The sequence below is a fragment of the Kosakonia sp. N21 genome, from assembly GCF_050587465.1.
Lineage (GTDB): Bacteria > Pseudomonadota > Gammaproteobacteria > Enterobacterales > Enterobacteriaceae.
In genome coordinates, this window is record NZ_JBOBHR010000004.1 from 170,260 (window position 1) to 227,930 (window position 57,671).

At 54.1% G+C, this 57,671-nt stretch carries 45 protein-coding genes and 1 pseudogene (1 of these 46 running past the window's edge); 39 read left to right on the forward strand and 7 right to left on the reverse strand.

Going from position 1 to position 57,671, the window contains the following annotated elements; all coding sequences use genetic code 11:
- Positions 1-1,133 carry the 5' portion of an alpha,alpha-trehalase gene (locus ACQ3G7_RS11100; RefSeq protein WP_430889840.1) on the reverse strand. 568 nt of this gene lie to the left of the window's left edge, so the window shows 1,133 of its 1,701 coding nt (coding positions 1-1,133); it begins with the start codon at positions 1,131-1,133; the stop codon falls past the left edge of the window.
- A gap of 1,003 nt (positions 1,134-2,136) precedes the next feature.
- Between ACQ3G7_RS11100 and ACQ3G7_RS11105 the strand changes: the two genes are divergently transcribed.
- From ACQ3G7_RS11105 to ACQ3G7_RS11265, 33 genes and pseudogenes are all read left to right on the forward strand, one after another.
- On the forward strand, positions 2,137-2,631 hold the full coding sequence (locus ACQ3G7_RS11105) for an SH3 domain-containing protein (RefSeq protein ID WP_263100533.1): 495 nt from the start codon (positions 2,137-2,139) through the stop codon (positions 2,629-2,631).
- Positions 2,632-2,655: 24 nt separating this feature from the next.
- On the forward strand, positions 2,656-3,162 hold the full coding sequence (tssJ, locus tag ACQ3G7_RS11110) for a type VI secretion system lipoprotein TssJ (protein ID WP_430889841.1): 507 nt from the start codon (positions 2,656-2,658) through the stop codon (positions 3,160-3,162).
- A 24-nt stretch (positions 3,163-3,186) separates the two neighbouring features.
- Positions 3,187-4,530, forward strand: a complete 1,344-nt coding sequence (gene tssK, locus ACQ3G7_RS11115; protein WP_263100535.1) for a type VI secretion system baseplate subunit TssK — start codon at positions 3,187-3,189, stop codon at positions 4,528-4,530.
- 17 nt (positions 4,531-4,547) lie between these two features.
- Positions 4,548-5,786, forward strand: a complete 1,239-nt coding sequence (locus ACQ3G7_RS11120) for a DotU family type VI secretion system protein (RefSeq protein ID WP_430889842.1) — start codon at positions 4,548-4,550, stop codon at positions 5,784-5,786.
- Between the two features lie 2 nt (positions 5,787-5,788).
- Entirely contained in the window at positions 5,789-9,400 is a 3,612-nt protein-coding gene (gene tssM / locus ACQ3G7_RS11125; RefSeq protein WP_430889843.1) for a type VI secretion system membrane subunit TssM, read from the forward strand.
- A gap of 17 nt (positions 9,401-9,417) precedes the next feature.
- The gene (tagF, locus tag ACQ3G7_RS11130) at positions 9,418-10,128 is read left to right on the forward strand and encodes a type VI secretion system-associated protein TagF (RefSeq protein ID WP_263100538.1); all 711 of its coding nucleotides are present in this window, start codon (positions 9,418-9,420) and stop codon (positions 10,126-10,128) included.
- Positions 10,129-10,139: 11 nt separating this feature from the next.
- Complete coding sequence (tssA, locus tag ACQ3G7_RS11135; RefSeq protein WP_430889844.1) at positions 10,140-11,153, forward strand: type VI secretion system protein TssA; 1,014 nt, start codon at positions 10,140-10,142, stop codon at positions 11,151-11,153.
- A gap of 74 nt (positions 11,154-11,227) precedes the next feature.
- Positions 11,228-11,752, forward strand: a complete 525-nt coding sequence (gene tssB, locus ACQ3G7_RS11140) for a type VI secretion system contractile sheath small subunit (RefSeq protein WP_061496513.1) — start codon at positions 11,228-11,230, stop codon at positions 11,750-11,752.
- A gap of 3 nt (positions 11,753-11,755) precedes the next feature.
- Positions 11,756-13,258 (forward strand): type VI secretion system contractile sheath large subunit, encoded by a 1,503-nt coding sequence (gene tssC / locus ACQ3G7_RS11145; RefSeq protein ID WP_263100540.1) that lies wholly within the window; start codon positions 11,756-11,758, stop codon positions 13,256-13,258.
- 67 nt (positions 13,259-13,325) lie between these two features.
- Positions 13,326-13,754 (forward strand): Rap1a/Tai family immunity protein, encoded by a 429-nt coding sequence (locus ACQ3G7_RS11150; RefSeq protein WP_430889845.1) that lies wholly within the window; start codon positions 13,326-13,328, stop codon positions 13,752-13,754.
- Between the two features lie 271 nt (positions 13,755-14,025).
- Positions 14,026-14,508, forward strand: a complete 483-nt coding sequence (locus tag ACQ3G7_RS11155) for an Hcp family type VI secretion system effector (RefSeq protein ID WP_017457017.1) — start codon at positions 14,026-14,028, stop codon at positions 14,506-14,508.
- Positions 14,509-14,837: 329 nt separating this feature from the next.
- The gene (locus tag ACQ3G7_RS11160; RefSeq protein ID WP_430889846.1) at positions 14,838-15,668 is read left to right on the forward strand and encodes a lysozyme inhibitor LprI family protein; all 831 of its coding nucleotides are present in this window, start codon (positions 14,838-14,840) and stop codon (positions 15,666-15,668) included.
- Between the two features lie 146 nt (positions 15,669-15,814).
- Positions 15,815-17,659 (forward strand): type VI secretion system-associated FHA domain protein TagH, encoded by a 1,845-nt coding sequence (gene tagH, locus ACQ3G7_RS11165; protein WP_430889847.1) that lies wholly within the window; start codon positions 15,815-15,817, stop codon positions 17,657-17,659.
- A complete protein-coding gene (locus tag ACQ3G7_RS11170; RefSeq protein ID WP_263100544.1) occupies positions 17,656-18,450 on the forward strand; it encodes a PP2C family protein-serine/threonine phosphatase in 795 nt (264 codons plus the stop codon). The genes tagH and ACQ3G7_RS11170 overlap by 4 nt, the downstream gene beginning before the upstream one ends.
- 20 nt (positions 18,451-18,470) lie before the next feature.
- Positions 18,471-19,454, forward strand: coding sequence for a hypothetical protein (locus ACQ3G7_RS11175; RefSeq protein WP_430889848.1), 984 nt, complete (start codon positions 18,471-18,473; stop codon positions 19,452-19,454).
- Positions 19,455-19,464: 10 nt separating this feature from the next.
- A complete protein-coding gene (locus ACQ3G7_RS11180) occupies positions 19,465-20,277 on the forward strand; it encodes a type VI secretion system accessory protein TagJ (RefSeq protein WP_430889849.1) in 813 nt (270 codons plus the stop codon).
- The gene (gene tssE / locus ACQ3G7_RS11185) at positions 20,270-20,839 is read left to right on the forward strand and encodes a type VI secretion system baseplate subunit TssE (protein ID WP_430889850.1); all 570 of its coding nucleotides are present in this window, start codon (positions 20,270-20,272) and stop codon (positions 20,837-20,839) included. Before ACQ3G7_RS11180 ends, tssE begins: the two co-directional genes overlap by 8 nt.
- Before the next feature lie 2 nt (positions 20,840-20,841).
- Positions 20,842-22,713, forward strand: a complete 1,872-nt coding sequence (gene tssF / locus ACQ3G7_RS11190; protein WP_430889851.1) for a type VI secretion system baseplate subunit TssF — start codon at positions 20,842-20,844, stop codon at positions 22,711-22,713.
- Complete coding sequence (gene tssG, locus ACQ3G7_RS11195) at positions 22,710-23,753, forward strand: type VI secretion system baseplate subunit TssG (RefSeq protein ID WP_430889852.1); 1,044 nt, start codon at positions 22,710-22,712, stop codon at positions 23,751-23,753. The genes tssF and tssG overlap by 4 nt, the downstream gene beginning before the upstream one ends.
- 43 nt (positions 23,754-23,796) lie before the next feature.
- Positions 23,797-26,412, forward strand: a complete 2,616-nt coding sequence (gene tssH / locus ACQ3G7_RS11200; protein WP_430889853.1) for a type VI secretion system ATPase TssH — start codon at positions 23,797-23,799, stop codon at positions 26,410-26,412.
- A 26-nt stretch (positions 26,413-26,438) separates the two neighbouring features.
- Positions 26,439-27,893 (forward strand): serine/threonine protein kinase, encoded by a 1,455-nt coding sequence (locus tag ACQ3G7_RS11205; protein ID WP_430889854.1) that lies wholly within the window; start codon positions 26,439-26,441, stop codon positions 27,891-27,893.
- Between the two features lie 149 nt (positions 27,894-28,042).
- On the forward strand, positions 28,043-28,423 hold the full coding sequence (locus ACQ3G7_RS11210; RefSeq protein ID WP_263100552.1) for a DcrB-related protein: 381 nt from the start codon (positions 28,043-28,045) through the stop codon (positions 28,421-28,423).
- A 58-nt stretch (positions 28,424-28,481) separates the two neighbouring features.
- Positions 28,482-28,754 (forward strand): annotated as a pseudogene (locus ACQ3G7_RS11215) (contractile injection system protein, VgrG/Pvc8 family); the annotation flags it as partial.
- A gap of 783 nt (positions 28,755-29,537) precedes the next feature.
- Positions 29,538-29,930, forward strand: coding sequence for a hypothetical protein (locus ACQ3G7_RS11220; RefSeq protein WP_430889855.1), 393 nt, complete (start codon positions 29,538-29,540; stop codon positions 29,928-29,930).
- Between the two features lie 192 nt (positions 29,931-30,122).
- The gene (locus tag ACQ3G7_RS11225) at positions 30,123-30,515 is read left to right on the forward strand and encodes a DUF3592 domain-containing protein (RefSeq protein WP_430889856.1); all 393 of its coding nucleotides are present in this window, start codon (positions 30,123-30,125) and stop codon (positions 30,513-30,515) included.
- Between the two features lie 288 nt (positions 30,516-30,803).
- On the forward strand, positions 30,804-31,232 hold the full coding sequence (locus tag ACQ3G7_RS11230) for a hypothetical protein (RefSeq protein ID WP_430889857.1): 429 nt from the start codon (positions 30,804-30,806) through the stop codon (positions 31,230-31,232).
- Positions 31,233-31,314: 82 nt separating this feature from the next.
- Positions 31,315-31,701 (forward strand): hypothetical protein, encoded by a 387-nt coding sequence (locus tag ACQ3G7_RS11235; protein ID WP_430889858.1) that lies wholly within the window; start codon positions 31,315-31,317, stop codon positions 31,699-31,701.
- Between the two features lie 206 nt (positions 31,702-31,907).
- Complete coding sequence (locus ACQ3G7_RS11240) at positions 31,908-34,448, forward strand: DUF2169 family type VI secretion system accessory protein (protein WP_430889859.1); 2,541 nt, start codon at positions 31,908-31,910, stop codon at positions 34,446-34,448.
- The gene (locus tag ACQ3G7_RS11245; protein WP_430889860.1) at positions 34,445-35,530 is read left to right on the forward strand and encodes a pentapeptide repeat-containing protein; all 1,086 of its coding nucleotides are present in this window, start codon (positions 34,445-34,447) and stop codon (positions 35,528-35,530) included. Before ACQ3G7_RS11240 ends, ACQ3G7_RS11245 begins: the two co-directional genes overlap by 4 nt.
- Positions 35,527-36,132 (forward strand): DUF3540 domain-containing protein, encoded by a 606-nt coding sequence (locus tag ACQ3G7_RS11250; protein WP_430889861.1) that lies wholly within the window; start codon positions 35,527-35,529, stop codon positions 36,130-36,132. Before ACQ3G7_RS11245 ends, ACQ3G7_RS11250 begins: the two co-directional genes overlap by 4 nt.
- Positions 36,133-36,141: 9 nt before the next feature.
- Positions 36,142-36,534, forward strand: a complete 393-nt coding sequence (locus ACQ3G7_RS11255) for a DUF4150 domain-containing protein (protein WP_007371701.1) — start codon at positions 36,142-36,144, stop codon at positions 36,532-36,534.
- Between the two features lie 18 nt (positions 36,535-36,552).
- Complete coding sequence (locus ACQ3G7_RS11260) at positions 36,553-37,098, forward strand: hypothetical protein (protein WP_430889862.1); 546 nt, start codon at positions 36,553-36,555, stop codon at positions 37,096-37,098.
- A 231-nt stretch (positions 37,099-37,329) separates the two neighbouring features.
- A complete protein-coding gene (locus ACQ3G7_RS11265) occupies positions 37,330-37,854 on the forward strand; it encodes a hypothetical protein (RefSeq protein WP_430889863.1) in 525 nt (174 codons plus the stop codon).
- 252 nt (positions 37,855-38,106) lie between these two features.
- On the opposite strand, the gene fumA is transcribed toward ACQ3G7_RS11265, so the two are convergent.
- Both fumA and ACQ3G7_RS11275 read right to left on the reverse strand, forming a co-directional pair.
- Positions 38,107-39,756: a class I fumarate hydratase FumA gene (gene fumA, locus ACQ3G7_RS11270; RefSeq protein WP_263100563.1), complete on the reverse strand. Its 1,650-nt coding sequence runs from the start codon at positions 39,754-39,756 to the stop codon at positions 38,107-38,109.
- A 51-nt stretch (positions 39,757-39,807) separates the two neighbouring features.
- Positions 39,808-41,319, reverse strand: a complete 1,512-nt coding sequence (locus ACQ3G7_RS11275; protein ID WP_263100564.1) for an anion permease — start codon at positions 41,317-41,319, stop codon at positions 39,808-39,810.
- Between the two features lie 637 nt (positions 41,320-41,956).
- Here ACQ3G7_RS11275 and ACQ3G7_RS11280 point away from each other — a divergent pair.
- Positions 41,957-44,737: a flavocytochrome c gene (locus ACQ3G7_RS11280; RefSeq protein WP_263100565.1), complete on the forward strand. Its 2,781-nt coding sequence runs from the start codon at positions 41,957-41,959 to the stop codon at positions 44,735-44,737.
- A gap of 80 nt (positions 44,738-44,817) precedes the next feature.
- Positions 44,818-45,780: an FAD:protein FMN transferase gene (locus tag ACQ3G7_RS11285; protein ID WP_430889864.1), complete on the forward strand. Its 963-nt coding sequence runs from the start codon at positions 44,818-44,820 to the stop codon at positions 45,778-45,780.
- Here the strand turns inward: ACQ3G7_RS11285 and dcuR are convergent.
- Together dcuR and ACQ3G7_RS11295 are read right to left on the reverse strand one after the other, a co-directional pair.
- On the reverse strand, positions 45,761-46,480 hold the full coding sequence (dcuR, locus tag ACQ3G7_RS11290) for a two-component system response regulator DcuR (RefSeq protein WP_430889865.1): 720 nt from the start codon (positions 46,478-46,480) through the stop codon (positions 45,761-45,763). The two genes, ACQ3G7_RS11285 and dcuR, sit on opposite strands and share 20 nt — an antisense overlap.
- Positions 46,477-48,093, reverse strand: coding sequence for a sensor histidine kinase (locus tag ACQ3G7_RS11295; protein WP_430889866.1), 1,617 nt, complete (start codon positions 48,091-48,093; stop codon positions 46,477-46,479). Before ACQ3G7_RS11295 ends, dcuR begins: the two co-directional genes overlap by 4 nt.
- Positions 48,094-48,267: 174 nt before the next feature.
- On the opposite strand from ACQ3G7_RS11295, the gene ACQ3G7_RS11300 reads away from it, so the two are divergent.
- Both ACQ3G7_RS11300 and mqo read left to right on the forward strand, forming a co-directional pair.
- Positions 48,268-49,185 (forward strand): N-acetylmuramic acid 6-phosphate etherase, encoded by a 918-nt coding sequence (locus tag ACQ3G7_RS11300; RefSeq protein WP_430889867.1) that lies wholly within the window; start codon positions 48,268-48,270, stop codon positions 49,183-49,185.
- Between the two features lie 288 nt (positions 49,186-49,473).
- A complete protein-coding gene (gene mqo, locus ACQ3G7_RS11305) occupies positions 49,474-51,129 on the forward strand; it encodes a malate dehydrogenase (quinone) (protein ID WP_430889868.1) in 1,656 nt (551 codons plus the stop codon).
- Between the two features lie 81 nt (positions 51,130-51,210).
- Here the strand turns inward: mqo and ACQ3G7_RS11310 are convergent, their stop codons facing one another.
- Together ACQ3G7_RS11310 and ACQ3G7_RS11315 are read right to left on the reverse strand one after the other, a co-directional pair.
- Positions 51,211-52,563: an MFS transporter gene (locus ACQ3G7_RS11310; RefSeq protein WP_430889869.1), complete on the reverse strand. Its 1,353-nt coding sequence runs from the start codon at positions 52,561-52,563 to the stop codon at positions 51,211-51,213.
- 457 nt (positions 52,564-53,020) lie between these two features.
- Positions 53,021-54,784, reverse strand: coding sequence for a sigma-54-dependent Fis family transcriptional regulator (locus ACQ3G7_RS11315; protein ID WP_430889870.1), 1,764 nt, complete (start codon positions 54,782-54,784; stop codon positions 53,021-53,023).
- Positions 54,785-55,057: 273 nt separating this feature from the next.
- Here ACQ3G7_RS11315 and exaC point away from each other — a divergent pair, with 273 nt between their 5' ends.
- Positions 55,058-56,578: an acetaldehyde dehydrogenase ExaC gene (gene exaC, locus ACQ3G7_RS11320; protein WP_263100581.1), complete on the forward strand. Its 1,521-nt coding sequence runs from the start codon at positions 55,058-55,060 to the stop codon at positions 56,576-56,578.
- Positions 56,579-56,605: 27 nt separating this feature from the next.
- Positions 56,606-57,637 carry an alcohol dehydrogenase AdhP gene (gene adhP, locus ACQ3G7_RS11325; protein WP_061496441.1) on the forward strand — a complete coding sequence of 344 codons (1,032 nt, stop codon included), beginning with the start codon at positions 56,606-56,608 and terminating at the stop codon, positions 57,635-57,637.
- The last annotated feature ends 34 nt before the right edge of the window (positions 57,638-57,671 follow it).

Genomic DNA, 57,671 nt, shown 5'->3' on the forward strand with positions numbered 1-57,671 from the left:
ATGGCTTTCTGCCGCGCCGTCGCCAGCGCTTCATACTGGCTGGCTTTTGCCGCATCGCCGGAGACTTGCCAGCCGCGGGCCAGCATCTTCTCCATTTTAAACATCAGGGCATTCAGATCGACGGGCACGATGCTGGTGGTGCGGATAGTCCCGAGTTGGTTGGGATTGTCCATCCAGCGCGAGCTGAAATCCCAGCCGGACGCCGCCGCAGAGCGTAAATCGCGGTAGATGTCGGTGGCAGGGCGGTTAGGGTTATTTTTCGCCGTGGTGACATCGTCAAGCCATGACTCAGGGCGGGGCGTGTCGCGATCGTCCCAATAGCGATTCAGTACCGAGCCGTCGCTCAGTTTTACCACGCGTTTATTGGCCTGGCCCGCTTGCAGATTATCAACGCCATCCATCCAGTAGCGATACTCTTTTTCCATCTGCGGCAGGTACGTTTTCAGGGCTTCATCGCCATCGTGCGTGGCCAGCAATTCCACCATCAGAGCGAAGAAAGGCGGTTGCGAGCGACTCAGATAGTAACTGCGGTTGCCGTTAGGAATATGTCCCCACGTATCAATTTCATGGGCGAAGTTAGTTACCATATCTTCGATTTTGTCCCAGTGATCGCTTTCCGCAAGGCCCAGCATGGTGAAGTAGCTATCCCAGTAATAGACTTCGCGGAAACGCCCGCCAGGAACCACATAGGGCTTCGGCAGCGGCAGCAACGAATCCCACTTACCCGCGCTGTTGGTTGTCCGCGTCAGTACGGGCCATAACCCGTCAATATGTTCACGCAGACTCTGCCCGGCGGGCGGAACGTACTCTTCACCCTCTTTGGGCAGCGTGAAGTTCACATCTACAAAATGGCGCAGATCAAAACTGGTTTGATTGCGCTGCATACGGTAATCCGCGAGGATCATTAACGGGTCGCTATTGGGCACGGCATCGGCGAAGGTTTTTTGATCCGGAAACAGTTTTGCGCTTTGCACGTCGCTAAACAGGGGGCCGAGCAGAACATCCGGCGGTTGCGGGGTGTTTTGCGCTTGTTCCGCCATCGCCTGAGGGATTGCAATAAGCAATGCCGCACCAAACGCGACTTGCATCGCCAGCAACAGGGAGCGCGGGTGTCGCAATACAGGTCTTGCCATCGATTATTCTCCTTAATGGTACAGCGGTGCTGCTGTCATCAACCTTGCAGAAAACCTTAGTCGAATATCAGATGTATAGCGTGTCGCGTTTGGCATTTTGCGCTCTTCCAGATAATTTACCCGTCTGGCTATGAACAGAAAAAAGCCAACCGCAAACAGGGCGGTGTCTTTTTACCCGATAAGTGTCGCAATAATGATCATTCATAGGCAATTCGTTTGGATATATTGTCCGCAGTCAATCTTGCTTACAGTCCAAAACAGGTTGAAGTGTGCGTCAGGTCAATATTGCTGAATGGTTTCATTTATCTGTTCTTTATTTGGATGTAGCGTGACTTAATACTTTGGCGGTAATAAATACCATGCCAGGGCATAAAAAATGTTGCATGGTGGAACAGTCACTCAGGGAACTATCCATGGAGGAAATAGCTTTTTTTTAGTTAAATATATTTCAAAAAATATCCAAAAAATAACTGTAATAATCCGATTAGGTGACTAATCCATACTATTAATCTGGGTAATGAACTACCAGATATTGTAGGTTTTCAGTACCTCCCCGCTTTTTAGGATTCATCCTATCTCAAAATTCAATATATCCGCTACCTCTCATTCATTTGAAATATCTATTAATTATCATGATGTTATGCGTTAGTTTCTATGCATTATTAATTCATTTAAGAAGTTTCCTTTGCGGTGCTGAACTTAAGTGAAACTCCCTCTTGGGAATAATCCTATTTTGTTAAAAAATTAAATAATACTATTTCGACAGGTCGGATTTCATATTGAATAGAATCATCTGTTCTGTAAAATCATGTCACGATAGTCAATGAAAAGTAATATTATTGCAGCCTTGTCTCTGGCAAGACTCGTGCGGTAGCTATGCCTTTTTATTCATTATCAGAGCGTTTAGCTGGACAAGGATAAGGGTGATTCGGAGCCATCCGAATGAATCTTTCCAAAACGCTCCTGTTTAACACAGTAATATATTTGCAATGGAAAAAACTCTATGAACATGCGAATGGTATTGGCTCTTCTTTTTGTCTTCAGCGTTTCTGCGTGTAAAGCACCACCTAAACCCGCTCCAACTGATGACACTATTGTCACCAGCGAAGTGAACGGCGTGACCCTGACCCACCGTTATGCGGTCCATCCTCCGAAAGAGTTTGAACCCATCAAACAAAACTATCGCGCGCTTTACCCTGCGTCCGTCATGAGCTCGCCGGATTTTGGCGGCAAAATGATCCGTCAACTGGAAGCCGGCAAAACCTACGTGGTGTTGGGGCAGGTTGAACATTTTTGGATGGCGTTGGCCGATGACGGTCAGGAAGAGTTGATCGGGTATGTTCCGATGCGTGCAGTCGTGAAAAGCGAGCTCTACGATGAAACCTTGCGTAAAGACAGAAGACGTAAGGTGACGCCGAAAAAACAAACTTGCGTCTCTGTCGATGGCAGCAGCAAGGCCTGCAAAAACGCGAACTCTGGAACCTGGATCATCGATTAATCCAGCTGTGACGAGCGCCAAGCTATGAATAATAACTCTGTTGTACGCCAGATTACCCTGGTATTTTTCTTTGTGCTGGCCACCCTGGCCAGCGGTTGTGGATCTTCTTCACACAGCGTACCTACCAGCTATAACCTTCAGTTCAGGGCTCATCCGCAAATTAATGAGTCCGCCCCTCTTAAAGTCAGGGTGTTGCTGTTGAAATCGGACGCGACCTTTATGTCAGCCGATTTCTGGTCGCTGCAAAACAACGCAGATAGCGTACTTGGCGCCAACCTGCTGAACAGTGATGAATTCTTCCTGATGCCCGGTCAGCTTTCAAAAACGTTGAATGGGAAAAGTGCGCCGGAAGCTCGCTACATCGGCGTGATGGCGGAATATCAGTCGCTTGACGGCAAAAAATGGCGGATGTCCTTACCTCTTCCTGTCCAGGGAGAGACTCGCTTCTACGAATTCTGGAAATCGTCGTCGGATGAACTGGAAGCCAACATCTTCCTTGACGTCAATGGAATACGCGTGATTACCAGATAGCGCCAGCCTTAACAGGAAAACAGTATGAATAAAGCAGAAAAGGTCGTGTGGACCGAAGGTATGTTTCTGCGTCCTCATCACTTTCAGCGTGCAGAAAGCTACTTGCAACACCATATTCGTGAGTGGGGGACACTGCAACGTCCATACCTTTGGGGCTACCTTGATATCGAACTGGACGACGCAATGCTTCGCCAGGGCTGTATTGCACTGAGCTACGCCAGCGGTCTGCTGCCGGATGGTACATTCTTCTCTTTCCATGATGCCCGCCAGGCGCCCACACCGCTGGCCATCCCCGACAACATCAGCAATGAGCGCGTGGTGCTTGCGCTGCCCGCCCGCCGCGGCGGGCGTGATGAAGTTATTTTCAGCGAGGAAAAAGACTCGCTGGCGCGATACGTCACCTGGGAAAGCGAAGTGGATGATGATAACGCTCTGTCGGTGGGGCCGGCTGCTGTGCAGTTCGGGCGTTTACGCCTGAAATTGATGCTGGAAAAAGATCTCAGCGCCGAATGGACAGCCATCGGCGTGGCGCACGTGCTTGAAAAACGTAATGACAACCACATTCGCCTCGATACCCGCTACATTCCGCCGATGCTGAACGCGGTTAATAATGCACCGCTCTTCGCCATGGTGAATGACCTGCAGAGCCTGCTGACTCAACGTAGTCAACAGATCGGCCAGCGTCTGCGTCAGCCTGGCCGCTTTAATACTTCAGAAATGGTGGAGTTCACACTGCTGGCGCTGATCAACCATCACGTTGGACAGGTTGCGCATCTGAAGACGCTCCCGTCAATCCATCCGGAAGAGCTATGGCGCAGTTGGTTGGCATTTGCTACCGAGTTGACGACCTGGACGGCTTCACGCTCGCCGGATGAGACGTTGCCCGTGTATGACCATGACGATCTTGCCGGTTGCTTTAGCAAACTGCAGTTGATGCTCCGTCAAGGGCTCTCGCTGGTGATGGAAGAACACGCGATCCAACTGCCTCTGACTGAGCGTACTCACGGGTTGAATATCGCCACGCTGCCAACCACCACCATGGCACGGGAGTTCGGTTTTGTCCTTGCGGTAAAAGCCAGTGTGCCTGGCGAAATCCTGCAGACCCATTTCCCTGCGCAGATGAAAGTGGCGCCAGTTACGAAGATCCGCGATTTGGTCCAGTTGCAGTTACCCGGCATGAAACTGCGCACCATGCCCGTCGCGCCGCCGCAAATTCCGTGGCATGCCGGTTATAACTATTTCGAGCTGGAAAAAGGCGGCGAACTCTGGAACGAAATGGAGAAATCCGGGGCTTTCGCGCTGCATCTCGCAGGTGAATTCCCGGGTCTTGATATGGAGTTTTGGGCCATCCGTAGCCCGACTGAATAATACAGCGAGCATACAATATGCAGGAACAACAAGCCTCCGGCAGTGATGCCGCTCTGGCAGGAGCCAGCGGGAATAATCCCCTGGTCGCAGCGGCGAATCCGCTGCTCAATGCGATACCGCAAATCCGCCATTCGGTTTCTCATGATGATCAGGCGGGTCTGCGTCAACATTTGATTGATGAGATCCGTCGTTTTGAAGTGCGCTGCCAGCAATCTGGTCTGGCTTACGAGGTGATCGTTGGCGCGCGCTACTGTTTGTGCACCGCACTCGATGAAGCCGCAGCGCTTACGCCGTGGGGCAGTCGCGGTGTCTGGTCAGGTAGCGGCCTGCTGGTGACGTTCCATAACGAAACATGGGGCGGCGAGAAGTTCTTCCAGTTGCTGGCGCGGTTGTCGCAAAACCCGCGCGAACATATCGCACTGCTGGAGTTGATTAACTTCTGCCTGCTGCTCGGTTTCGAAGGGCGCTACCGCGTAATGGACAATGGCCGTACGCAACTGGAAACCATTAAACAGCGCTTGTGGCAAATGATCCGCGGTGTCCGTGGTAATTATCCACCGGCGTTGTCGCCGCACCCGGAAGATCAACCCGTGATGCGCAAACTGTGGCGTCCTGTGATCCCGCTGTGGGCGTGCGCCGGGCTGGCGGGTTTCCTCGCTTGTCTGTTTTACATCGTACTGAACTGGCGTCTGGGTGACAGCACCAATCCGGTGCTGGCGAAGATCTACCAGACCGCGTTGCCGGAAGCGTCAATTCAGCAGCCAGCGCAGAGTCTGCCGCCAGTGCTCAATTTGCGCGCTTTCCTGCGTCCGGAAATTCAGGCCGGGTTGGTCGCGGTTCGTGACGAAGCAGACCGCAGCGTCGTGACTTTAAAAGGGGATGGCCTGTTCGCGTCGGGTTCGACCGTAGCCCGTGACAGCTATGAATCGGTGATTAACCGGGTTGCGCAAGCGATGAATAACGTCAGCGGCAGAGTGTTAGTGGTGGGGTACAGCGATAACGTACCGATCCGCAGCGCGCGTTTTGCCTCGAACTATGAATTGTCGCTCGAACGTGCGCGCTCGGTGCAGTCACTGTTGCAAAAACATCTTTCGCGTCCGGAACGGGTGAAAGCCGAAGGGCGAGGGGAGATGGATCCTGTTGCGCCGAACAACAGTGCAGAAAACCGCGCCCGCAACCGTCGTGTGGAAATTACTTTGCTGGTGTCGCCGGATAACACGGCCGCCGAGCTGAACGGACTGCCGCAAGGAAACTAAGGATGAATATGTTGCTTTCATTGCTGACTAACCGCATTTTGTGGGGTTTCCTTGGCGTAACCGGGCTGGCTGCCGTGATCTGGATGATTGGCCCGCTGCTCTCCGTCGTGGATTCCCGACCGCTGGAGTCAGAGCAAAACCGCATGATCACCATTGCGGTGATGTACCTCATTTGGGTGCACAGCCATATTGTGCCGCGTTTGTATAACGCGTGGCTCAACCGCAAGCTGATGGACAACCTGAAAAGTGAAGAGGCGAAAGATCCCACCGAGCGTAAGCGCCTGACTAACGAAGATCAGGTGCTGAATGAGCGTTTCGAAGAAGCGGCTCAGGTACTGAAAAAAGCCCACTTTAACCAGCCGGGGCAACGTGGGCAGTGGACTCAACGCTTCAGCACGCAATATCTCTATCAACTGCCGTGGTACGTCATTATTGGTGCGCCGGGTTCAGGTAAAACCACGGCGCTGGTTAACTCCGGCCTGCAGTTCCCGCTGGCGGATCGCTTCGGTAAAACCGCGCTGCGCGGTATTGGTGGTACGCGGAACTGCGACTGGTGGTTTACCAATGAAGCCGTGTTGCTCGATACCGCAGGGCGTTATACCACCCAGGAGAGTGAGCAGGCGCAAGACGCGGGTGAGTGGCTCAATTTTTTGGGACTGTTGCAAAAATACCGCCGTCGCCAGCCAATTAACGGTGTCATTGTCACCATCAGCATCGCTGATCTGTTAACTCAGTCAGCAGAGGCCTCACGCGAACAGGCGCTGAATTTGCGCCAGCGTCTGACCGAGTTACATGAACAACTGGGCATTCGCTTCCCGGTGTATGTGCTGGTCACTAAGGCCGACTTGTTAAAAGGTTTCCGCGCCTATTTTGCTGGTTTTGATAAAGCGCAGCGCGACCAAATCTGGGGCTTCACTTTCCCCTGGGAGAAAGCGAAGCTGGCGGATTTTGATCTGCAAGGGAGCTTTATTCAGGAATTTGCACTGCTGCAACAGCGTCTTGATGCGGGATTGCCTGATACGCTACTGCGTGAAAGCGATGCGCAGGCGCGTGCGGAGTGTTTCCTGTTCCCACAGGAGTTTGCCGCTCTGCGCCCACTGCTATCTGACTATCTGAATGCGATTTTTGCCCGTTCCAACTTTGAGACCGAATTCTCACCGCGCGGTATCTACTTTGCCAGCGGTACGCAGGAAGGTCTGCCATTTGACCGGGTCATGGGTGAGCTGAACCGCGCGCTGTCACTGCCGCAGGGCAAGTCCGGCGATAACTGGGATTCGGTCAGCAAAGATGAGCCGGTGCCAGGAGGAAAAGGGCAGAGCTTCTTTATCAAGCACCTGCTGCAAAATGTGATTTTTCAGGAAGCGGGCATTGCCGGGCAAAACCGCTGGTGGGAGTTGCGTAGCCGTGCCGTCATCTGGTCCGGTTATGCGGCATTGCTGGCGCTGCTGATTATTATTAGCGTGCTGTGGTTCACCAGTTACGGCAACAACCGGAATTATCTCGATGAAGTTCAGGCGAAAGTCCCGGCGCTGGATCAGCAAATCAAGGCGTTGCGTAATCGCCAGCAGGGCGATCTTTTTGCGCTGTTGCCGCTGCTCAACGGCCTGTCTGAATTACCGCAAAGTGAAGCCTTTGATATCAATAACCCGCCAGTCACCCGCCGTATGGGGCTGTATCGCGGTAATGATGTCGCAGATGCCTCGCAAACGCTCTACCAGAAGGCCTTGCAGCAGATGTTGTTGCCGGAAGTGGCAATGCGCATTACCACCTGGCTGCGCAACGATAACGGTAGTGATGTGGAATACAGCTATGAAGCGCTGAAAGCCTACCAGATGCTGTATCAGCCGAAGCATTATGACGGCAAGTTCCTGCTCTCTTGGGTGACGCTTAATCTGCAGCGCAACTTGCCGCAAAACGTTACCAAAGCACAGATTAATCAGCTTGAATGGCATCTGCGCCAGTTGCTGGAGCCGCAAATTCAGTCGTCGCCGTATGCAAAAGACGATGCGCTGATCGCCCGTGAACAGGCAATGATCAATCAACAGCCGCTGTCGACGCGCGTTTATGGACGTCTGAAACGTCTGCTGGAGCGTGACGACAACCTTAAACTGGTGTCGCTGGCAACGTTAGGTGGCCCGCAAAGCGAACTGGTTTTTTCGCGTAAAAGCGGTAAACCGGTTGGTGAGGGGCTGCCTGGCCTCTATACACCGGATGGCTACTGGAACGTTTTTAATGCGCAGATTGTCCCGGTCACTACTTCATTACATGAGGACGATGCCTGGGTACTGGGCTCCACCACGCAGCCGGAGGATAAGCAGCAGACCGATAATGCTGTCCGCCAACTGTATGCCCGCGACTTCATCACGCTGTGGGATGGCTTCTTAAGCGATATTCAGCTTAACAACAGTGCCGACCTGAACCAGCGAATTAATACGGCACGTCTGCTTTCCGGTAATAACTCGCCGCTGCGCCGTCTGGTGATGAACCTGAGCCAGATGCTCAAACTTACGCGTGAAGAGCCGGGCGACAGTAAGGATAAAGCGCAAGAGAGTGGTAATCGCGGTACGCAGATGCTCGAAACCTTGTTCAGCAATCACGACGGCGCGGCAGCGGTGACCAACGCTGCGGCAAGTCAGACGCCAGAACAGCGGGTGACGGAACACTTCGCGCCGATCATCGAACTGGCGCAGCCGCTGGAAAAAGGTGGCAAAACCATCGTCTTTGATGATTTTTTGAAACAGGTGGATGAGTTGTATCGCTATCTTACTGCCGTGCAGGATGCCGCCAACAGCGGCATGCCACCGCCCGGCGGTGAAGCCATTAGCCGGTTACAAGCCAGCGCCGGGCGTTTACCGGGTGGTCTGCAAACCATGTTCAGTAATATGGCGGTAGGCGCGAGTAGTGATACCCAACGTCGGGATCTGGAAAATGTGCGTAAGCGCATTAGCGTAGAAGTCGGCAGTTTCTGCCGTCAGGCGATTGCCGGGCGCTATCCGTTGGTACGTTCCGCCAGTACAGAAGTTACGCCGGACGATCTGGCGCGCATGTTTGCACCGGGTACCGGATTAATGGACGTGTTCTTCCGCGACAACCTGACGAATAAAGTCGATACCACGCAGTCCAGTTGGCGCTTTATGCCGGGTATTGATGGCAAAACCCTGCCGGGAAGCGAAGGGGTGCTGGTGCCGTTTCAGCAGGCGCAATCTATCCGCGATGCCTTCTTTGCCAACGGCAGCGCGACCCCGTCATTCCGTACCACGGTGCGTACGGTGCGGATGGATAACACTATCCTTACTATGACGCTGGACGTCGATGGTCAGATCTTGCGTTACAGCCACGGTCCGCAGGCGGTTCAGGTCGTGAGCTGGCCTGGTTCAGGGGGCACCAATCAGGTGCGTATGCAATTAGGCCTGACCAACGGTACTACCGCGACGCTGGTCACGAATGGGGCCTGGGCATTGAATCGCTTCTTTGATAAAGCGCGCGTCAGCCCTGGCAGCAGCAGCCTTAGCCGCCAGGCAACATTCACGGTTGACGGGCATCAGGTCACGCTGGAGTTTGCGCCGAACAGTATCCGCAACCCGTTCCAGCTTCCCCGCTTCGCATGTCCTTGAACTGCAAAGGAACGCCAATGACTACGACTTCTGCAATTAGCTGGTATGGCAAACTGCCCAGTGCGGGCGATTTTTTACAGCGTCGTTTTCCGGACGCGCTGCAGCGTCAGTGGTCCCACTGGTTTCAGGTGGGGCTGATGACCTGGCAAAAAGAGGAACAACGTGCAAGCGACAGGCAGTTCGGCAACGCACCGATCTGGAATTTCGTTGTGCCGCCGATGCTGGGAGGCCAGCAGGTGCAAATGGGCTGTTTATTACCAGGACGCGACAGCGTCGGGCGGCAGTATCCGGTTTGTGCGCTGATGGCGATTAACCCGCTGGAGTGGTCTCCGCGTCATCTGGCGCAGGCGGGCGACTGGTACCAGCATCTTGGGCGGACCTTATTGCACGCTGTTCGCAATGGTTACTCGCCGGAGCAGCTCGATCAGGCCTTGTTGTCGATCCCCCCAGTGCAGTTGGTGGAGCCGGAATCACGCTCGGAAATTCTGGACGTGATTGGTTACGAAGGCGATGGCGAAACGTCGATTGGCTGGCGACAAGCCGCTGAGTGTTTTGATCCGCTGCGTCAGATCAGTTTTTGGTGGACCAACCGCAGCGACGGTTACCCGCTTTACACCCATGTACATAGCGGCAATTTTACCGGTCAGTTGTTTACGCTGTTGTTTGATCCGGCTGGGGGGGCAAGGCCAGGACGACACGGTCTTTACCCACCCATGTTTGAAGAATAAGCAGGTTGCGGATGACGATTGAAACTTTACTTACTCCGGTCAGTCCGGAGCAGCCTTGTGGTGAAAACCTGGAATACGACGCTGACTTTCTGGCAATGGAACAGGCAAGCCAGGGAAAAGCCGAGCAGCAATTCGGCAGCACAATAATTCCGGCTGAACCTGCAGACTGGAACCGCGTGGAGAAACTGGCCACCAGCTTGCTGGAGCGGACAAAAGATATCCGGGTGATGCTGGCGCTAACCCATGCATGGACCCGTCGCCGTGGTCTTGAGGGTTATTCTGACGGCCTGATGTTGTTGGGGCAGGCACTGGCGTTGTACTGGGATCATCTGTGGCCATCGCTGAACGATGGCGGCGAGTTCGACCCGTTCTACCGGATTAACGCGCTGGCAGCGCTGAGCGACAAATCGGACCTGACTGCCACATTGCGCCAGGCCACTTTGCTGCGCAGTAATGGCGATGAGCTGAACGTGCGTGATGCACAGGCGTTGCTCGACGGGAGCAAAACCGAATGTGCGGGCTATCCGGGCGGGCGGGTGCGTCTGATTGATGAGCTGACGCGCGGTGGTCAACCGGGCATTGAGGCTATCGGGCAAATCGAAGGGCGTTTGCAAACGATCCGTTCATGGCTTCTGGAACAACTTGGCGAAAGCGGGGTGCCGGAAATGGAGCAATTACTGAAAAGCGTCGGGATCATTGCCGGCGTCAGCCGTGCAAACCATAGCGATGCGTTGCAGGAAACGCCGGAACAACCGGCGCAAACAACCAATGAGCCGCACCCCGTTGCCGTACCACTGCCAGCCATGGCGGACTGGCGCAGTGCACAAGTGACCACGCGGGCGGATGCGCAACTGATGCTGGAAAAAGTGAAGCAGTATTTTACCCAGCATGAGCCAAGTCACCCCGCGCCGTTGATGATTGACCGCGTCCAGCGGTTAATCGAACTGGATTTTATGGAGATTATTCGCGATCTGGCGCCCGATGGCGTGAATCAATTGCAAAACATCTTTGGGCGTCAGGACTGACGCGTACCGCGTTATGACCGCAGGCACGTCGCCTGCCGTCTAACCTTCACCGCGCATATTCGATGGAGAACATCATGGCAATAAGTAACAGTGGTCAGAAATTTATCGCACGTAACCGTGCGCCGCGCGTACAGATCGAGTACGACGTGGAAGTGTACGGCGCGGAGCGCAAAATCCAGCTTCCGTTTGTAATGGGTGTTATGGCGGACCTGGTCGGTAAGCCGGTGGAGAACTTACCCTCCATTGAGGATCGTAAATTCCTTGAAATCGACGTCGACAACTTTGACGAGCGCATGAAAGCGCTGAAACCGCGCGTGGCGTTTAACGTAGACAACACCCTGACCGGCGAAGGTCGCCTGAATGTGGACTTGACCTTCGACAGCATGGACGACTTCCTGCCGGATGCCGTCGCCCGCAAAGTCGAACCTCTGAACAAACTGCTGGAAGCACGCACTCAGCTGTCCAACCTGCTGACCTATATGGACGGTAAAAACGGTGCGGAAGAGTTGATCGCCAAAGTGTTGCAGGATCCAACACTGCTGAAGTCCCTCAGCCAGTTACCCAATAGTGACGAAGCCGCGCAAGGTAAAGAGGAGTAAACCATGAGCAATCCTTCTCAACTGCAAGAACAGCAGCAGGGCGCACAGGCTTTTAGCCAGGATGAATTTAGCGCGTTGCTGAGCAAAGAGTTCCGTCCGAAAACGGACCAGGCACGTTCCGCTGTAGAAAGCGCAGTGAAAACGCTGGCCCAGCAAGCGCTGGAAAACACCGTTACGTTTTCCAACGACACCTACCGCACCATTCAGAATCTGATTGCCGGTATTGATGAAAAACTGTCGCAGCAGATTAACCAGATCATTCACCACGAAGAGTTCCAGAAACTGGAAAGCGCCTGGCGTGGTCTGAACCACCTGGTGAACAACACCGAAACCGACGAGATGCTGAAAATTCGCTTTATGAGCATCTCCAAGCAGGAACTTGGCCGCAACCTCAAGCGCTTTAAAGGCGTGGGTTGGGACCAGAGCCCGCTGTTCAAGAAAATCTATGAAGAAGAGTACGGCCAGTTCGGTGGTGAACCGTTTGGCTGCCTGGTCGGCGACTATTACTTTGACCACAGCCCGCAGGATGTGGAACTGCTTGGCGAAATGGCGCGCATCGGCGCGGCGGCGCACTGCCCGTTTATTACCGGTACAGCGCCAAGCGTAATGCAAATGGAGTCCTGGCAGGAGCTGGCGAACCCGCGCGACCTGACCAAAATATTCCAGAATACCGAATACGCTGCCTGGCGTTCGCTGCGTGAGTCAGAAGATGCACGCTACCTCGGTCTGGTCATGCCGCGCTTCCTGTCGCGTCTGCCGTACGGTATTCGCACCAATCCGGTGGACAGCTTCGACTTCGAAGAAGAAACCGATGGCGCAAACCACAATAACTATTCATGGGCTAACGCCGCCTATGCGATGGCAACCAACATCAACCGCTCATTCAAAGAGTACGGCTGGTGTACATCAATCCGCGGCGTGGAATCGGGTGGTGCGGTGGAAAACCTGCCGTGTCATACCTTCCCGAGCGATGATGGCGGTGTGGACATGAAATGCCCGACCGAGATTGCGATCAGCGACCGTCGCGAAGCCGAGCTGGCGAAAAACGGCTTTATGCCGCTGATCCACCGCAAAAACTCCGACTTTGCTGCCTTTATCGGTGCACAGTCGTTGCAGAAACCGACGGAATACCACGATGCTGATGCCACCGCCAACGCGCGCCTGGCTTCGCGTCTGCCGTATCTGTTCGCCTGCTGCCGTTTTGCGCACTACCTGAAGTGCATCGTGCGCGACAAAATTGGTTCTTTCCGTGAACGTGACGAAATGGAACGCTGGCTGAACGACTGGGTGATGAACTACGTCGATGGTGACCCGGCGAACTCCTCCCAGGAAACCAAAGCCCGCAAACCGCTGGCTGCGGCGGAAGTGCAGGTGCAGGAAATCGAAGATAACCCGGGCTACTATGCCGCTAAGTTCTTCCTGCGTCCGCATTATCAACTGGAAGGTCTGACGGTATCTCTGCGTCTGGTATCTAAACTGCCATCGCTGAAAACCAAGGAAGCGTAAGTAAAACAGGCCGTAAACCATGTGCGTTTGCGGCCTGAAGGATTTTGTCAGGGATCGAGGAAAGGGAATGAAAATTCATACAGTGATAGCAAGCAGTCTGCTGATTTTATCGGCGATGGCCTGCGCGCAGACACAACGTTATGAATACCCCAGAAGCGAATCGTTGCCGGAAGATGATACGTCGATTTTCCCGCGTGATCCTGCATTGCTTACCCACCAGGATCTCCACATGAGTGGAGAACGCTTTTTCAATGCGTGGACATCCAGAACCAACGAGCGTGAGCGCATTAAAGCCGATCTCTATCTGTTGGGGGTACTGGATACCACGGAAGGAAAAGTCTGGTGCGGTTATAACAGGCTAAAAACGATTTCGATACATGAAGTGGTATATTCGTATTTTACTGCGCAGCCGGCAGCGCGTTTACAGCAAGAACGCGCCACTACGCTTATTCTTGAAGCAATGACTCAAAACGGTAAATGCAATAAAAGAAAATAATCGTGAAAAAGATGATACGTCGGAATTATCTGATTTCGAAATTGCGCCATTTTCTTTAATAAAGTGCGGATACATTAAGCTACACACAGAATTGATGAATTATTCCTCTCATGTCGAGGGAATGAGTATTTCTGGATGGATATATCATCTATTCGGGAATAATAGAGGCAGAGGTAAAATATGGACGGTTTTATTCGGCCCCATGCTTACCCGTTTGCCATATAAGCGCTTTTTCGAAAGCAATATTTATCATTAACGAAGAGTAAATATTATGGCTATTGATATGTTTCTGAAGGTCGATGGAGTTACGGGTGAATCTAAAGACTCTAACCACACCGGCTGGACTGATATCACATCTTTTTCCTGGGGTGCATCACAACCTGGAAATATGAGCGTTGGCGGTGGCGGCGGTGCCGGTAAAGTCAATTTCAACGACCTGCATGTTAACGCACTCATTGATAAATCGACGACCGCTATCCTGAAACACTGCGCCAGCGGTAAACACCTGACCAAAGTTGAACTGTCTGTTTGTAAAGCAGGCGGCCAACAGGTGGAATATGCACGCATTACACTGGAAGATGTGCTGGTAACATCTGTTCAGTACACCGGTGCAGACAATGGCGACACCGTGGGTGTTACCTATGCATTCCAGGCTGCGAAAGTGAAACAGCAGTACTGGGAGCAGTCTTCTTCCGGCGGTAAAGGTGCTGAAACTTCCGCAGGCTGGAACATCAAGGAAAACAAAGAAGCGTAAGCACTCATGGCGATCCCGTAAGGGATCGCTACTCTTTTCGGAATTGGGTATGGCGAACTCTCTTATTTCTGTAAAACGCCTCCGGGAAACCAACAATTCTACTATTTCGACTTACAAAATATCCGGATGCACAATCAAAGGTTATTGTATTGAGCGTCCAGGGCCAGCATATGAATGCGGCGGGCCAGGAACGTTCAAGGGTATGCTAAAAAAAATCAGTATGCCGATGTTGAGTGCGCTTTGCGCCCTGCCAGCCATAACGTCTCAGACGCTGAAAAATGGCGTATTGCGAGTGTACTAATTGCCCGGCCGAGGAAAAGTAATAAAAAATGCCCGGATGCACAGATAAACTTAAACAGCACTACACACAGCTCTTCACCGCAGCAGCACTTTTCGCAGCGGCAAACGCCATTGCAGCGACACCCGCAGAAGGGATTAGCGGACAGTGGCGCATTGTTAGCGTCAATACCGATCAGCGCGCCATGACCTATCCCGCCACTAAATACAACGACCCGCGGCTGGTGGGGCGAGTCCTGAACTTCGGTCAGGATGCCATTCGCGGCGATGCAGATGGTGATATTGACTGCCAGCAACCGACATACCGTTCGCAGCCAGAAATGACGCTGAATGCCGCCATTCAACAAACGTCCGGCGAACACAATGATGCGCCGGTTACCCCTGTGGCGGAGGATTACGAGTTAAATATTCCCGGTGATCAAAAAATTACGCCGCTGCTGGTCAGCTGTAAGCAGGGCAGTTTGGGGCCGGACGGCGTGGTGATGAAAAACTGGGTCGCGCAGATCGCTGCTGACCGGTTGATCACAAACTGGTCTGAAAATGGTTATTTAATGTTGCAACGGGTAAAACTTGGCGAAAAAACCGCGCCGGGTTTTTCATGTAACGTTAAGCTAAGCACCGTTGAAAAAACCATTTGTGACAGTGATGAACTCTCTGCCTGGGATCGCAGTGTTACCGATGCATACCGGACCTGGCAGTCGGAGCAGGAAGAGATCCAGCCGGCAGATAAGGCGGTAATGGACACGATGAAATCAGAGCAGCGGGCATGGCTGGCAAAACGTAATCAGTGCCAGAGTGATGCGGCCTGCATCGGGAAAGCCATGCGTGAGCGCGTCTCTGAGATCATGAGCAAGGTTTATTAGCAGTTCGATAAAACAAGGACAGGTTTTGACCTGGCGCGTTCGCGCCGGGTTACACCGCCACCGTAAAGACTTGTTGTTGTCAAACGCAGCCGCTTTGACAAAAAACGGCGCCGTTTGAGTGCACATAACTCCAGCAGGAATACGCGATGCGATTCACTATTATTACCAGTAAGCCCGGTCACCAGCCGCCGCAAAGCCGCTGTGACTTTTATCCTCCGGGCGGCACCATTGGCCGCGGCACTGATAACAACCTGGTGTTGCCGGACAATGACCGCTCAATCTCTCGTCTGCAAGCGATCGTTCATATTGCCGGGAACGGCGAGTGCCGTATTACCAACCGCGGTAACGTAACCCGCGTAGTGCTGAATGATATTCCGCTGGAGCGCGGACGTCAGGTTGAGCTTCAGGATGGCGATATTCTTGGCATTGATGACTATCGCATTGAAGTCACCGATCTTATCCAGGATACGCAACCGGTAAGCCGTATGGCCGCCAGCATGCAAGCGGAAATGTTCCCGCCGCCGGTTCAGGCAGCGAAACCTGCGCCAGCCCGTGCACCGACTGCTGCGCGTGGCGCCTCGTCTGAAAATGCGCCAGCGTCAGTACCGACGGAGATTTGGGACAGCCTGATGCAGGAGTTCTCCATTTCCGACAGCATCTCCAGCAGTCGTACCAAGCCGCAAGAGCCGCAGAATCTTAACCCGTTTGCGGCACCGAAAGAGCCGGAACGCAATCCGGAAGATCCGCTCTCATTACTGAACAACAACGAACCACTGGTCACACCGAAATCGCTGGCTTCCGACCAGTTATTCAACGACGAGCAGTTGTTTAAAAACGACAGCATCTTCAACGACGCTACCCCGTCTGCGCTGGTTCCTCCCGTCGAGCACGCCTCAAAACCGCAAGCCGCCGATCAGGATGAACTTGATCCGTTGGCGCTGTTCGGCGGTGGCGGCAGCAGTGCTCCGCAGGCACGTAGCGACGATCCATTAGGCCTGCTGAGCGGTGCGGCGCCGTTAGCCAGTGTGGACGATATTGCACCGATAAAACCGACATTCTCAGAGCCGCCCGCGCCGCGCGCGATTATTACTGAGCCGGTTGTCAGTGAACCCCCGGCAAACCCGCAACCGATCATTACCGACCTGAGCGCCAGCGATCTCACCGGCACGCCACTGTTTGCTGATGATGAGCCTGTTACTGCACCAGAAGAGAGTAGCGAACCGCAGGACTATGCAGGGATCACGTTGCCGACGCCACAGGCAGTGCAACGCAGCGCTGCTCAAACGCCGAGAGGGCGCCTGCGTATTGATCCGGTACAGAGCTATACCGCGCAAAGTACGCCATCGACCAGCAGCACCGGTGATAGCGGCGATGTGCTGAAAGGCGAATTGCTGGATGCCTTGCTCGAAGGGATGGGGCTCGGTGATATGCAACCGGTCCCGCAGTTCGATAAAGAAAATATGCGCCAGTTCGGCCAGATGCTGAGTATGTTTTCGCAGGGCACCGTTGCGCTGTTATCCTCACGCTCCATCCTGAAACGCGGTGTGAAAGCGGACATGACGATGGTGCTGGATGATGCCAACAACCCGTTCAAACTGCTGCCTTCCGGGAAAACGGTACTGATGCAGATGTTCGGCACGCGTATGCCGGGCTTTATGCCGCCGAAAAAATCCGTGCGTGATGCGCTGATTGACCTGCAGGCGCACCAGTTAGGGATGATCTCCGGTATCCGCGCCATTATCGCGGCGATGCTGCAGTCGTTTAACCCGGAGCAACTTGAAGAAGATGCCAAACGTGACGGCGCGACGGCGCGGCTCGGAGTGTTATCGAACCGGAAAGCTGCGCTGTGGGACTACTTTGTGCGGACGTACGCGCAAACCGCCGGTGAGATTGACGATGACTTCCACACCCTGTTTGGTGAAGCGTTCCTGCACGCTTACGACATGGAGGTCAACCAATACAAAGACTCACAAAGCGGATCGGAAGAATGAATATCAGCACCGCCTCAATATCCCGACAAGGCGAACGTGCCAGTAATCAGGATCAGACCGGTGAAACCATCGGTGAGCGCGCCGCGTGTTTTGTGGTCTGCGACGGTATCGCCGGCTTGCCCGGCGGTGACGTGGCGGCGGCGTTGGCGCGTAACGCGATCATCGCGCAGTTTGACGGTGATGCGCACCTGAATGCCCAGTACATTCGTCGGTATGTGAACGACGCTAACCGCGCTATCCGCGAAGAGCAGAAAGCGGTGCAGGATTATCATCGCATGGGCACAACCCTGGTCAGCTTGTTTATCGACAGGGATTACAAGCTGGCCTACTGGGCACACGCAGGAGACAGCCGTTTGTACTTGTTCCGCCGCGGCTGGTTGTATCATGTCACCACTGACCACAGCCTGGTGCAGCAAATGAAAGATGCGGGCCATCAGGTTGAAGGGATTAACGGTAACTTGCTTTACTTCGCGCTTGGCCTTGGCGAGGACGAGCGGGAACCCAGCTACAGCGATGTGGTGCCGATTGAAGATGGCGACGCCTTTTTACTGTGCACCGATGGCTTTTGGCACGGCGTGACGGAAGAGCAGATGCAGCAATCCCTGCACATGGTTAATACGCCGGACGAATGGCTGACGTTAATGAATCAACTCCTGCTGAAAAACAGTGTCGGGGCGCAAACCCAGCAGGACAACTATAGCGCCGTAGCGGTGTGGATGGGCACGCCTCAGGAGACGACGCTGTTGCATTCGCTCTCTGAAGCCGCTCAGTTTTTCCCTCTTCGTGATTGATACAGCTTACAAGGACTTTTATGAAACTTTGGCTACCGGGATTGGCGCTGCTCACTGTGTGCGCCAGCGTCCATGCAGAAAACTACCGCATCGTGCAATCGCCTTCACAAAAATTAGATGTCTGGATCGACAACATCGCGGATAACACCCCCAAAAGCTGGTGCGCCCGTGAACTGCCTCTGCGTATTGTCGCCAACGGTGATAAAAAAACGTCGGTGTTGAATAACTTTTTGCCGCGCGTTGGCTCGTTGCTGGAAAACCAGTGCGGCACCCTGACTCAGGTTCGCTGGAAACTGACCGATCCGCAGGGCGCGACGCTCGCGGAAGGGACCGCAGATAAAGCGAAAGAGTGGGCGCCTGTTGTTACCTCCACTGGATCGTCCTCTTCAGCAGCTACCTCAGCGGTGCTGACACCGCCAACCGGTCGTGCGGAAGATCTTTCGCCGCAGGCGAACCGTGCACCGTGGCAGGAGTTCACCTTGCAGGACGGTTGCCATCTGCGCACCTTCTGGCAGGGAGACGCCAGCGCGCCGGCGCTGTTTATTCCCGCAAAAGAAGATGGCAAATGCGAGAAAGGCGGCTGGCTAAATGGTCGCAACGAAGTCACACAGCTTAGCGATGGCGTGGAAAAGAAAACCACTATGACCTTTGTTCATGGCTTCCCGGTGAGCGGTTTGAGCGAGAGCGTTGACGCCGATCGCCTGCTGATCACCACTGTTAATAACGAGCGTATGGTCGCCAGCGAAGGGACGCTGGCGCAGAGCTGGATGATTCTGCCCTATGTGCACGGTCTGAATGGCTGGAAGGCAAACGGCACCGTTGCGGTGGAAATCACCCGCGATGTTGCCAGCGATGAAACCCGTCTGCGCGCGCGTCTTGAAGAAGTGCGTAAAGTCTGGACCCCATGGTTTGAACCGGGCACCCGCCTGAATATCCTGCTGATTGATTCGTTGCACCCACAGTTACGCGACCCTGCGGTCGGGACCTACAAAACCCTGAACTAAAGGAGCGGTCATGAACACTCTGTTACAACAACTGGCGGGTGAATCACTGCACGAGAGTCTGGCTAAGCTGGAAAGCCGTATCCGCACACAACCGGGCGATGCGGACTTACGCGCCGCGTTTGCGCAGTTACTGTGTCTTGATGGCAACTGGCCGCGCGCGCTGGCGCAGTTAAAAAGCTGGGCCGCTCTGAAGCCGCAGGCTCAACCGACAGTGACTCTGCTGGAGCAGGCGATCAGTGGTGAACAACAGCGTGCAGAGGTGATGGCAGGGCGTGTTCGCCCGGTGACACCTGACCGCCAGTGGCCATGGCTGGCATCGATGATGTCAGCGCTGGAAGCGGAATCCGCAGAGGCTGGTGCACTGCGTGAAGCGGCGTTGGAGGCGGCCGAAGCGAATCCCGGTCAGTTGACCACTCAGGATGGGCAGACGGTTACGTTTGACTGGCTGATGGATGGCGATTGCCGTTTGGGCCCGGTATGTGAGGCTATTGTTAATGGCCGCTATTTCTGGTTACCGTTCAGCGCCATTTCCGCCATGCAGTTCCAGCCGCCCGCAAGCGTAACCGATCTGGTGTGGCGGCATACGCTGGTGCGCTTGCAGGATGGCAGCGAGCAGGTGTGCCAGATCCCGGTGCGCTATCCGCTGAATAAGGATGCCGAGGATCGCTTCAAACTCTCCCGCGTGACAGAGTGGCAGACGCTGCCGGGCGATCTGTCGCAGTATGTTGGCTTCGGGCAGAAGGTATGGCTGAACGACAGCGCGGAGTTCTCCTTACTGGACCTCGCGACAATCAGTTTCAATGTGGAACCGACGCATGAGTAACTCTGCGCAGGGTCAGGACAGCGATCTGCTGCGCAGCGGCTGGCGCTCCCGTCGTGGCAAAGAGACGGTCGGCGCGCGCGATAAGATGCAGCCTTCGCTGCTGGATCGCCTGACCGACGATGCGCTGGATAAAGTGCAGGAACCGGTTAATAGTAATCTGGTTTCCCATGCTGCACTGCGCCGTCATGTTCTGCGCGATCTGCAATGGCTATTTAATACCATCAACAATGAAGCCCAGCAGGATCTCTCTGGTTTTGATGAAGTGCGCCGCTCGGTGGTGAATTTCGGCGTTTCGCCATTGGCGGGCAAGCGCATGTCTGATATCGAATGGCAGGATATCCAGCGCAAGCTCACCGACGCGATTTTGCATTTTGAACCGCGCATTTTACCGCAGGGATTACAGGTGCGCTGTGTTTCTGATACCCAGTCACTGGATCTGCACAACGTCCTGTCAATTGAAATCAAAGGCCGCCTGTGGTGCGTGCCTTATCCGCTGGAGTTTCTGTTCCGCACCGATGTGGACCTTGAAAACGGGCATTTCGAATTGAAAGACGCGGGGTAACGATGGAAAGCAAATTACTCGAATACTACAACCGCGAACTGGCCTGGCTGCGTGAGATGGGGCAGGAGTTCGCCGGGCGCTATCCGAAAGTGGCCGGGCGCCTTGGCATGCACGGCATGGATGTGGCCGATCCTTACGTCGAGCGTCTGATGGAAGGTTTTGCGTTCCTCACCTCACGCGTGCAGCTAAAGATGGACGCGGAGTTTCCTCGCTTTTCTCAGCGTCTGTTGGAAATGGTCGCGCCAAATTATCTTGCGCCAACGCCATCGATGGCGATTGCCGTGCTGCAACCGGACAGCGCCAAAGGGGATTTAAGCCACGGATTTGTGGTACCGCGCGGCACCATGATGGACAGCCAGGTGATGAAAAAAAATGGCGTCACCTGTAGCTATACCACCGCGCATGACGTGACGCTGCTACCGCTGACGATCACTCAGGTCGAACTCGGGGGCGTTCCCGCCGATCTGCCGCTGGCGCAGGTGGGATTGAGCCAGCGCGGCGCACAGAGCGCACTGCGCATTCGCCTGAGCTGTGATGGTCCGGTGAACCTGAGCCATCTGGATTTTGATCATCTTGAACTGTTCCTCAGCGGCCCGGATATGCAGGCGCTGAAACTGCTGGAACTCCTGATGGGCCATCAGGTTGGCATGCTGTGCCAGGCAAATGGGCAAAAAACGCCGCCGCTAGTTCTGGCCGATGATGCCCTGCGCCAGGAGGGATTTAGCGCCAATCAGGCTCTGTTACCGGACGATTTGCGTAATTTTGATGGCTATCGCTTGTTGCAGGAATACTTTGCCTTCCCGGCGCGTTTTCTGTTTATCAGCCTGCACGGTTTGCGCCCGATGCTGGCGCAAAGCGGCGAAGCGAAGTCCTTCGATATCATTATTCTGCTGGATAAAGCTGATGGGCAACTGGAGCGTGTGGTCGATAAAACCCACCTCGCGCTGCACTGTACGCCAGTGGTGAATCTGTTTCCGAAAATTGCTGAACGGCAGAAACTCAGCGACAACCTGCACGAATACCATCTGGTGGTGGATAACATTCGCCCACTGGATTACGAAATTTACGCCGTCACCAAAATTCACGCCAGCGTGGATGGACAACGCGACGAGCAAACTTTCCGTCCGTTCTGGAGTAGCTGGAGCCAGGATAATGGCAATTATGGCGCTTATTTCTCGCTGCGCCGCGAACAGCGCGCGCTTTCTGAGCATGCTCAGCGCTACGGTACGCGCACCGGTTATATCGGCTCCGAGGTATTTGCCTCACTCGTTGATGAGCAACACGCGCCATGGCGTGAGGATTTACGTTACATCACCGCGGAAGTGCTCTGTACCAGTCGCGATCTGCCGCTGATGCTGCAACAGGAAATCGGTAATTTCGTGATGCCGGATTCCTTGCCAGTGAAATCCTTACAGTTACGCAAAGGCCCGACGCCACCGCGACCGGCGCTGGCGGAAGGGTTGAGTACCTGGCGGTTGATCAGCCAGTTGCAGATGAACTACCTCAGCCTGATGGACGGTGATGATGGTGAAGGGGCGGCCGCGCTGCGACAGCTGTTAGGACTGTATACCCGACTGGCGGAAGCGCCTGTCGCGCGACAGATTGAAGGCGTGCGCCACTGCGTGCTGGAACCGGTACATCGCCGGGTCCCGGAGCCGGGGCCGATTGTTTTTGCCCGCGGTACTGGCATCACGCTGACCGTCGATGAGCAGGCATTTTCCGGTTTCAGCCCCTATCTGTTTGGCAGCGTGCTGGAGCGCGTATTCGCCCGGCTGGTAGGAATGAACAGCTTCACCGAGTTTACGCTGAAAAGTCAGCAGCGTGGTGAAATTGGCTACTGGCCGCCGCGGATGGGCAAGAGGGCGCTGATATGACCGATACGCTTGCCGGTCCGCCGGTCATCACTCGCGCAAATGCGCTGCCGGAGTCCTTCTGGCAAAACGTGATGGCAACACCGTGGCGTTACGATCTCTTTACCTTGCTGCGCCGCGTGGATGCGCGGGGAGGGGAGCGCTATCCGCTGGGGCGTGCGCCGCTACCGCGATTTGAATCGCTGCGCATTGGACAGAAGCCGTCGCTGGGCTTCGCGCCGTCAACGCTGGCGGGCGTCAGCAAACGCAAAGATTCGCCGCTGTACGACATCTCGATCTTAAGCTTCGGTTTGTTCGGCCCCAATGGCCCATTGCCTGTCCATCTGACGGAATATGCCAGCGAGCGTATCGATCATCACCAGGATACCAGTCTGAGCGCCTTTGCCGATGTGTTTCATCACCGTCTGGCGCTGCTGTTTTACCGCGCCTGGGCTGATGCGCAGCCCACGGTGTCACTCGACAGGCAGGACAATAAACGGTTTGAGCAGTATATCGCTTCGCTGGTGGGGATGGGGCAACCCGGACAACTGGAAAAAGGCAGCCTCAGCGCCCACGCCCGTTTTGCGCTGGCCGGGCATCTGACCCGTAATGGACGCGATCCGGAAGGGCTGGAGAAGATCCTGCGCAGCTATTTTAATGTGCCGGTGAAAATTATTGAAAACGTCCCTCAATGGATGCCGCTCAGTGAACGCGAGCGTGCGCGGTTACAGGGCGGTCGACATGCGCCACGTCTGGGGCAGTCTGCATTTCTGGGGGAAGCGGTACGCGATGTGTGCCATAAATTTCGCATCGAAATTGGTCCCTTACCCGTCGATACCTATCGTCGGTTTTTGCCGGGTGAACAGTATGTCACCGCGTTGCGCGACTGGGTGCGCCAGTATCTGGGCATTGAGTATCAGTGGGCGGTGAAAGTGATTTTGCGCAGCGAAGATGTCGCTGGCGCAGCGCTGGGCGGTGCAGGTCGCCTGGGGTACAGCGCCTGGCTGGGAGCGCAACCGCAGCCAGAAGCGCGTGGAGATTTGGTTTTCAGCCCGGAGGGGTAACCCTTCCTGTTTTTAATCTGACGTACAACTAACGGATGAACTCATGTCAGAAATCAGCCGCGCCGTTTTGTTCGGCAAACTCGATACGCTGTTATTTACCTCGCTGGAAAGCGCCACCGCGTTTTGCAAACTGCGTGGCAACCCTTATGTAGAACTGGTTCACTGGTTGCATCAATTGATGCAGCAATCCGGCGGCGATCTGCAACAGGTTATCCGCCACTTCTCGCTGGATGAGCAAGCATTAACCCGTGACATTGTCGCGGCGCTGGACAAATTGCCGCGCGGCGCCAGTTCAGTCTCTGATTTGTCTGAACATATTGATACTGCCGTGGAGCGTGCCTGGGTTTACGGTTCGCTGAAGTTCGGTGTTAACCGTATTCGCGGCGGGCATCTGCTGGCCGGGATCCTGAAAACCTGGAGCCTGGCGACGGTGCTGAAAGGCATCTCTCCGCAGTTTGAACGCATCAGCGCAGACGCGTTACTGGATAATTTCGACAGCATCTTTGCTGACAGTAAAGAGACGCAGCAGTCGGTTGCGGCGCTGGATGACAACAGCGCGGCAGTACCGCAGCAGCAAGGTACGCTGGCGCAGTATGGTCAGGATCTGACGGCTCGCGCGCGTGACGGCAAAATTGACCCGGTGGTCGGGCGTGATGAAGAGATCCGCCAGATGGTGGATATTCTGATGCGTCGCCGCCAGAACAACCCGCTGCTGACCGGTGAAGCTGGGGTGGGTAAAACCGCCGTGGTGGAAGGCCTTGCGTTGCGCATTGCCGCAGGGGATGTGCCGGAACCGCTGACCCGAGTGCAGCTATGGCTGCTGGATATCGGCATGTTGCAGGCGGGTGCTGGCATGAAAGGCGAATTCGAAGCCCGTCTGCAATCGCTGATCAACGAAGTTCAGTCCAGCCCGACGCCGATTATTCTGTTTATCGATGAGATCCATACGCTGATTGGCGCAGGTGGCCAACAAGGGACGGGCGATGCCGCAAACCTGCTGAAACCAGCGCTGGCGCGTGGTCAGTTGCGTACCATTGGCGCGACCACCTGGGCGGAATACAAAAAATACATTGAGAAAGATCCGGCGCTGACTCGCCGTTTCCAGACGGTACAGGTCGCCGAACCGGATGAAGAGAAAGCCGTGCTGATGCTGCGCAGCACCGTGTCGGCGCTGGAGAAACACCACCGCGTGTTGCTGCTGGATGAGGCCGTGGTCGCAGCGGTGAAATTGTCACACCGTTATATTCCGGCGCGTCAGTTGCCGGACAAAGCCATAGCGCTACTGGATACCGCCTGCGCCCGTGTCGCGGTGAGCCAGAGTTCACCGCCGCCGCAACTGGAAGATTGCCTGCACCGTATGGCTGCGCTGGAGGTGGAAATTGACATCGCCACCCGTGAAGCGAAAATGGCGGCGGGTGACAGTGGTCGCGTAGCGAGCTTGCAATCAGATCTTGGCAAACTTAGCGAACAGCGCGATGAGCTGACCCGGCGTTGGGAGCAGGAACAGGCGCTGGTGGATGCGATCATCGACCTGCGTGCGCAACTGCACACTGCGCAGGAAGGGGAACAGACCGGTTTACGTGAGACGTTGACGCAACAGCAGAGTGCGTTGCGCGCGTTGCAGGGCGATGCGCCGTTGCTGTTTACCTCGGTGGATGCCAACGTGGTGGCGGCTGTCGTCTCTGACTGGACCGGCATTCCGCTGGGCCGGATGGTGAAAAACGAAATTGACGCGGTGCTGAAACTGGCCGACACCCTGAACGAACGTGTGATAGGTCAGCGTCATGGTCTGGAACTGATTGCCAAACGGGTGCGTACCTCGCGTGCACGGCTTGACGATCCGAACAAGCCGGTTGGTGTGTTTATGCTGTGCGGCCCGTCCGGTGTGGGTAAAACCGAAACCGCGCTGGCGCTGGCAGAATCGCTCTACGGTGGCGAGCAAAACGTTATCACCATCAATATGAGTGAGTTCCAGGAAGCACATACGGTGTCGACGCTGAAAGGCTCGCCTCCGGGATATGTGGGCTATGGTGAAGGCGGTGTCTTAACGGAAGCCGTACGTCGCCGCCCGTACAGCGTGGTGTTGCTGGATGAAATCGAAAAAGCGCATCCTGATGTGCATGAAATTTTCTTCCAGGTCTTCGACAAAGGCTGGATGGAAGACGGTGAAGGTCGTCATATCGACTTCCGCAATACCATTATTATTCTGACCTCCAATGTGGGGACAGAACTGATTACCGCGATGTGCGCCGACCCGGACCTGATGCCGGAACCGGATGCGCTGCGCGATGCGTTGCGCCCGCCGTTGCTGCAGGTGTTCCCGCCTGCGCTGCTTGGCCGTTTGCTGGTGGTGCCGTACTTCCCGCTCAGCGATGAGATGCTGGCGATGATTGTCCGGCTGCAACTGAAGCGTATTCAGCGTCGCCTGCAAGAGAACCACGGCATTGTGTCGGAAGTTGACGACAGCGTGGTGGAACAGATTGTTCAGCGCTGTACCGAAGTTGAATCCGGCGGCCGTATGGTGGACGCCATCCTTACCAATACTCTGCTGCCGTTAATGAGCCAGCTATTACTCGACGCCAGCGCCCGTGACGAGCAATATAAGCGCTTACGTGTAACGTTCGAGCAGGGTGAGTTTCACTGTCAGTTTGCGGCGTAAAGCCATTATCAAGAGAGTTTTCCAATATGACGGATCACGATAACAACCGGAGTGTACCGAATGCGCTGCCGCCGGGATATCGCTTCAATGAGTTTGAAATTAAAGAAGTGATCGGCGGCGGTGGTTTTGGCATCGTCTATCGCGCCTGGGATCACCAGCTTGAGCGAACCATCGCGATTAAAGAATTTATGCCTTCTTCGCTGGCCGTACGTAACGATGACATGACGCTGGTGTTACGCAGTGAACGCTTCAGCAAAGCGTTTACCGCCGGGTTAAACAGCTTTATTCAGGAGGCGCGTTTGCTGGCGCGCTTTAATCACCCGAATCTTCTGCATGTGTTGCGCTTTTGGGTGCAAAACGATACTGCCTACATGGGGACGGTGTTCTACAGTGGCACCACTCTTTCACGTCTGCGTGAGAAAAATCCCGCCCTGTTGAATGAAGCCTGGATCCGCCGCATGCTGCCGATGCTGCTGGGGGCGATCAAAACGATTCATGACGAAGGCTACCTGCACCGTGATATCTCGCTGGACAATATCCAGATTCAGGAGAATGGCTTACCGGTGCTGCTGGACTTTGGCTCTGCGCGCCGCAGTATTGGCTCCATTTCGGATGAAACCGAAACCATGCTGCGTCCGGGTTATGCGCCTATCGAACAGTACACCGACGATAATGAAAGCGAGCAGGGGCCGTGGACCGATATTTACGCTCTCGGCGCGGTGCTGCATACGCTGATTATTGGTTCTCCGCCGCCGGTCAGCGTGGTGCGCAGCATTCAGGACACCTATATGCCGCTGACCCAGCGCAATCTGCCGGGTTATTCACCCTCGTTATTGCAGGCGGTTGATCGCGCGTTGGCGTTGAAAATGGAAGACCGCCCGCAAACGGTGGATGAGTTTGCCGCCCTGATTGAGATGCCGGTTGCCGGTCTTGACGATGTGCTGAGCGTGAAGCAGCCTGGCACTATGCTGGTGCCGGTTGAAGAGACGGAAGAGAAACCGGCGGTTCTCGACTGGCGACGTTATAAAGTGCCTGGCCTGGTTGCTGCTGGTGTTGTGGTGGGGCTGGTGGCGGGCGGCATGCTGTTTAGCGGCGGTTCGTCCGATGACAGTGCCGCAGCGCAAACCGCCAGCACGCAGAACGACTCTTCCGTAACGCAATCCCACCAGACTGCACCGGAAAACAGTACCAGTTCACAACCTTCAGCGCCGCCTGCGCAATCTCAGCCCTCCACGCAGAGTGCAACGCCTGTGGTGACGCAAGGCGCGGTGGCGCAAATCTTTGTGCGCATGAACGAAGGCGAAAAACTGACACTCAACGGCGAATCCCAGTCCGTAACGCCTGCAACCAATGGCTTTGCCTCGCTGAAACTGCAACCGGGTCACTACGAACTGGTATTGCAGGGCAACGGTCAAACCCGTAGCCAGTCCTTCAATATCGCCAAAGCCGGCACCTGGTTGATTAACCCGCAACCGAAATAGTCATTGCCCGTCGGGCATTATCCTGCCCGGTCATGCATGGGGAGATATCTCTCTCCCCATGCTTCTCATTTGTCCATTGCGTCATAATGCAATGACTGTTTATTTCAAAAATAACGATTGCATAGCCCGAAATATTAAAAGACAGAACTATGAATTTATTAACACACAGCGGTAATGGTGGCAGTGAATTTACGTTTGTCGTGTCTCGCGCCAGTGCACAAGCCGATGATAAAGTTCACACGGTCGCCGCCAGAAAAACACGTGAGCTGGAAATGACCTTAACCGACTTTCACCTTGAGTCGTCACAAATGTTGGAAGTGGATGGTTATCCGGCTGTCGAGCTTTTCTACCAGTTCAAAAATGACAATCATGTTATCTATCAACGCCAAACGTTAATTCTGCTGGAGGATCCCTCTGTGGGCAAAAAAATGGTGAGCTATGTTGGCACCTGTCCGGGGGAATTCAGTGAATATCACCAGAAACAGTACCAGGAAATTATTCAAAGCATCAAATTTCACCGGGCGAAATAAAGTGTGGCATGGTGAAATAATATATTGATGCTGAACCAGGTGAAATGGAATAAATACTATGCAGAACAGAATAACCGTAAAATTGCCGGTAGACGGCTTACTATTCTGGAAACTGACCGGGCGTGAGGCGCTGTCGGAGTCGTTCGCGCTGTCGCTGACGGTATTAGGCACCGATGCACGCGTTGATCGCAGCAAATTGCCAGGTCAGTCCGTCACGGTGGCGATCCCGACACAGAGCATCAGTGGAACACGTTATATCAACGGCAAAGTCACACGTGTTGCGGTCAGCGCCGTTGAACTTTCCGGTACCCGTTATGCGGTGTACCAACTAATGTGACTGGTGTTGGAATGAATAATACCCCTATTACAATTTTTAGGATAATGGCTTTAAAGCCAGATGTGGTGATGTAATGTGGGTAACACGGAAATAAGGATGCAGGCTATTATTGCAATTACGTTAAGTGGTCAAGAATGAACATATCGTATTTTACGACTTATCCCCTGATTTTTACTATCATCGATAGCACTGATTTTCTTTGTCTATGCGATCATTAAAGCCAGCACGGGAGGTTTTAAGATTGACCCGGAAGATGCAATCGATACGCAAGGTGAAATTGTTAGCATAAGAAGTGCCAGTGGAGAAAATTCCGCCTTTATAAATGTTGTTATTCAGGTGAAGTTTACCACGCGTCAAAATAGAGTAATAATCACCGAAGGTACTTCAGTTATCGATGTTGTTCAAATTTCGGAATACCAGAAAGGTGCGATGGTTCCATTGGTTTATTCGAAATCAGACCCAAAAAAAATTAAATTTAAAATAAATCGCCTTTAGAACGACGATAGTGAGTAATACGAGAAGGCTGGATGGTATTGACGGAAATAGCAATCTGTCATCGGGAATGAAAGATAAAAGGTGCTTCCGAATTGTTATAGTCAATGTTGCTATGGCACATGCACTGATGATTTTTGATAGTTCAGGTGCGAAAGGCTTTTTAGGGGTATAGGCCATTCTTCTGAATACCTTATGTTTCGTGCGAGGTAAGGCGCTGTGTTTGAGTCAGTTTTTTGCGTTTAACGGATTCGCTCAGTTTCCTGCTTCAAATAAGTAAACTCTATGAAAATAATCGCTGTTTCAATGATGCTGTTTGGCTTTTTTCTTTTTATTTTCTTTTTCATAACCAGTGTTAGAGGTATTAAGGATAAGGGAGAGACTTTCACCTTGCTCAAAAATTGGGCGGCCATATCACACCCACAAAAAAAAGGTGAGATGGCAATCGGTACGTTGATTAGCTGGAAGCAAACGTCAACGATGAATAACGTTGATTACTATTTTATTTTTACGTTTGAAGCAGAGATTGAAGGTAAGAAGAAAACGTATAACGCCGCTGCTGTTGTTAAAGTCACTGACATCAGTAAACTCAAAAAAGGCCTGCCAATGACGTTTAAATACACCGGTAACCCACCGGACAAGTTAGCGGTGATCGATGTCATTTATGATCCGCAATAGAATGTATAAATCCGAAGCATTGCTTCGTTTCTGGTCTGGCAAATGCATGTGCTTAAAAAAGGTCTCAGGATCAAGGTTAAGAAAGGCAGCAAAAAAACGTATTGCGGTGACAAACATGGCGGTTGCGGATTGTTGAACCTCTGCTACGGCATGCGCGAAAGATTTTAATTTTACCGTTCAGGAATGGCTGAAATGGAAATAGTAATGCTGAGTATCAGCATCTTCTTTGCCGCGTTTTTTCTTTTAGGGTTTATCACCCTTATTGTGGTGATGCTGCGCAACGATGCGAAAAAAGAGAAAGTTAAAAAAGAGATCCGCGAACACGGAAATTTGACGCTGGCGACTATTAAACGTGCCTTTAGTCGTTCCGGTGGCAACTCAGGCTATATCAATGCCACGCTGGAGTTGGTTTTTGAAACCGAAGAGGGGGAAAAAATTGCCTGTAAAGCGGATACGGTGATTGATGCGCTCTCCATGCAGAAATATCAAGCAGGTGAACAAATCCCATTACGCTATCTGCCAGCCGATCCGCATAAAAATATGCTCGACGTCCCCAGTACGATTGAGTTAATGAAACGGCATTGAGAGCGATAACAATTATTACCGTTTTAAAATGCCAGCAGACATCTTTAATGATGTCAGGGATAGCCAATTATGATGGAGTTTATCGTGATCGCCGTTGCTCTGATCGCTATCTACTTTTTTGCCGTATTTCCGTTTAGCGCCGCAGTTGCAGCCAGGGATGACCATAAAAATCATCTACGTGGATGATAAACAATGTGTACTGATGTTTAACGAATAGGCGTGACGAATCGGCGAGTCAACACGATATCTGAAGCCATGAAACCGACCAGTACGTTGAGATGGGAAACTATGGAAATCGTTGCCTATGTCGTTGCAGCCCTGTGCCTGTTACTGGCCTGTGTGCTGTTTTGTTTCCTCTTGCGGAGTGCGAAAGCGCAGGGCGACGACTACCAGATGCAAAAAAACTGGCTGGCGTTAGCCAGGCCGAAAATCGCCAGTGAAACTGTGCCAGGCCAATTACTGCACTGGAAAAAGACCTCCGCTATTAAAGGCAACGATCGCTATTATATTTTGACCTTTACTACCACGCTGGCACGCCAGCAAAAGCGCTATCGCGCTGCTGCCGTGCTTTCCGCTTCTGAGGCGGCAACGCTTACTGCGGGGCTGCCCATAGTGGTGAAATACAATACACAGTCCCCAAAAAAGATGGCGGTTGTTGCCGTGAACGCGTCCACAGTGCCTGGCGATGATGAAAAATCACCTCACGATAATCACTAAGCGAACGAGCAATGTCGACAGACCGCCGATCCCCGGTAGTCGATAAAGTGCCTGCGCGTACGGGCACGGATGAGAGGGCATAATGGTTAATATTTCCGGGCTTCTGGTGTTATTGGCTGCGACACTCCTTGTTATCTCCCTTTTTGTGTACCGCATGCGTACCGTTGCGCCAAAGGGGGAGGCATTATTGATCGCGGAGTGTATGGCACAAAGCAACTGGCACGGGCCGTTACGGGAAGCGCAACTGGAGTCGTGGTTGCAAACCGGCGCAATGCATCAATCCGATTACTATTTTATTCTCACTTTTACCCTTGAAATAGCCAGGCTGAAGCAACAAAAATCTGCGGCATTTATTATCAGAAGCGCCGATATTGGACTCTTAAAACGAGGAATAACAGTGCTGGTGAAATATCAGGGGTTGCATGCCAAACGAATTGCGGTTGTAGAAGTCCTCTTTAATGAGAAATAACGGACGATAATGATTGAATACATGCACTCGCTTAAATACCTTGTTTATATTTTCCCGCTGGGGTTTGTGTCGACCGTTATCTAATTCCCCCGATTCGCCATCACGGATATTCAATTCTCGTGATAATGCCGTTGTGTCATATAAACGCGCATTACACTTCGTAAACTGCAAGAGTATAAAATCGTTAATCTTCCTAAGGATGTTACATGAAGATTATTAAACCACTGCGACTGAGCGTATTAAACCGCCCGTTTCGTCTGCAGGGGCAAAACTATCTGGGTGTTTCGGTCATGGCGCTCGCCGATATGAGTGCCACGCCGCAACTGCGGCCTGAAGTGGAACTCTGGCAACTGGCCGCCAGCGAGCTGCAAACCAGCGGCGGTGTGCTGGATATGGCGATGCCGAAAGCCCGCGCGGAGTTTCTCGCCACCGGTTACGCATACACGCATCATCAGCAGGATAAAACCGCCTGCGCGGTACGCATTGAAGTGGATGATCTCAGCAAGACGCTGGCGGTCACTGGCGACCGTTACTGGGCGGGTTCACGCCCGACAGCGCCACAGCCGTTTGAACAGATGCGCCTGGACTGGAGTCGCGCTTACGGCGGCGAAGGTTTTGATGAAAACCCCCACGGCATTGGTGCGGTAGTGGAAAACCACAACGGTACGCAATTTCGCCGGTTGCCGAATATCGAAGCGCTGCAACACCGTATTGTTTCGCCCCGCGCAAAACCGGAACCGGTGAGCTTTGGTCCGTTGGACCTGCAGTGGCCACGTCGTTTCCGCCGCATGGGCAAAAACTACGACGCGCACTGGCTACAGCATGATTTCCCCGGTTTCGCACCGGATATCGACTGGCGGGTGTTTAACGCCGCCAGCCCGGACCAGTGGTGGGAAGAGAGGGACACGTTACCTCTGCAGGCCAGGTGGCGGATCTGGAATATGCACCCGCAAAAACACATGCAAGAAGGAACATTGCCGCCGTGGCAGGCTCGCTGTTTTATCCAGCGCCAGCGCGGTGATGAAACCCTGTTTGAAGAGATAGCGCTGCGCGCCACGACGGTGTGGTTCTTTCCGCATCTGGAACAGATGGTACTGATGTGGCAGGGCAATCAACGCATTAATGAAGACGACGCTGCGGATGTGCTGCACCTGATGCCTGCGCTGGAGAAAACCGGCGCATCCCGTTCGGTGAACCACTACCGCAAAGTCCTCAATCAGCGTCTGGATAAAGAGAAAGGTGCACTCTTTGCATTCCGCGAGAAAGACCTGCTGCCGGAGGACGTCATTGGTCCGTGGATCGATAGCGATGTTCAGGAAAGCCACAGCCCGATGCGTGATAACCAGAACAACCGGGCATTGCAGTTGCGTGAGCAGCACCGCGCCAGGCTGGAAGCGCAGGGCAGTGATGTCAGCGACTTACTAAAAGCCTTTGAGGAACCTGCGTTACCTAAACTCGAGGATCTTCCCGAGTTTATTGAAGAGATGGAGCGCAAAGCGCAGGAGATGCAGCAGCAGGCCGAGGCGCGTAAAGCTGAAATGGAGGCGCGTTACCCGGAGGCCGCTGCGCTGGATAATCGCCCACGCGGGCCGGAATCGATGCTGCGTATGCAGGAGTTGCTGGCAAAAAATGGCGACCAGCTCAGTGAAAAAAAATTGGCGCAAAGCCGTGAAGCGCTACACAAACTCTATCTGATGTCGGTGGCGCAACAGCCGCCTGCCATCAAACTGACCGGCGATATCGCGTTAATTATCCGTCAGCGTGCTGAGCGCACCATGGCGCAGGGGGGCGATTTTAGCAGTCTGGATCTGACGGGTGCAGACTTCTCCGGCATGGATCTGCGCGGGGCGAATTTCCGCAATGCTCTGCTGGAATGCGCAACACTTCGCGGTTGCCAGCTTGATGGCGCAGACTTCACCCAGGCGATGCTGGCGCGTACCGATTTGCAGGGCGCATCACTACGCGATTGCTGCTTCGATAATGCCAGCCTCGCGCTGGCGCAATGTCGTGAAACCCAATTCCAGGGCGCGCAATTTGCTGAAACGGAGATGACCGGCGCACTGTTTGACGCCTGCGATTTCAGCAATGCCCGGATAAGCGATCTGCTGCTGCGTGAAGTGGGATTCAGTCAATGCCTGTTCCGGCACGCGCAACTTACTAACTGCGTGTTTATGGAACTGACATTGCCGCAACCGGACTTCAGTCATGCGCAGATGAACAAAACCAGTTTTATCAAATGTGAACTGCACAGCGCGGTTTTCGCCCGCGCGCATCTTGATGGATGTTCATGGGTCGAAAGCCAGCTGGAATCCGCATCGTTCGCTGCGGCAACGTTGATCACCTGCGCAGTAGCGTCCGGTGGGACGCTTGCCGGAGCCAATTTTAACGGTGCGTATCTCAAGCAGAGCAACCTGCGCCAGGCGGTGCTGCACAGGGCGACATTCGCAAGGGCAAGGCTGGATAACAGCGACCTTAGCGAAGCGCAGTGTGAAGCGGCGGATTTCAGCGGCTCAACCCTGACTGGCAGCATGTTTATGCGTACCGATTTCCGTCGTGTGCGTTTTAACGACGCCAATCTGATGGGCGCAATGCTGCAAAAAAGTCGTCTCGAGGGGGCCGATCTCAGCTATGCCAACCTGTTCCGTGCCGATCTCTCGCAATCCATCACCGATCAGCAGACACAATTTCAGGGCGCATATAGCAAGCGGGTGAAAACGCTGCCGAAACGTGACGGGGACGTAATATGAGCGCATTAACGGCGGCAGAGCTGCAACAAAAAGTGAAGGGTGGTGAAGCCATTGCAGAGCTTAATCTTGATGGCTGCGACCTGCGGGGATGTGATTTATCGGGTGGGATCTTTCAGGAGGTCTCCTTGCAGGGCGCTAACCTTGCGGGAGCCAATCTGACGGAATCCGTCTTTACCGAGTGTCTGTTTAACCGGGCGATACTCTGTGAGGCGCAGTTGCAAGAAACGGTGTTCAACCAGTGTGAAATGCAGGGCATTGACGCGAATAGATCGGCATTCGTCCGCTGCGTGTTTAACGAGTGCGGGCTGGATGGCGGCAATTTTTCTCACTGCACCTTCGACACCACCCAGTTTATGTGCAGTCCGCTGGCGAACAGTCAGTTCACCGGATCGACGTTTGAGCGGTCAACCCTGTTTGAAAGCCCGTCTGGCGAGGCAATGCTCAACAACTGCCATCACTTAATGACCACGTTTTACGGTATTGATTTACGGCAGACCGATCTCAACGGTAGTCAGTTTGAACGGTCAGTGTTTTTCAACTGCGATCAGCGAGGCAAAAACTACGCGCAGCATAAGTTTACCGGCTGCCAGTTTACCGATAGTCAACTGGATGGCGCGGACTTTTCCGGCTCACAGCTGACGCAGTGCAACTTTAAAGGCGCATCGCTTAAAGCGGCGCAGCTACGTAATGTTAACGCTACGCAAGCGCTGTTTATGGACGCCGATCTGAGCGGCGCGCATGCGCAGTCCAGTCTGTTTGACCAGGCCATTTTTGTTGGCGCGGTGCTGCGACAGGCGAATTTCAAACAGAGCCGTTTTTTTCAAAGCATCCTGCAACAGGTGGATGCGCAGCAGGCGGATTTTACCCTGTGTGATTTTACCTACAGCGATTTTTCCGGCGCGGATGTGCGTGAGGCGGATTACCGGGGCGCAGCGTTTTCCCGTACCCGTTTTCATCGCGCCCGTCAGGACGGCGCGAGTTTTGCCGATCGCAAAGGCATCCTTGAATATGACGAAGAGTTACTGGCGGCGGAGGCCTGGAGTGCCGAACGTCAGAGCAGAATCTACGGAGATAAAGCATGAACAACATCAACCACCAACTGGCAATAGCGGCGATGCCTGCCGGGCAATGTTCTGCGCAGGTCACCCACTGTTTTGACGATGGCAGTCTGATGGTCGAGAGTGAAGGGCGCGGTTGGCACTGTCGCCGGGCGGTTAGTTGTGTGATCGCACCGCAGGCGGGCGATACGGTATTAATTGCCGGTGTGGACAACCAGATGTGGCTGTTGGCCGTGCTGGAACGCGCCAACCCGCACTGCGCCGAACTGAATGTGCCGGGAGATCTGCATATCTCCAGCCGTGGTGCATTAAGTCTCAGTAGCGAAGCGCTTAACGTCAGCGCCAGTACCGGTGACTGCCATATCAGCGAGATGACTTACAGCGGCGAGAAAGTATCGGCATGGGTGACCCTGTCGCGGGTGGTCGGCAAACGTGCAGAATCTGTCTGGCAGACCGTCACGCAGATAAGTCACAACCTGTTTCGCACCACGCGCCAGACCGAGCAGGTGCGCGCCGGGCAGCTGGATATGAAGGCCGAAGACTATATGCGTATGCACGCGCACAATACGGTGATCACCTCCAAAGCGATCACGAAAGTGGATTCCGAACAGATTCATATGGGGTAAGGAACGATTATGTTTGCAAATTGCCAGCTAATGGGCGTGGATCTCGCTTTTCCCGACGTCTGCCTGACGCCAATGCCTGCACCGACGCCGATCCCCTATCCGGATATTGCGCTCGGGCCAACGGCTATCCCCAACGCGCTGAATATTCTGTTTATGGGCATGCCGGCGCACAATATGGCCACCGTCACGCCTTTGACCAATGGCGACAACCCCGGCGTAGCCACTGGCGTGGCCTCCGGCACGGTGATGGGGCCTTCACGCCATCTGACCGGGGCATTTACTGTGCTGCTGAAAGGCACGCCCGCCACGCGCCTGACCAGCGTCAGCCTGCAAAACTCCACCAATGCTATCGGCATGCGCATTGTGCCGAGCCAGTTCAAGGTATTGATGCTGGCACCCTAGTCGGTTTCAGGGAATACGATGAACCTGTCAATCACATTCACGGCGGTACTGCTGGCGGTGGCCGCCAGCAAATGCTTCGCGCAGCCGCCGCACCCCGATTCTCTACCGTTGTGGCGCTTTGCAGAACAGGTGAAGGGCACCATCGGAGCAGCGCCGGATTCGCTGAATGGCATCATTAAAACACCTGTTACGCGGATCAATCCTGATTTTGCCGACCGTTTAACCGCCCGCTCCTTCACGCTGGCGGGGGGACCTGGCATTAACGACATAGAAATTCGCATGGCTTATGGTCACCCTCAGCAGATCGCCATTGTAACTTTTGAGGTGGTAAATACGTGTATTGAGGTAAGCGAGGCAAAACGCCAGTTCCCGGGATTAAAACTGATGTGGGTGCCACGCGGTGAGTCAGTCAACGAGACCTTTTCCTGGGTAGCGCCCGTTGATAAAAACGGCAACGGTATTGGCCTGGGCTTTGCCCAATCGGAACCCTCATGTTTAAAAAACATCGCTATCCGTGATTTCTCCAGCGAAATGTCTGCTGCAAATCGTCGCGTCAGGGAATGACGTTTGCCGGGTGCCACATCGGTAAAAATAGGTCGCCTCTCAACAGGATGAATACATCTCTGGCTGTCCGGCTGGCGATGAGAGAACCGGTACGTACAACATGCAGCAAGGTAAATGCGGTTACTCTTTGCGCAGGTAATCTCGTACATAAAGAAAATTCTGGTGAATCAACCTGTAAACTGGCTTAAATAATCACGTATATCAGCAACAGACTTTGAACGGTGGCAGGTTATGACTAAAGGTTTCCTCTTTTCTGTCTCGCTGTTACTGGCAGCGCCCGCTAGTGTGTGGGCGCAAGCGCCGCTGAGTGAAAGCGACTTTACCGTACAGCTGAACCAGCATCCCGTCGCGCTGGGCCAGGCATGGAATGACGCGCTCAGCGCCTCTCTGGGGGAAACGACTTATGACGGCTTTGTCGGCGAAGTTCCTTTTGGCGACGCCAGTTATAAATTCTACCGTCATAACTTTGATGGCTTCGATATCTACAGCGCTAACCTGTGGTGGGATGATCAGGGGAAAAGCGTCGACAGCTATATCGTCGGGCAGATAACCTTGCACAGTCCTGCCCTGCATACCGCACGCGGGGTTGGCCCTGGCAGCACAAAAGAAGCCATTATCAGTCACTATGGCCCCGGTGAAACGGATAACAGCGACGGAAGCGAATGGATCAGCTATTCGTTTAACAACAAACACATCGCTTTCTCACTGGTTGGCGGTAAAGTCGACAGTATCAATATTAACTTTGATGATGACTAAGCCCTGGCAGCGTGACATGGCCTTCGACTGAGGCTGGTTATGCACGACGGCAAGACCTTCAGGATTTCGCCACGTTTTCTGACGCGGAAAAAGGGAAGTTGCGGGATCTCGTTGGTCACTGGCAATAAACGCACCGGTGCTGATGCGGTCTGCCACAGCACGAGCCGTGTATAGCGCAGACGGCTGTTGACGACATGCGGTTTATTGTACGCATAAAAAAACCGGCGGATTTCTCCGCCGGTTACGCTTACCTTACTTCTGGCTGCAGCCAGCACACTGTTTGTTCTGGATCTGCTGGAAGAAGTCATTCCCTTTATCATCCACCAGAATAAACGCCGGGAAATTCTCCACTTCAATCTTCCAGATTGCTTCCATTCCCAGTTCCGGATAGGCCACACACTCCAGGCTCTTAATGCTCTGCTGCGCCAGAACCGCCGCCGGACCACCAATACTCCCCAGATAGAACCCACCGTGTTTAGCACAGGCATCGGTCACTTGCTGGCTACGGTTGCCTTTTGCCAGCATGATCATGCTCGCGCCGTGTGATTGCAGCAGATCAACATAGGAATCCATACGGCCAGCGGTGGTTGGGCCGAGTGAACCCGACGCATACCCTTCCGGTGTTTTCGCCGGACCTGCGTAATAGATCGGGTGATCTTTCACGTACTGTGGCAGCGGTTCGCCGTTATCAATCAGCTCTTTCAGCTTCGCGTGAGCGATATCGCGCGCCACGATGATGGTGCCGTTCAGCGATACGCGCGTAGAAACCGGGAAGGCGGAAAGCTGCGCGAGAATCTCTTTCATCGGCTGATTCAGATTGATTTTCGCCACATCGCCTTCACCCTGCTGACGCAGCGCTTCCGGAATATACTGCCCCGGATTGTGCTCCATCTTCTCAATCCAGATCCCTTCACGGTTAATCTTCGCTTTGATATTACGGTCGGCAGAGCAGGATACGCCCATGCCGATTGGGCAGGATGCGCCGTGACGCGGCAGGCGGATCACGCGGATATCATGCGCGAAGTATTTACCGCCAAACTGCGCGCCAAGACCCAGGTTCTGCGCTTCCTGCATCAGCTCCTGCTCCAGTTGCACATCGCGGAACGCCTGACCGTGTTCATTACCTTCGGTCGGCAGGCCATCGTAATAACGCGTCGAAGCCAGTTTCACGGTTTTCAGGGTGGATTCTGCCGACGTACCACCGATGACGAATGCGATATGGTAAGGAGGGCAGGCCGCTGTACCCAGGGTACGCATTTTTTCGACCAGGTAGTTTTTCAGTTTCGCCGGCGTGATCAGCGCTTTGGTTTCCTGGTACAGGTAGGTTTTGTTCGCGGAACCGCCGCCTTTGGCCACGCACAGGAACTTATACTCGTCGCCATCCACGCTATACAGATCGATCTGTGCAGGCAGGTTGGTGCCGGTATTCACTTCTTTATACATATCCAGCGGGGCGTTCTGCGAGTAACGCAGGTTATCTTCGGTATAGGTGTTATACACGCCGCGCGCCAGAGCGGCTTCATCACCGCCACCGGTCCATACGCGTTGACCTTTTTTACCCATGATAATCGCCGTGCCGGTATCCTGGCAGGTCGGCAGTACGCCTTTCGCGGCGATTTCCGAGTTGCGCAGGAACTGCAGGGCAACATATTTATCGTTTTCGCTGGCTTCCGGATCGTTCAGAATCGCGGCGACTTGCTTCTGGTGGGACGGACGCAGCAAAAATGACGCGTCGTGAAAGGCCTGTTGCGCCAGCAGCGTCAGTGCCTCGGGCTCGACTTTCAGTACTTGCTGGCCGTCAAAGTCGGCAATCGAAACATGCTCACGACTCAGCAGATAATATTCCGTATTGTCTTTCGCCAGCGGGAACGGATCCTGATATACAAAGGGTTTGTTCGACATAGCTCTTCACTCCATAAAATAAAACCGCCGGGAAAGCCCGACGGTTATGAATCAGAACATCATGGAAATCCACGGATAACCAATCAACAGCAGGGCGGCGAGGAAGATGGCGCCAAAGATGGTGCCAAGACGCCAGTAATCTTTGGTCGGCAGATAACCGCTACCGTAGTAAATCGGGCTCGGGCCGGTGCCGTACGGGGTGATGATGCCCATCACGCCGAGTGAGGTACACAGCACCAGTACCACAACTTCCATATTGATACCCGGGATAGTGGCGGCAATGGTCAGCATGGCCGGCAGCAGCGCCGTGGTGTGTGCGGTGGTGCTGGCAAACAGATAGTGCAGCAGGTAGAACGCCAGCAGCAGGGCGATAGTCGCCATACCCGGAGAGATACCGGCCATCAGCACGCCGCCTTCTTTACCCAGCCAGGCGATAAAGCCAGTGGAAGAGAGGCCATCAGCCAGTGCTACCAGGGTGGCGAACCAGACGAATGTGTTCCATGCCGGTTTGTTGCTGGTAATATCGTTCCAGTTCAGTACGCCGGTCCACAGCATCAATACCACCACCAGCAAAGCCGCCAGCGCAGGTTCGATAAAGTCAGCGGCGAAGATCCACATCAGCAGCGCGCAGCAGACAAACACCAGCAGCAGGATTTCGTTACGGGACAGTTTGCCCAGTTTTTCCAGCTCGCGGCTCGCCCACAGCGGCACTTCATCATTCACTTTCACTTCAGGCGGGTAGAACCAGTAAGCCAGCAGCGGCATGGTCAGAATCAGCAGCACGCCCAGCGGCAGGAAGGCGATAAACCAGTTGCCCCAGGAGATGCTAATCCCGACGGTGCTTTTCACCAGCGCCAGCGCCAGCAGGTTCGGTGCAAGCGCAGACAGGAACATAGAACTGGTGATACACGCGGCGGTGATTGCCACCCACATCAGGTAGGAACCGATGCGGCGTGAGCTCGGATCGTTCGGTTTTGAGCCATACAGCGGTGGCAGGTTAGCGATAATCGGGTAAATGGTCCCGCCGCTACGTGCGGTGTTGGACGGCGTAAACGGTGCCAGCAGCAGGTCGGCGAAGGTAATCGCGTAGCCGAGCGTCAGGCTGCGGCGACCCAGATATTTCACCAGGATCAGCGCCAGACGACGACCAAACTGGGTCTTATCGTAACCGGCGGCGAACATAAAGGCGCCGAAGATCAACCATACGGTGGAGTTACCGAAACCGCTGACCGCCCATTTAAAGGACTGAGAGGCCATTTTGAATTTCGGATCAGCCAGTTGTTCAGGGCTGAACAGCAGCCACTGGCTACACAGCGCGATAACCACCACGCCGGTCATACCGATGACTGCGCCCGGCAGCGGTTCAAAGATCAAACCGACGATCACACCGACGAAGATAGCGAAGTAGTGCCATGCATACGGCGGAAGACCTTCCGGCACCGGAACAAACAGCAGGAGCACTGCGACGACTATCGGCAGCGCCATCATTAGCAGGCGGTTTTTATTTCCGTCCTTTGCACTGGCTGCGTTAGCAGATGGTGCGGTGGTTGTTTTCTCTTTCATAATGAGCATCTACGAGTAGTTAAAAATTCGTTGGCGTTACGGAACAGATTGGCGATTTATTTAGTTACAAAAGTTTCTTTAGTTATTAAACGCCTTTTTTCTTATTCCAGTTTCGGTTACTTAACGCAATTTCTACGGCGATAAATAAAAATTTGTGTGTATTTCTATATTGCTCTTACGCCCGATAATACTCTTGATTGAGATCAAAAAAACGAAAAAGCGAGCTGACTTTTTAATAAGTTGAATACCCCTGTAGTGTTATGGGGTTATTTGGCGAAAATTTCGATAAATGTTAAAAAATGGTGCTGATAATAAATCTCATTTTCGCTGTGATTGTTTGCAACTAATTGAAATTAAATCATTTATGTAATAATAAAAAACCGTTTCATTTATAGCGATGGTAATCATGTTGTTACCGGTAATTAATGCCATGTGAACGTGTTATTTAAAAATGATAATACAGTAGTGGTAGTGCTGTTATTCAGGGTATTAAATAGTTTATTAACTAACGTAATTAATTTGGTAAGTAAAATTCGCGGTATATTAAATACACGACATAAAGATTGAAAAACATAACGAAAAATAAAATCTGTCACCCCATTCAGAATTTTTAATTTTAAGACTTTGGAGTTTTTATATGACCAGTAGCGAACGCATTCTCAGCCCCTTTACATTACCGAATGGCGCAGAACTGAAAAACCGTTTGTTAATGGCACCCATGACCACCTGTACAGGCTATTTCGACGGTACCGTCAGCAGTGAGCTGGTGGAGTACTATCGGGCCCGCGCCGGTAGCATTGGTACTATTATAGTCGAATGTTGCTTTGTCGATGATCTCGGTCTGGCTTTCCCGGGTGCAATTGGTATTGATAACGACGAAAAAATTGCCGGACTGGCAAAAATCGCCGCTGCTATTAAAGGCGAAGGCTCAAAAGCGCTGCTGCAGATTTACCACGGCGGTCGAATGGTAGAGCCGAAGCTGATCGGCGGTCGCACGCCGGTTGGTCCAAGCGCAATCGCTGCGCCGCGTGATGGAGCTGCAACGCCGGTTGCTATGACCACCGCTGAAGTGGAAGCGATGGTAGGGAAATTTGGTGAAGCCGTACGTCGCGCCATCCAGGCGGGGTTTGACGGTGTCGAAATTCACGGTGCCAACACCTATCTGATCCAACAATTCTTCTCGCCAAACTCCAACCAGCGTGACGACGAGTGGGGCGGCAGCCGCGACAACCGCGCGAAATTCCCGCTGGCCGTGCTGGAGATCACCCATAAAATGGCGCGTCAGTATGCCGACGATGCGTTTATCATCGGCTACCGTTTCTCGCCGGAAGAGCTGGAAGTCCCCGGCATCCGTTTTGATGACACCATGTACCTGCTGGAAAAACTGGCGGCGCGCGGTGTGGACTACCTCCACTTCTCCGTTGGCGCTGCGCTGCGCCCGTCGATTAACGACACCAGCGACCCGACGCCGCTGATCGATAAATATTGTGCGATGCGCTCAGCGACATTAGCGCAGGTTCCGGTGATGGGCGTAGGCGGCGTGGTGAACATTGCTGATGCCGTACAGGGGATGGATCACGGTTATGACCTGATCGCTGTAGGCCGTGCGTGCATCGCTTATCCGGACTGGACCGCGCGCATCGCCAGCGGTGAAAATCTGGAACTCTTTATCGACAGCACCCAGCGCGAAGCGCTGCAGATCCCGGAACCCCTGTGGCGTTTCTCGCTGGTGGAAGCGATGATTCGTGATATGAGCATGGGCGAAGCGAAATTTAAACCGGGCCTGTTTGTTGAAACCGTGCAGGATGACGTTAACGAACTGGTTATCAATGTCAGCCTCGAAACCGATCGCATCGTTGACATTGAACTGGCGTCCAGCCCGGTGCAAACCGTGGAGTTCACCAGCAGTTTTGAAGAGATCCGCGGTCGCATTCTGGATGCAAATACACCGCACGTGGATGCCATCTCCGGTGCGACCAGCCAGAGCGAAGCAGTGAAAAAAGCTGTCTCGAAAGCCATGCTCAAATCCAGTAAAGCACGCGTGGCGGAAGAGGGCGGCGAGCCTGCAGGCCCGAAAAGTTATGATGTTGTGGTGGTCGGCAGCGGCGGCGCTGGTCTGGCAGCCGCAATCCAGGCGCATGATGAAGGCGCCAGTGTGCTGATCGTTGAGAAAATGCCGACCATCGGCGGTAACACCATTAAGGCTTCCGCCGGGATGAATGCCGCAGAAACCCGCTTCCAGCGTGTGAAAGGCATCCAGGACAGCAAAGAGCTGTTCTACCAGGAGAGCCTGAAAGGTGGCGGTAACAAAAACAATCCGGAACTGCTGCATCGCTTTGTTGAGAACGCACCGGAAGCCATCGAGTGGCTGGCGCGTCGCGGCATTATGCTGAACGACATCACCACGACTGGCGGCATGAGCATTGACCGTACTCACCGCCCGCGTGACGGATCGGCTGTTGGCGGCTATCTGATCAGCGGCCTGGTGCGCAACGTGAACAAACGTGGCATCGATGTGATGCTGGACACCTCCGTAGATGACATTCTGTTTGAGCAGGGCGAAGTGTGTGGCGTACGTCTGCTGACCGAAGAGCAGGAATCCCTGACCGTTCAGGCGAAAAGCGTGGTTGTTGCGACCGGTGGTTTCAGCGCCAACAGCGCAATGGTGGTGAAATACCGCCCGGATCTGGAAGGTTTTGTGACCACCAACCATAAAGGCGCGACCGGCGGTGGGATTGCTTTACTGGAACGCATTGGTGCGGGCACCGTGGATATGGGTGAAATTCAGATCCACCCAACGGTTGAGCAAAATACCTCCTATCTGATTTCGGAATCCATTCGCGGCGGCGGCGCTATCCTGGTCAGTCAGCAGGGCAACCGTTTCTTCAATGAGATGTCGACCCGTGACAAAGTCTCGGCAGCTATCATCGCCTTGCCGGAGCATTACGCCTACATTGTGTTTGACGAACATGTCAGAGCGAAAAACAAAGCGGCGGATGAGTATATCGGTCGTGGGTTTGTCACCAGCGCCAGCTCGCCGCGTGAACTGGCGGATAAACTGGGTATGGACCACCATGCGTTTCTCGCAACGCTTGAGCGTTACAACGGTTTTGTTGAAAAACAGCACGATGACGACTTTGGTCGCACCACCGCGCTGCGCGCGCCGATCAATGAAGGCCCGTTCCATGCGATCCAAATCGCACCGGGTGTTCACCACACGATGGGCGGTGTGACCATCAATACCGAGACCGAAGTGTTGAATGCGGCGCAACAGGTTATTCCGGGTGCTTACGCGGCGGGTGAAGTGGTTGGTGGTATTCACGGCGGCAACCGCATCGGCGGTAACGCCGTGGCCGATATCATTATCTTCGGCACCCTGGCAGGTCATCAGGCGGCACTCCGCGCAAAACGCAGTTAACAATCGTGCTACACTTCAGGCCTGCACGCGTGCAGGCCTGATAAGCAAAACGCCATCAGGCAGTTCTCAGGGAGCATGCGATGTCTGATAACCGCGTCTGGAGCTACTCCGCCGTTCTGATGGGGTCGCCCGTCCTGCTTAAACTCTTTTCCCATGATGAAGCCCTCGCATCACGCGTGTTTTCGCTCGTCAAAAAATACGAAGATCTTTTCACCGTTAACCGCGCGCAGTCTCAGGTCATGGACATTAACCATGCTGCGGGGCAACAACCGGTTGTCGTCAGCCGCACGGTCTTTGAGCTGATTAAATGCGCCAAAGCCGCCAGCATGGTGCGTGACAGCGCGTTTAACCTTGCGATCGGACCGCTGGTCAAACTGTGGCGCATTGGATTTAAAGGCGACAGCGTTCCGGGCGCGCAGGACATCGCCGCGCGGTTGCGTATTACCCGGCCGCAGGATGTTGTGCTGGATGATGCGGCGCATTCTGTGTTTCTGACACAGCCAGGCATGGAGATAGATCTGGGCGCCATCGCCAAAGGGTTTATTGCCGATCGGGTACGGGATTACCTGCACCAGCAAGGCGTCAACGACGGGTTGATTAACCTCGGCGGTAATGTGCAAACGCTGGGCAATCCACAAGGGCAGTGGACCATCGGGGTGAAAAAACCGTTTGCCAGTGCAGATGCGCTGGTGGGGTCGATTAACGTGGCGAATAAATCGGTGGTGACATCCGGTACCTATGAGCGTTATTTCGAGCAGGACGGGAAACGCTGGCACCATATTCTTGACCCGCGCAGCGGTTATCCGCTGGATAACGAACTCGACAGCGTCACCATTATTTCCGCCGATTCGTTAGATGGCGATATCTGGACGACGCTGATTTTTGGCCTTGGGGTAGAGAAAGGGTGTGCCGCACTGCGTCAGCATGAGGATATTGAAGCGATCTTTGTTACCAAAAACCGCGACATTATCCTCTCTTCACAACGCCAGTTCGGCTTTACGCAGTGCGACGACAGCTACCGTCTTATTGACTGTACTGTTTAAGCAGACTGTACTGCTCGGCAATCAGCTGGTAACGGTAAACCGGGCGTCCCGTTGCACCATAGTGAATGGTGGTGTAGAGGATATTAATTTGCGCCAGCCAGATGAGATACTTACGGCAGGAGACGCGTGAGATATTCACGGCGGCAGCCAGTTCATCGGTGGAGAACTCAATGCCCGGGTGAGCATCAATCCACTGACAAATGGTGCGCAGCGTCTGTGCGGTAAGCCCTTTTGGCAATTTACGGGTATCGGCCACTTCCGGCGCGCCGCCATGCAGCAAACGGTCAACGTCCGATTGCTCGTAATAGGGCTGTGAATCCATCTGTTTGCGTTTCTCCCGCCATGAGGTCAGCGCCTCTTCAAAACGCGGGAACTGGAAAGGCTTAATCAGATAATCCACCACGCCATAGTGCAGCGAGGTCTGAATGGTGTTGGCATCGGCGGCGGAGGTGATCATGATCACGTCGATGGCGCGGCGGGAGGCGCGAATAATCGGCAGCAGATCGAGGCCGCTATCCTGTTGCATATAGACATCGAGCAGCACCAGATCGATGCCGCGCAGCGGATCGTTAATTATCTCCCCGGCCTGCTGTAGCGTGGATGCCGTGCCGCAGCACTGAAAACCGGGTATCTGCGCCACATACATGCGGTTCAGCTCGGCTACCATGGCATCATCATCAACAATTAATACATTTATCACGCGGTCTTCCTTTCACTATCCCAGGGGAGATGGACAAAAAATTGAGTAAACACGCCGGGTTCCGACTCAACGGTAATCGTGCCGCCAAGTTCCGTGAGCTGTTGGCTGGCCAGAAACAGCCCCACACCCCGGTTATCGCCTTTGGTGGAGAATCCTTTACGGAAAATCGCCTCGATGTGATCCGGTTCAATGCCCGGACCATCATCACTGACTTCTCCAATCAGCCAGCCATCCTGATAATGCAGCAGCAGGCTCACTTCGCCTTCCGCCTGATTGCTCATCGCGTCCAGCGCGTTCTCAATGAGATTCCCCAACACGGTGACCAGTACGGTGACCTGTTTCGCATTGGGGTTTTCCGGCACCAGGCTCTCATCCGCCAGCGTCAGCGTAAAGCCGCGCTCCTTCGCCCGATTGATTTTACCTAACAGAAAACCGGCGACGACCGGCGATTTGATCCGGTGCTGGATAGCGCCAATATCCGTTTGGTAATTCTGCGCGGTTTGCAGCACGTAACCTTCGAGCTTGTCATAGCTTTTCATATTCAGCAGGCCAAGGATCACGTGCAGTTTATTCATAAATTCGTGGGATGTTGTACGCAACGCATCAACATAGTTCACCATCCCGTCCAGCCGCTGCATCAGCTGGCTCACTTCCGTCTTATCACGGAAGGTGCTGATTGCGCCAATTACCGCGCCCTGGCTACGCACCGGCACGGTATTGCACAACAGCAACAGCCCATTATGCCCCAGTTCACGGTCTTGGAGCGCGTTACCGGTTTTTAACACCGTTAGCAGCTCATCCATCAGCGGCCCGTGGCTGGTCTCACCGCTGGGGTTATTGGTCAGCAGCATTTGCCGTGCGGCATGGTTCAGCAGGGTGACACGGCCATCGGCATCGACGGCGATCACGCCCTCTTTTAACGACTGTAACATCGCCTGGCGTTGTTTGAACTGCGCCGAAATCTCATACGGCTCCAGCCCTAACAAAATCCGCTTCAGCACGCGCACCAATTGCCAGGTGCCGAGTGTGCCCATGAGCGCACTGAACAACAGCGTCCACATCACCGCCCAGCGGCTACGGCTGACCTGTTCATCCACTTTACTCAGTGAAATCCCGATCGACACCACGCCAATTTGCCGGTGATTGTCATCATAAACCGGCGTGAACACACGCAATGCCGGAGCCAGCACACCCCGGTTGACCGCCACATTTTCATTACCGTTAAGCGCGGGCTCCAGATCGTTGCCAATAAAATGCTGGCCGATGATCGCCGTATTCGGGTGTGAATAGCGGATACCCTGCATATCGGTCACCACCGCAAACAGCAGATCGTTACGAATAGTGATTGCCTGCGCCAACGGCTGGATCACGTTGCTGTCAGGGGGCAGACGCAGACCGCGTTTCACCTCTGGCGCATCGGCGAGCGTGCGGGCTACCGCCAGCGCCGTCTCTTTTACGCCGTCACGCGTCGCGTTGCTGATTTGCCAGAACCACAGGGCAAACGCCAGCAGCAATACCGAGCCGATAACACTGCAAACCATCAGCGTGACCGTGGTGCTGAGCTTCATGGGCCGCTTACGGGGTCTCACTGCGGTGGACGTCATATCGTTCATAACAAATCCGATTATTAACAACAAGGTATCTATTATCGCCGATGGGGGGCAAATCATAAAGCGATGTAAAAAAATGAAAACTTACAAAAGGTAGTGTGAAGCGTGACCCCATTCTCAGGTCCGGCATATAAATAACCTTATAGTGAGTGTGGAACCATTGAGAAGGAGCAGTCTATGAGCAGTAAGCCAAACGGTTCGATGATGGAACGCCGCCACGCCGACAGCACGAATATTGACCGTCTCGCCACCCACGACATGCTGGCGCTCATCAATCAACAGGATAAGCAGGTTGCTGATGCCATCACGGCATGTTTACCGGATATCGCCCGGCTGGTGGACACCGCCAGCGCGGTCGCCAATCGCGGCGGTCGGGTGATTTGCATCGGCGCTGGCGCTTCAGGGCTGGCGGCGGTTCAGTTCGCCAGTGGTTTTGCCCAGGACAACACTCACCCGCTGGTAGGGATGATGGCCGGTGGCGCGAATGCCAGCGCGGCAGCGCAGGAGGCGGCGGCCAGTAACTATGAACGTGGCGCGCACGATCTGCAGCAGTTGCGTTTCTCCGCCAACGACATGCTGGTTGCGTTGTCGGCGAGCGGTAAAACGCCGTGGACGTGGGGCGCACTGCGTTATGCCTGGTCGATGGGGGCACGCGTGGCGCTGGTATGCCGGGGGCATGATAGCGAAGCTGCGCAGCTTGCCGATATCGTACTGGCGCCGGAGATTGGCGCAGAAGTGGTGAGCGGTTTCACGGAACCGAAAGCCCGTCTTGCGCAACAGCAAATCCTTAACATGCTCGCTACCGGGCTTGCCATTCGCACCGGGCGGGTTTACAGCAATTTGCGCGTGGATATACAGGCCAGTAATGTGCACTGGGCTGAACGGCAAATTGCGATTGTCATGGCGGCAACAGAGTGCACCCGCGAGCAGGCGAAAAGCGCACTGGAAGCAAGCTGTCACCACTGCCGGACTGCAATTTTAATGCTGCTTACCGGGCTTCCCGCCGGGCAGGCGCAGGCGATCCTGGCCGAAAACCACGATCAGTTGCGCATTGCGCTGCAGGAGGCAACGCTGCAACACGCTGAGTCAGAATAAACCCTCACCGCCGGATAGCCTTGCGCTTATCCGGCGGAATAATGCTACCCATCGCGATGTCTTCCCGTTTTATTTTTTATCCTGCTTAATGCGCAATATTTCCGTTAGGTTAACGCAATGCGCAGATATTAATTCCACACAAAATGAAGAGGCTCTTTTTTTAATTAAAAAAAGTAACCCGCTATTTATTGCAGCATTTAGCGAGAATGTGAATGGTATTTTAAAATAACGTAAAAGTGCGTTAATATATGTTCACTCGAATTTTACTTGCTATGTAAAGATATAATTATGCCTGCAATGAAGAAGACAACTATTTCGCTGACTGCGGTCGCGCTGCTGGTCGCTTCGGCGACCAATGCGTACGCAGAAGAGACACAAAAAACCGATTTTCTGCTGATTGGCGGCGGCATCATGAGCGCCTCGCTGGGCACCTGGTTGCAGGCGCTGCAGCCAGACTGGAAGCAGGTGATGGTGGAAAAACTGGATGGGGTGGCGCTGGAGTCCTCCAACGGCTGGAATAATGCCGGCACCGGCCACTCTGCCAATATGGAACTGAATTACACGCCGGAACGTGCGGACGGTTCTATTGATGTCAGCAAAGCGCTCGAAATTAACGAGCAGTTTATGATCTCCCGTCAGTTCTGGACGGCACAGGTCAAGCGTGGTGTTCTCAATAATCCGCACTCGTTTATTAATTCCACCCCGCATATGAGTTTTGTCTGGGGCGATAATGTGAATTACCTGGAAAAACGTTATGCCGCATTGCAGCAGACCACGTTATTCCAGGGAATGAAATTCTCCACCGACCATCAGCAAATTAAACAATGGGCGCCGCTGGTGATGGAAGGGCGCGATCCGCAGCAGAAAGTGGCCGCCACCTGGACTCCCGTCGGCACCGACGTGAACTACGGCGAAATTACCCGCCAGTTAGTGGGAAGCCTGAAAAAGAGCAGCAACTTCACCCTGCAAACCTCATCGGAAGTGACCGACTTTAAACGCAATGCTGATAACTCCTGGCATGTGACCATCAAAGATGTTAACAACGGCAACGAACACGCCATTGATGCGAAATATGTCTTTATCGGCGCGGGCGGCGGTGCGTTGAAACTGCTGCAAAAAACCGGTATCCCGGAAGCCGACAACTATGCAGGCTTCCCGGTTGGCGGTTCCTTCCTGATGACGGAAAATCCGGCGATCACCAGCCAGCACCAGCAGAAAGTGTATGGCCAGGCTTCTGTCGGTGCGCCGCCAATGTCCGTTCCGCACATTGATGCCCGCTTTATTGATGGCAAACGTGTGGTGTTGTTTGGGCCGTTTGCCACCTTCTCGACGAAGTTCCTGAAAAACGGTTCATTCTTCGACCTGCTGAGCACCACCACCACCAGCAATTTTATGCCGATGACCCACGTAGGGCTGGATAACTTTGATCTGGTGAAATATCTGGTGAGCCAGGTCATGCTGAGCGATGACGACCGCTTCGCGGCGCTGAAAGAGTACTACCCGAATGCGCGTAAAGAAGACTGGAAACTGATCCAGGCGGGGCAGCGTGTACAAATCATCAAGAAAGATGAAGACAAAGGCGGGGTGTTGAAACTGGGGACAGAAGTGGTGGTCGATCAGCAAAAAACCATTTCCGCCTTGCTCGGCGCGTCACCGGGTGCATCTACTGCCGCACCGATCACGCTGAACGTTATCAAGAAAATGTTCCCGCAGCAGTTTGCCTCGCCGCAGTGGCAGAGCAAAATCCACGAAATCGTACCGAGCTATGGCCAGGAGATGAACGGCAATGTGGCGCTGACCCAGCAGGTCTGGGATGACACCGCCGCAACGTTGCAGCTCGCCAAACCGCCGGTGATCCAGATGAATGCCCAGGGCACTACGCCTGCGGTCGCTCCGGCAGAGCAGAAACCGGCCAGCGCGCCACAGCACGATATGGCGCTGTAAACGAAAAAAGCCTCTGTTCGCAGAGGCTTTTTTTTACGTTGCTATTTCTCGTTTTTGGGGCTGGCAGAAAATGTTCTGGAATTACTGCTGCGCAGCGGTTTTTTTCAACTCAATACGTTTGATTGGGCCGACAATCACCACAAAACTGAAAATCGCAATCAGGGCATGGACGGCAACGAATACCAGCGCCCACTCAAAATGACCGGTAGCTTTTACGATGTAGCCAATCACCACCGGCGAAATGATCCCTGCGCAATTGCCGCAGAGGTTAAAGAACCCGCCAGCCACGCCTGCCATCTCTTTTGGCGCGGTATCCGACATGACCGCCCAGCCCAGTGCGCCAATCCCTTTTCCGAGGAATGCCAGCGACATAAAGAACACCACCAGGTAAATCGAGTCCACGTAGTTACAAAACACCATGACCATTGACAGCAGCATGCCAAGGACAATCGGGGTTTTACGGGCAATCGACAGCGACTGGGTGAGACGCAGAATACGATCTGAAATAACGCCGCCCATTAACCCACCCAGGAAGCCGCAAATTGCCGGGATGGCGGCAATAAACCCCACCGTTTTGATATCGAGCCCTTTTTCCATCGCCAGGTAGAGCGGGAACCAGGTGATAAAGAAAAACGTTAACACGTTAATGCAGTACTGACCGAGATAGACACCCAGCAGCATACGGTTAGTGATCAACTGCTTAAACGCGCCAAAATCCACGGCCGGGCCACTTTTCACTTTGCGCTGATCCATATCCACCAGCGCGCCGCCCTGGCGGATATAGTCGAGTTCTTCGCTGTTAACACTCGGGTGATTTAACGGGTTATGCACCACTTTGGCCGCCGCGAAGGTGATCACAATGCCCAGCGTACCCATAAAGATAAAGATCGATTGCCAGCCGTAGTTCAGCGTCAGCCAGCCCATGATGGGGGCGAAAATGGCGGTGGCAAAATACTGTGCAGAGTTAAAAATGGCGGCAGCGGTCGCGCGCTCTTTTGACGGGAACCAGGCAGCAACAAAACGGCTGTTGCCCGGCATGACCGGCGCTTCAAACAGGCCAACCAGGAACAGCAGAATGGTGAAGCAGATGATGGCGCCGAAGCCGTGGAAGATCTCCACGCAGCCTTGCAGCAGGGTGAAGACTGACCACATGCACAAGCCGCAAAGGTAGACTTTTTTCGACCCGAAACGGTCAAGCAGCCAGCCGCCAGGAATTTGCGCCAGGCAGTACGCCCAGGCGAAAGCGGAGAAGACCCAGCCCATTTGTCCGGGGTTGATGCCCAACGCGGCGGACATATCTTTGCCGGCAATCGCCAGCGTCGAACGGTCACCCACGCTTACCGCTGTAATAATGAAGAGAATAATAACGATATGCCATCTGACATTCGTTTTTTTGGCGTGCGTGACACCCTCAAGATTATTAACCTGACTCATGTGAAACCACCTTAAATTTAAATGAAATCCAAAAATGTTGATAATGGATTCATTTCATTCAGGTGTTACTGAAGTGAATTCATTATTAACATCATGGAAACGTGATCTGTTTTTATTTAACGCGGCGGTAAATTCAAATTAGTTGTCCTGCTCATTATTGCGTGGGTAAAAGATAGGATTTACGCCATAGCGAGGCAATGTGCATTTGCATAACAAAGCGATTTCTTTTTTCATTTCTTTACGTTATGAGAAATTTTGTTTGAAGTTGATCACAAAAAAGAACTTAAGAAACGATTTTTTCAGGGCGGATTGGCCGGTATTCTTTTTCAGCGTGTTGTTTTATTCCTGGCGTACAAAAACCTATTTCGCAGCGGCGATTGCGGTTTGGTGTTTATTCTCTTCAATGAATGAAAAATGCGACCCGTGAGGTCGCATTTTCGTATGGAGAATGTGCAGGTCAGCCCGCCTGGCGTTTTTCCAGCCGCCGGTAAAGTGTGCTGCGCGAAATCCCCAGTTTTTTGGCGGCGAGACTCATGTTGCCCTGCGCCTCGGCAATCGCGCTCTGCTCATCCACCTGCGCCACAACGGGCTCAGGTTGCCGGGCAAGTGTGATTTCACCTGGCAGATCCGCCAGCGTGATGCGATCGCCATCTTCCGCCAGCGCCATTAGCACGCGCAACTGGCTGAGTAGCTGGCGCACATTGCCGGGCCAGGGGCGGTGGGCAAGGACGCTAACGACCTCATCGCTCAGCGTCAGGTCACGGCATGGCGCGCCCAGTTCATGCCACAATTTATGAATAAAGCGCTCTACCTGCGACCATTCGCGCAGCGGCGGAATGCGCAAATGAAACTCCTGAATGCGATACAGCAAATCCTCACGAAACAGACCGGCCTGTACCCGCGTGGTTAAATCCTGGTGGGTGGCGCAAATCAGGGCAAAATTCACGTTCCAGGTCGTGTTGGCGCCAAGCGGGGTCACTTTTTTCTCCTGCAACACCCGCAACAACCGGGTCTGGAGCGCCAGCGGCATATCGCCTATTTCATCAAGAAACAGCACGCCGCCATCTGCTTCACGACATTTGCCGATATAGCCTTTCGGACTGGCGCCGGTAAACGCACCCGGCACATAGCCAAACAGTTCGGATTCAATCAGATGCTCCGGCAATGCGGCGCAGTTAATGGCGACAAAATTGCCGTTACGCCACTGGCTGCGGGTGTAAAGCTCGCGCGCCAGATACTCTTTGCCGCAGCCGGTTTCCCCCGTCACACACAGGGCGATACCGGCGTTGACGATACGCAGCGCTTTCTCTTTTTCGACTGTCAACGCATCCTGCGGTTGCGACGTACCGCGCCCGCTGTAACGGCGGGCCGGCAATGTCTGTCGGGTGTAATAGCGACGGTTATTGCTGGCGTCCTGGACGGTCTCACCTGTGCGCACATCAATGCCAGGGAACAGCGTGTCGATATTCAGCGCGCCAAAGTGGCCGCAGGTCAGGGAGAACTCGTCCATCGCCAGCTTATTCGCGCCGAGCAGGGTGGTGTCTTCAAAAATCAGTAACAGCTCGCGGGCGCTGCCGAGCACCGCCTGGTCATGATGCAGGCTGAGCAGCCAGCGATTCGCACCCAGCGCGCTCATGGCCCACGCATGTTCTATCTCACAGACTACACGACGGATAAGTGCCGCCGCATCGCGCCGCGGAGCCAGCGCCGGGGTCGACATATCGAGCACGCCAGCAATATGCCCGTCCGGGCGAAAAACCGGCGCAGCAGAGCAGAACAACCCGGCGTTACGGTTCAGGTAATGCTCACTGCCGGAGACTTCGCAGTGTTGCTGCAACGCCAGCGCCGTGCCTATCGCGTTGGTGCCGCGTGCATGCTCTCCCCACAGATTGCCGGGCGAAAGCGCGTAGCGCTGAGCTTTATGCAAAAAGTCGCTGTTGCCGTGGGTTTCCAGCACCAGTCCGGTGGCATCGGACATCACCATAATCGACGGATGACTCGCCAGTTCCGTCGCCAGACGCGACAGCATCGGCGTAACAAGATGTTTTACCCAACTATTTTCCGCTCGTGCATCTTTTAACTGGGTGCTGGCGACCCAGGGCTGGGCGTCGTCATCGCGGGTCAGTCCATAACTGAGACTGCGTTGCCAGGAGTCTTCAAGCTGACAGGGTAGCCCGACAGGGGATTGAGCGGGGGCTAAAAACCGTGCGCGTTGCGGCATGTGACTCTCCGGCGGTTAGGGTGTTGCATTTATGTAGCATAAAGGTGTCCCGCATGTAGCGATGTGCAACACACTTCCTGGAGAGAATCCCACCGTTCTGTGTCGCCATGATACAGAGTCAGCCTGACCGGTTTTTGTAATCCACTGATTTCCATGCAAACAGAGGGATTTTTTATCCATGGATACGATGCTGGCATAAGAACTGCTTATGTCCCTGTGTCCGCATCTGAGCGAGACGCCTCACCTGTACCGATAATAAAAGAGGAACATCTTATGAAATACGCTCATCCTGGCCACGCCGGCGCTAAAGTCTCTTTTAAACAACGTTATGGAAATTACATTGGCGGTAAGTTTGTTGATCCGGTGGAAGGGCGTTGGTTCACCAATACCTCACCTGTGACCGGGGAGGTGATCGCTGAGTTCCCGCGTTCTGATGCGGTGGATATCGAGAAGGCTCTGGACGCAGCGCATGCTGCCGCCGACGCCTGGGGAAAAACAAGCGTGCAGGATCGCGCCAATGTGCTGCTGGCCATTGCCGACCGCATTGAAGCCAATCTGGAAGTGTTGGCCTTAACCGAAACTTGGGACAACGGTAAACCGATCCGCGAAACCCTCGGGGCGGATCTGCCACTGGCGGTTGACCACTTCCGCTATTTTGCGGGCTGTATTCGTGCACAGGAGGGGACCGCGGCGGAGATCGACAGCAATACCGTCGCTTACCATATTTATGAGCCGCTGGGCGTAGTAGGGCAGATTATTCCGTGGAACTTCCCGCTGCTGATGGCGGCCTGGAAACTGGCTCCGGCGCTGGCGGCGGGGAACTGCGTGGTGCTGAAACCGGCAGAACAAACGCCGCTGGGGATCTGCGTGCTGATGGAGTTGATTGGCGATCTGCTGCCTGCTGGCGTACTCAATGTAGTGCACGGCTTCGGTACGGAAGCCGGTGAACCGCTGGCACGCAGCAAACGTATCGAGAAAATCGCCTTTACCGGCTCCACGCCCATCGGGCGGCATATTCTCTCCTGCGCGGCGGAAAATATTATCCCCAGCACCGTCGAACTGGGCGGTAAATCACCCAACATCTACTTTGAAGATGTGATGAACGGTGATGAAGGCTTTATTGATAAAGCCGTCGAAGGCGTGGTGCTGGGCTTCTTTAACCAGGGCGAAGTCTGTACCTGTCCGTCACGTGTGCTGGTGCAGGAGTCTATTTATCCGCAGTTCGTCGAAAAAGTCATCGCCCGCATGGCCAACATTCGCAAAGGCGACCCCTTTGACACCGACACGATGATCGGTGCGCAGGCCTCGCAGGAGCAGTACGACAAGATCCTCTCTTATATCTCCATCGCCCGCGATGAAGGCGGCGAAATCATTACCGGTGGCGCGCATGTGGAGCATGGCGGCGGGTTGCAAAACGGTTTCTATATCCAACCAACGTTGATCAAAGGCCATAACGGCATGCGCTGCTTCCAGGAAGAGATTTTTGGGCCTGTGCTCGGTATCACCACGTTTAAAGATGAAGCCGAAGCGTTGAGTATCGCCAACGATACGGAATTCGGTCTGGGCGCTGGCGTGTGGACACTGGATATCAACCGCGCCTGGCGTATGGGACGCGGCATTAAAGCGGGGCGCGTCTGGACCAACTGTTACCACCTCTACCCGGCGCATGCCGCGTTCGGGGGGTATAAAAACTCAGGGGTCGGCCGCGAAACGCACAAGCTGGCGCTGAGCCACTATCAGCAGATCAAAAACCTGCTGGTGAGCTACAGCGGTTCACCGCTGGGGCTGTATTGATAAACCACATCAGGATGAGGTGATGACATGCAACTGAAAACCATGAAAGCGGCGGTAGTCAAAGCGTTTGGTCAACCGCTGGTGATTGAAGAGGTGATGGTGCCTGGCGTTGAGCCAGGCAAAATCCTCGTGAAAATTGAAGCCACGGGGGTGTGCCATACGGATCTGCATGCCGCAGACGGTGACTGGCCGATTAAACCCAACCCGCCGTTTATTCCCGGTCATGAAGGGGTGGGCCGCGTTGTAGCGGTCGGGCCAGGGGTGAAGCATGTAAAAGAGGGCGATCGCGTGGGGGTGCCGTGGCTCTACTCCGCCTGTGGTCACTGTGAGCACTGCCTGGGCGGGTGGGAAACCCTCTGCCATTCTCAGCAGAACGCCGGTTACTCAGTCAACGGCACCTTTGCGGAATATTGCCTGGCGGATGCCAGCTATGTCGGCATCCTGCCGGACAATGTGGAATATCACAGTATTGCGCCGATCCTCTGTGCGGGTGTAACGGTCTACAAAGGTTTGAAAATGACCGAAGCCCGTGCGGGTGAGTGGGTGGTGGTCTCGGGGATTGGCGGACTGGGTCACCTGGCTATCCAGTATGCGGTGGCGATGGGTATGAACGTCGCGGCGGTGGACATCGACGACGATAAGCTGGCGTTTGCCCGCCGTCTGGGCGCATCGGTGGTGGTCAATGCGCGGCAGGAAGATCCCGGCACGCGTTTCCACACCGAGTTTGGCGGCGCACATGGCGTGCTGGTCACGGCGGTTTCGCCCAAAGCGTTTGAACAGGCGACAACCATGATGCGCCGTGGCGGCACGATGGTGCTGAACGGGTTGCCGCCGGGCAAATTTGACCTCTCTATCTTTGATATGGTACTGGATGGCATTACCGTTCGCGGCTCGATTGTCGGGACGCGCAAAGATTTGCAAGAGGCGCTGGATTTCGCCGGGCGTAATAAAGTGCATGCGGAAATTGCCGTTGAACCGCTGGAGAACATCAACAGCATTTTTGAACGTATGCGCGCCGGGAAAATTACCGGGCGTATTGTTGTGGATATGTCGAAGTAACACACTGATAAAACGGGGCGCGATGCCCCGTTTT

What these genes read in the sequence shown, in the direction of transcription:
- ACQ3G7_RS11105 (WP_263100533.1), top strand. Translation starts at nt 2,137, where the DNA reads ATGAACATGCGAATGGTATTGGCTCTTCTTTTTGTCTTCAGCGTTTCT.
- tssJ (WP_430889841.1), top strand. Translation starts at nt 2,656, where the DNA reads ATGAATAATAACTCTGTTGTACGCCAGATTACCCTGGTATTTTTCTTT.
- tssK (WP_263100535.1), top strand. Translation starts at nt 3,187, where the DNA reads ATGAATAAAGCAGAAAAGGTCGTGTGGACCGAAGGTATGTTTCTGCGT.
- ACQ3G7_RS11120 (WP_430889842.1), top strand. Translation starts at nt 4,548, where the DNA reads ATGCAGGAACAACAAGCCTCCGGCAGTGATGCCGCTCTGGCAGGAGCC.
- tssM (WP_430889843.1), top strand. Translation starts at nt 5,789, where the DNA reads ATGAATATGTTGCTTTCATTGCTGACTAACCGCATTTTGTGGGGTTTC.
- tagF (WP_263100538.1), top strand. Translation starts at nt 9,418, where the DNA reads ATGACTACGACTTCTGCAATTAGCTGGTATGGCAAACTGCCCAGTGCG.
- tssA (WP_430889844.1), top strand. Translation starts at nt 10,140, where the DNA reads ATGACGATTGAAACTTTACTTACTCCGGTCAGTCCGGAGCAGCCTTGT.
- tssB (WP_061496513.1), top strand. Translation starts at nt 11,228, where the DNA reads ATGGCAATAAGTAACAGTGGTCAGAAATTTATCGCACGTAACCGTGCG.
- tssC (WP_263100540.1), top strand. Translation starts at nt 11,756, where the DNA reads ATGAGCAATCCTTCTCAACTGCAAGAACAGCAGCAGGGCGCACAGGCT.
- ACQ3G7_RS11150 (WP_430889845.1), top strand. Translation starts at nt 13,326, where the DNA reads ATGAAAATTCATACAGTGATAGCAAGCAGTCTGCTGATTTTATCGGCG.
- ACQ3G7_RS11155 (WP_017457017.1), top strand. Translation starts at nt 14,026, where the DNA reads ATGGCTATTGATATGTTTCTGAAGGTCGATGGAGTTACGGGTGAATCT.
- ACQ3G7_RS11160 (WP_430889846.1), top strand. Translation starts at nt 14,838, where the DNA reads ATGCCCGGATGCACAGATAAACTTAAACAGCACTACACACAGCTCTTC.
- tagH (WP_430889847.1), top strand. Translation starts at nt 15,815, where the DNA reads ATGCGATTCACTATTATTACCAGTAAGCCCGGTCACCAGCCGCCGCAA.
- ACQ3G7_RS11170 (WP_263100544.1), top strand. Translation starts at nt 17,656, where the DNA reads ATGAATATCAGCACCGCCTCAATATCCCGACAAGGCGAACGTGCCAGT.
- ACQ3G7_RS11175 (WP_430889848.1), top strand. Translation starts at nt 18,471, where the DNA reads ATGAAACTTTGGCTACCGGGATTGGCGCTGCTCACTGTGTGCGCCAGC.
- ACQ3G7_RS11180 (WP_430889849.1), top strand. Translation starts at nt 19,465, where the DNA reads ATGAACACTCTGTTACAACAACTGGCGGGTGAATCACTGCACGAGAGT.
- tssE (WP_430889850.1), top strand. Translation starts at nt 20,270, where the DNA reads ATGAGTAACTCTGCGCAGGGTCAGGACAGCGATCTGCTGCGCAGCGGC.
- tssF (WP_430889851.1), top strand. Translation starts at nt 20,842, where the DNA reads ATGGAAAGCAAATTACTCGAATACTACAACCGCGAACTGGCCTGGCTG.
- tssG (WP_430889852.1), top strand. Translation starts at nt 22,710, where the DNA reads ATGACCGATACGCTTGCCGGTCCGCCGGTCATCACTCGCGCAAATGCG.
- tssH (WP_430889853.1), top strand. Translation starts at nt 23,797, where the DNA reads ATGTCAGAAATCAGCCGCGCCGTTTTGTTCGGCAAACTCGATACGCTG.
- ACQ3G7_RS11205 (WP_430889854.1), top strand. Translation starts at nt 26,439, where the DNA reads ATGACGGATCACGATAACAACCGGAGTGTACCGAATGCGCTGCCGCCG.
- ACQ3G7_RS11210 (WP_263100552.1), top strand. Translation starts at nt 28,043, where the DNA reads ATGAATTTATTAACACACAGCGGTAATGGTGGCAGTGAATTTACGTTT.
- ACQ3G7_RS11220 (WP_430889855.1), top strand. Translation starts at nt 29,538, where the DNA reads ATGAAAATAATCGCTGTTTCAATGATGCTGTTTGGCTTTTTTCTTTTT.
- ACQ3G7_RS11225 (WP_430889856.1), top strand. Translation starts at nt 30,123, where the DNA reads ATGGAAATAGTAATGCTGAGTATCAGCATCTTCTTTGCCGCGTTTTTT.
- ACQ3G7_RS11230 (WP_430889857.1), top strand. Translation starts at nt 30,804, where the DNA reads ATGGAAATCGTTGCCTATGTCGTTGCAGCCCTGTGCCTGTTACTGGCC.
- ACQ3G7_RS11235 (WP_430889858.1), top strand. Translation starts at nt 31,315, where the DNA reads ATGGTTAATATTTCCGGGCTTCTGGTGTTATTGGCTGCGACACTCCTT.
- ACQ3G7_RS11240 (WP_430889859.1), top strand. Translation starts at nt 31,908, where the DNA reads ATGAAGATTATTAAACCACTGCGACTGAGCGTATTAAACCGCCCGTTT.
- ACQ3G7_RS11245 (WP_430889860.1), top strand. Translation starts at nt 34,445, where the DNA reads ATGAGCGCATTAACGGCGGCAGAGCTGCAACAAAAAGTGAAGGGTGGT.
- ACQ3G7_RS11250 (WP_430889861.1), top strand. Translation starts at nt 35,527, where the DNA reads ATGAACAACATCAACCACCAACTGGCAATAGCGGCGATGCCTGCCGGG.
- ACQ3G7_RS11255 (WP_007371701.1), top strand. Translation starts at nt 36,142, where the DNA reads ATGTTTGCAAATTGCCAGCTAATGGGCGTGGATCTCGCTTTTCCCGAC.
- ACQ3G7_RS11260 (WP_430889862.1), top strand. Translation starts at nt 36,553, where the DNA reads ATGAACCTGTCAATCACATTCACGGCGGTACTGCTGGCGGTGGCCGCC.
- ACQ3G7_RS11265 (WP_430889863.1), top strand. Translation starts at nt 37,330, where the DNA reads ATGACTAAAGGTTTCCTCTTTTCTGTCTCGCTGTTACTGGCAGCGCCC.
- fumA (WP_263100563.1), bottom strand. Translation starts at nt 39,756, where the DNA reads ATGTCGAACAAACCCTTTGTATATCAGGATCCGTTCCCGCTGGCGAAA.
- ACQ3G7_RS11275 (WP_263100564.1), bottom strand. Translation starts at nt 41,319, where the DNA reads ATGAAAGAGAAAACAACCACCGCACCATCTGCTAACGCAGCCAGTGCA.
- ACQ3G7_RS11280 (WP_263100565.1), top strand. Translation starts at nt 41,957, where the DNA reads ATGACCAGTAGCGAACGCATTCTCAGCCCCTTTACATTACCGAATGGC.
- ACQ3G7_RS11285 (WP_430889864.1), top strand. Translation starts at nt 44,818, where the DNA reads ATGTCTGATAACCGCGTCTGGAGCTACTCCGCCGTTCTGATGGGGTCG.
- ACQ3G7_RS11295 (WP_430889866.1), bottom strand. Translation starts at nt 48,093, where the DNA reads ATGAACGATATGACGTCCACCGCAGTGAGACCCCGTAAGCGGCCCATG.
- ACQ3G7_RS11300 (WP_430889867.1), top strand. Translation starts at nt 48,268, where the DNA reads ATGAGCAGTAAGCCAAACGGTTCGATGATGGAACGCCGCCACGCCGAC.
- mqo (WP_430889868.1), top strand. Translation starts at nt 49,474, where the DNA reads ATGCCTGCAATGAAGAAGACAACTATTTCGCTGACTGCGGTCGCGCTG.
- ACQ3G7_RS11310 (WP_430889869.1), bottom strand. Translation starts at nt 52,563, where the DNA reads ATGAGTCAGGTTAATAATCTTGAGGGTGTCACGCACGCCAAAAAAACG.
- ACQ3G7_RS11315 (WP_430889870.1), bottom strand. Translation starts at nt 54,784, where the DNA reads ATGCCGCAACGCGCACGGTTTTTAGCCCCCGCTCAATCCCCTGTCGGG.
- exaC (WP_263100581.1), top strand. Translation starts at nt 55,058, where the DNA reads ATGAAATACGCTCATCCTGGCCACGCCGGCGCTAAAGTCTCTTTTAAA.
- adhP (WP_061496441.1), top strand. Translation starts at nt 56,606, where the DNA reads ATGCAACTGAAAACCATGAAAGCGGCGGTAGTCAAAGCGTTTGGTCAA.